Here is a 57,671-nt window from a genome sequence, read left to right as displayed (position 1 = left end):
CCAATGGCAAATCCTAGATCATAAATCTCTTTTAGAGCTGCCTTACCTTCTTCAGATTCTAAATACATTCCGTTTACAAAGAATATAGCCGGTGCATCTAGCTCTTTTAATGTATGTGCCATTTCTACAGCATGTTGATCTGGTGCGTCATCAATCGTAATCAATGCTACACTGGCATCTGTCGCCTCTTCAATCGGGGTAATCTCTGATGTATCTGGGTTTACTTGGTAAAGTGGTTCTACTTCTTCCTCTGAATCTTCAGCCTGTTCTGCGCTATTGTTACTTTCATTATTGCCATTCACAGCGGAGATTTGTGTATTAACTGACTCATATTGTGATTTTACATCCTCATACGTACTGTTAATGGATGACATCCCTTCAGTCATCGTCGTATAGTCTGCATCATCTTGAATAAGCGCATCATAATACGATCTTTCTTCATCTAATAAACTGTTGTAAGCTTCTTGAAACCCTTGAACCTCATTTGTTAGGGCTGAAACTGCATCTTTTGTTTGATTTAATTCCGCCTCATCAATCTCTGAATCTTCTTCAACATTTATGCTTTCCAGGTCCTCATTTATACCTGTTAATTCATCAGCAATTTCAGTAAGATTATCGACCGCTTCTTGCCTCTGATTTAACTTTTCAAATAGATTAGATTCTTCATTTTTAAAAGCTTCTAAGGATTCGTCGGTTAAAGCCTCAGCTGTTAATTCAGTAGTTTCACTTTCATATTGACTCAGCTGGTTCAAAATCTCAACAAGTTGAACAGAAACATCCTCATTAAAAGACTGTTTACTTGCTTCATATTTATCTTCTGGGTTTGAACAAGCTGTTAGTATCAATATTAGTGATAGTAAAACGCTAAATATGTATTTTTGCATTAAATCACCTCATATAAAATAAAAAAAGTAATCCCTTATAATAAGAGATTACCCTATTCTATGCATTTCAATACATATTTCTTTATCATTCTGAATCAGAATTTATACTGACACTACAATAGACGCCGCCGACAAAAAAGATCAATACAAAAAGATACACAATGAAGTTATATTCAATTGGTATGACCGTGCCAACGCTAAACATCAGCAAGGTTGCGATTAAAAATAATACAATTGCTAATTTTTTCATCTACTAATTGTCCTCTGTTATCCACACTGTTTTTTCAGTGAATGGTTGACGTTTTGCAACAGGTTCTTTTTTCATATCCGCTTCACCTATAAATATTGCACCTAATATCTCTTCATGGTCGCCGAGGTTGAAATATGATTTTACTGGCTCACACTCATAGGCTGGCCCACTCTTCCATATGGCCCCATACCCCATTCCATGTGCTTCTAACAAGATGTTTTGTATAGCTGCAGCAACGGCAGAATGATCTTCTGAATAAATACCTTTCCCTGTTTCATCATGGCTTAGAGCCACGAGAATAATAGTTGGTGCAATCAGGGGTTTGTTCATCATCTTATTGATGCGTTTTTGTCCACTCTCACTGTTTGGGTCATCGACAAGCGTCTTTGCCCATTCACCCATAACCCGTGATAATGGCAGGCGGCCATCACCTTGGAGCACAAAAAACTTCCATGGCTCAGTACGATGATGATTAGGCGCCATTATTGCTGCTTGAAGCAGCTGTTCAACATCATTTTTAGATATTGGTTCTATATCCTTAAATATTTTTATGCTTCGTCTGGATTGAATTGCTTCACTTACGTCCATTATTAAAACTCCTTTTCTAGTTATAACCGCGCGTCTATCCATGACATGATCGTATCAAATATTTCATTTTTCTTAGTGAACTCATTAAATATCTCATGCTCTAGTTCAGGGTAAATAATCAGTTCTTTATCAGAACTTGAGATTTCATCATGCAGTTGCTCTGAATCTTTAACAGACACAAGCCCGTCATTTTCACCGTGTAAGATTAAAATAGGGTCCTTAAAATCACTAGCCTCTAGCTTAAGATATTCAACACCTTTTTGGATTGTACGAATTAAACCAACAGAAATTCGCTTCTTGTTCAAGGCATCCTCTACATAGTGTTTACGGACAATCTCAGTTGAACAAATACCGTCACCGAGCTCATTTTTTACGTAATCGTTCGTATCAAGCCCGACTGGTATTTCTTCAAAAATATCATTGTTAAAGCGTGTTAGGGCACCAGAAGTGATATAACCGTCAATCTTCTGTGGATATTTCGTACCGTATAAAGCTGCGGTGTAGCCACCCATGCTGTGGCCGATAATGAATAGCTTCTGATTCTCGAATTGTTTTCTAGCGTATAAAACAATAGCCCCTAGATCATCCGTAATTTCGTCGACTTCAGAGTAAAAAGTTTCCTCACCTGAAGAATGACCATGTCCCCTTTGATCGTAACGAATGACGTTAAAACCATTTCGAATTAGAGTTCCAGCAAAATCATCGTAACGTCCCAAATGTTCAGCTAAACCATGTACAATGACGATTGTCGCTTTAGCATTTTCCGGTTGCTCCTGAGTTTGAATTTTGGTATATAGGAGCGTACCATCCTTAGATTCAATGTATTTTACAAATGACATATAATCACTCCAATCTATCTTACATGAAATTATAACCTTATTTCGCTTAAATTGCATAAAGAAACACGTTTAGCTATCATAGAAATAAATACAATTTGAAAGGTAATATATGTCTACTCTAACAAAATACATACTGTCATTTATAAGCGGTCTATCGCTTTACCTCATCATGTTTGTCGCTTTGGTCTACTTCAATTTCATCTACTATACAACAGGTTTTTTCGCATTTATTATATTTGTGTTTATTGTATCTGTAGTATTTAGATCACTCGCATACAAATTCGCAACAAAAAATGAACGTCCAGATCTTTTCTATATGATATTCATTGGTAGTTTTGTTATTCCTACCCTCATACATGTATTGATTTTTCTATAATTTACACAAAAAAGAGACAATATCGAGGGTTAATCCTTAATATTGTCTTTATTATCATTATTTATAATGATATCTACAAGACGCAACTAATATCGCATATTCATTTACTGTGTACACTAATCTATGTTCATGATTAATTCGTCGACTGTAATAACCAGAATAATTACCAACTAATTTCTCAGGCTTCCCTATTCCTTCTAAAAAACCGTCTCTAGAAATGCTTTTTAATAATTGGTTAATTCTTTTAACCAACCGTCGATCTTTGACTTGAAAATATTCATAATCCTCAAAAGCTTGAGGTGAAAATGTAATATTGAGTTTCGTCATTAAATCGAGATATCCTTATTTCTAACATTCCCACGCTCTAGGTTTTCAATAGATTCCGATAAACGTTTTGCATTAGAAGGACTTTGTTGTAAATAAAGAGTTTCCATGATTTCGTTATAACTTTCCTCTGACATCATGACCGCATTACGGTCTTTAGTTGTAATGATAATCGCATCACTATCATCGTTCACTTTGTTTATCATGTCTTTAAAATTTTCGCGTACGTAAGAATAAGATTTAACTGTCATAGCATTCACTCCTCACAATTAAATTGTACAATAAGTTGTACAATACTACAATTATTCTATTTCTTAAAAAAATCGCCAATAACATATATTAGAAAACTCCCGTTAAGTCAGTTTAATCCAACTTAAGAGGAGTATATTTTTACGCTGATACTTTTAATCGATTCGCTATTAATTCTAAGATAATCGCTACGACTAGGATAATTAATGTAATGGCACCGACTTCTTGCATATCATAGTAGAATGAACTTGACATGAAGAGCTCGTATCCTATTCCACCAGCACCTGCTGCAGCACCCATGGCAACTGCAACACCGAAGTTAATTTCAAATCGTAGGAAGGTCCATGAAATCAAGTAACTTTTTGTCTGTGGAACAATTACCTGAAATAGGATGTGTCCATAGCTTGCACCAGATGCTCTAAGCGCCTCGATTTTACCTTCATCGACTTCTTCGAATGCTTCACTATATGCTTTTACTAGATAAGCAACTGAGTGGAAGATCATTCCGATTACCGCTGCAACTGATCCAAGCCCTGCTGCAATCGCAAAGATAAGCACCCATAATACTGTCGGTACAGCACGAATAACTGTAATGAAAGCTTTTATAGTATTGCTCAACCAAGGTTTTGACAGGTTAACTGCTGTTCCAAAGGCTAGGAACAGTGAAATGATTGCACCGAGTATCGTTGCTAAAAAGCCAAGTGATAAGGTAACAGCGACTTGCCATAGTGCATTTGACCAAGTTGTATTGTTTAAACTCGGGGACAGGAACATTTGACCTAAGTTATCTATGGTCATTGGTATTGCCTGTGTTAAATCAAGCCCTGTGTAGTCCATTAAGAAGAATCCAACTACTGTGAATATAGCAGACCCGATTATGAGCCATTTTAAAATAGTCTGTCCACGGTTTGGCTTGGAGACTTTTATAGAGCCGTTAGAATCATATTCTACTGTTGACTGCATTATAAAATCTCCCTTCTAATGATATTTGATATTGCTTCAATGATTAATACAGCAAGGACGATTGCCAGTGTGATCAATGTCACCATCTCGTAGTTTAGTTGTTTATAGTATAGGTCAAATAAGTAACCAATACCTGTACCCGTCAAGAGACCAACTAGTGTTGCACTGCGAATGTTCGTTTCAATCATAAAGAGAATCCAACTGAACATCTGTGGCATGCTCCCTGGTAACACTGCCTTGAATATTGTGTGCCAATAAGTTGCGCCAGTCGCATTTAAAGCTTCTACTGAATCGCGGCTACCTTCATCAATCGTTTCAATAAATGCTCTCACTAAGAAACCGAATGATCCAAAGAATAGAGCGAGAAAACCTGTCATTGAGTTTGTACCAAAACTAATAACTAAGATTAGGGCCCAGGCAACAACGGGAATATTACGTGAAATTGATGCAATAATTTTTGCTAAGTACATCAGTGGTTTGTTTAGGTAAGTTAAGCTTGAGCCCATCAAGGCAAATACTATAGCAAATACTGATGCTGTCGTAGTCGCAACAATTGATATCAACACTGTCTCCCAAAGTAATCGGAGTACACTACCTAAGTTCGCTAAAGTTGATTGTGAGAACATCAAGTTACTCGCCATCCAAGAGATCGCAGCCGGAATCGATAAAATTCCGTCAACATGGTTGTATTCAGTAATGTAGCTTGCGAGCATTATCAAACCGACAATAATCACAACAGTCAGTAGAAGCATTAGATTTTTCTTTTGAATGATATTGATATCCTTAGCGTTAATCGTTTGTGTTTGTCTCATCAATTATCACCTACTCCATAATTAAGTCATCGAAATCTGTTCCATAAATCTTCTGAATGACTTCCTTATTTATTTCGTTTGGATGACCGTTAAAGACCACTTCACCACTATTTAAGCCAATAATTCTGTCAGAGTAATTCTTAGCTACATCCACTTGGTGAAGGTTAACGATTACTGTGATACCTTTTTCATTACAGATTTTTCTTAAGTGTTCCATAATGATTCTAGAAGAGCTCGGATCTAGTGAAGCAATCGGCTCATCACAAAGAATAATTTTCGGCTTTTGAACAAGCGCACGAGCAATTCCCACTCTTTGCTTTTGTCCACCTGATAATTCGTCACAGCGCTTATATATATGATCTTGAATACCAAGCTCCGTAATAATATCTAGTGCTTCTTCTTTTTCCGACTCTGTATACATTGAAAAAATACCTTGAATGGAGTTTTTATAACCCAATGTACCGTGTAAGACATTTTCAAAAACTGACAGGCGATCCACTAGATTATAGTGTTGGAATATCATACCGATGTTCGTTCTCATCTTACGCAGTTCTTTACCTTTGATTTTAGTAATATTTTTATTATCAAAATCAATCTTTCCTGAAGTCGGTTCAATCATGCGGTTGATAGATCTAAGAAGTGTAGACTTACCAGCTCCTGATGGCCCTATAATCGATAACAATTCACCTTTTTTGATATCAAAGTTTACATCCTTTAGAACTGTTTTACCTTTAGAATATTCCTTATTTAAGTTTTCGATAGACATGATGACAGGCATTTGTTTGACTTCTTCTTTACTTGCTACCTCTACTGTCTCTCCTGTTACTTCTGGATCCTCGTCAAATGAAATGAGCACATCGTCAGTTGCCTTCTTATTGAAATCTGTTTTTGTCTTTTGTTCTTCTTTTAATTTATTATCCACCGCCATGGATGACGTCCTCCTATGTAAAAAGAGGGGGAATCCCCTCTTTAAATAAATATTATCTTTTCGATTAGATTATTCTGCGCTTAATTCTCTGATTGGGTCGAACCACTCATCTTCAACAACTACGAAACGCTCGTCAGCTGATTTTGTGAATAGACCGCCTTCTTCTGAATCTTCAGGAACGAAAATGTTTTCATTGTTTGCAACTTCATCAGATGCGAATACTTCACGTAATTCTTCAACTGTTTCAGAACCTAATGTACTTTCATTAGCAATAAATGGTGCATTAAGTACTGGTGTAGCTGAAATGATTCCGAACTGCTCTCCAACTAAGTTAGAGAATGGATCTGCAGCACCTTCAGATACTTCATAGATTGCACCAGGTGTATTTTCTTCACCTTCAGCAAGTTCTACATAGTTTTCAACACAAGTGTCACAGAACGCTGCAATTTCAGCTCTGTCGTTAATCAAGTTAACTGCTGAACCTTGGTGAGTATTACCGAACATTACTTGGTCAAAGAAACGACCGCTTTCTGCAAGGTCTTCCTCAGTTAAGTCTGCATACTCATCAGTTTCTGAGAAATGATTTAGAATTGTAGAAGTAGGTACTCTAAATCCTGATGTAGATGAAGTTGATACGAATGAGAAGTTTTTACCTGGGAACTCATCGATTGAGTATTCTCCTTCACCAGTTTCGAACTGTTCCATGTTGTCGACCTTAGTTGCAAACCAGCTGTAGTATAAAGCATCTTCTTCAGTACCAGATGGACCAGATGGTACAACTAATGGAGTAATATTGTCGTTACGTTCTTTTGCTTGTATGTATCCTTCTGCACCAGTAAATGCAAGGTCAGCATTGTCGTTTACAATACTTTCAATTGCAATTGCATAGTCAGTTGTAAGTTCATGTTCAACAGTTCTGCCTGTTGCTTCCTCAATAATGCTTCCAATCTCGTCACGAGCATCAGCAAGTTCGTTACCTGATTCATTTGGATACCAAACTAAGTTGATTGGCTCATCACTGTTTTCACTAGCATCTGCTGTATCCTCTTCTGTTGATTCTTCTTCGTTGCCACTACCACATGCTGCTAAAATTAATACCAAAGTTAAACCGAGAAATAGATTGAGAAACTTCTTCATTTTCAAACTCCTTTAGTGAATTTAATTACATAATTTATTAAATGATATTTCGCTTGGTAAGTAAATGTGATTTACAGCTATTTAACAGATGTTTATATTATCTAAATAATGCCTCTGTTTTACTTAATAATTCATCGTCTAAGCCAATGTCTACAGTGGCTCCAAAGTCACCATGGTAGTCAGATCCACCTGTAATAAAGAAGTCATATTGTTCAACCAGAGCATCAACTTTTTCATAATCCATCTGATCATGGTCAGGATGATATTTTTCAACACCATCGATTAGTTCTGCGTTCTCTTCAATCAAATCATAACTATTTAATTGTCCTGGGTGCGCAATGACTGCATAACCATCGTCCGCTCTAATCGCTTTTAAGGCTTCAATAGCATCGACATATTCAATGTCTCCACTAGCTGGTCCCTTGTTCTTAAACAAGGTACGGTACTTCGTTGTGTAGCGTGCATTGGTATAATGTTCATCACAAATTGCATGCATAATATGCTGTTTATAGATGACACCAACAGGTCCAACTGTTGCCATAACCTTGTCCATATCCACATCAATACCGTAATTTTTAATCTGTTCAATCTGCCAGAGTGAATGTTGATGACGTCTGTTAAGTAAAGGAACTGTTAATTTTTTAATATTTGGAGCATCTAAATTGTAGTTATAGCCTAAAATATGCACTTTTCTGTCTCTCTTAAAGTCATAGGCAGAGATTTCTATACCAGGAATTAAGTCGATACCTATGCTTTTTGCAAATGGTAGCGCTTCATAATATGTCATATTTGTGTCATGATCGACGAAGCTTAACATTGACACGTCCTCTGCTTTAGCAAGATCTAACACTTTATTTACATTGTCTTTACCATCGGAAAAGTTACTATGCACATGCAGATCTATTTTAGACACTATACAGCACGCTCCTCTATTGTTTTTGTATTCATGTCATACACCTTTGTACATAAACCGTCCATAAATTCAAGGTCATGGAAGATACCAATTAAGGTCGTTCCACCATCGATTAACTTAGAAATAGTCTCTCTCACCTTTAACTTCGATTTTTCATCCAGTGATGCCGTCGGCTCATCGAGTAATAATAGTCTTGGTTTTTTTACGATGGCACAAGCAATGTTCAATCTTAGTTTTTCTCCACCAGAAAACGTATTTGGATAGTTGTGCCACAAAGCTTCAGGAATATCAAAGTGTCTAAGGGCTTCTTTTGCCTCTGTTTCAGCCGCTTCCTTATCGACCCCCATCTCTAGCATTGAGTTAATAACAAGTTCTAGCGTTGTTGTTCTAGGCATAACTTTTAAAAACTGAGACACGTAACCTATTTCATTTGTGCGAAGACTGATTAAGGCGCGGTCAGTAATACCGTGTAAGTCGACTTCACCAAAGGCTTTTGAGTCGTAAGTGACCGTCCCGGAAGAGGGTTTATAGGTCCCGTAGATGCTTTTTAGAATCGTTGATTTCCCGCTACCACTCTCTCCGACGATACCTAGAAATTCACCTTTTTTTACATCGAATGACACACCCTCGATCGCTGTTCTCGTTTGATCTAAATGATGAATGGTGAAAGATTTACTGAAATCTTTAATGCAGATCATATTGTCCCTCCTAATCTATTCTGTAATGGTATTGGCTGACGATTTTACCATTGACGATACATTCTGTAATCGTCGGATAGTCATCGTGTAATCTAATGATGTTAATGTCTGCTTTTTTCCCTGTTTCTAATGAACCAATTTCTTCATCCATCTGGACTGCTTTTGCTGGATTAATAGTAATTAATTTAAAGGCATCAACAAGTGGATAATCCGCTTCGTTGTGAAGCTTAAATACTGAATGCAACATGGCTGCAGGATAATAATCACTACATAAGATTGAAATGCAGTTTTCTAAGATGGCATCTTTAGCATTTAAATTTCCTGAATGCGATCCACCTAGCATGATATTTGGTGCACCAGCAAGCGTGTACAGTCCCTTGTTATTTGCATACTTAGCCACTTCCATCTTTATAGGGAATTCACTGATTGTCGTATCTAGACATTCATTAAAATCAATCTTTTCAATCGTATCGTCATCATGAGACGCAACCGCAACATTTTTTGACTTTGCAAGTGCTGCAAGCTCCTTCATATCCTCTATAGAGAGGCGGTCCATCTGACGCTTTTCATCTATTTGGCGATCGATTTCTTCATCCGTTATGTTTTGATAACCCTTCATTGTATGACGGTAAGTCTCAATGTCTCTGTACTGACCTTGCCCTGGCGTATGATCCATGAAACTCAACAAGTGAACACGCTCATTTTCAAGGTGGTCCATGATCGTGTCTTTCATTTCGACTGCATCAAGTTCAAAGCGAGCATGCATGCGATGCCTAATCAAACGCTCTTCATTGTGCGTTCTATGAATAGCATGAATGAGTTTATTCACATTTTCCGGCTGACGCACTGGCTTATGACCAAAGAGATCTTCCTTATAGATTGATAATGAATGAAACATCGTCGTAATCCCGTGTGAACTTAAAATACGTTCTGATTCTTTGATACCAATGTTAAAGTCCATGACTGTCGTCGGTCTTGGTGCGATAATGCCTTCAATATAATCTGAATGAATATCGATAAAGCCCGGGCTCACATAGCCCCCTTCAGCATCGATGACCTCTTCATCTGAAGTCAGCTCTAATTCTGACATTGGGATGATGTTTTGGATTTTATCCTGTTCAATAATGACTGCATGATTTTCTAAAACTTCGCTTTCAGTAATGACACTACCGTTTGTAATGATCAACTGTTTCACCTCTTATAAGATTGAGTAGACGAGCTGTTGTGTATATTCGTGTTGTGGATCCTCTAGAATTTGATCGGTAATACCGTGTTCAATCACTTGGCCATCGAGCATGACCATGGTGCGGTCACATAACATGCGAATGATTGCAAGATCATGGGAAACGACAATCATGCTCACACCCATATCTCTTTGAATTTCCTTAATTAACTCGAGTACATCTGCTTGGACAGATAAGTCTAGACCTGTTGTCACTTCATCTAGTAAAAGAATCGGTGGATAGTTAGATAAGGCTTTGGCGATTTGAACACGCTGCTGCATCCCACCTGAGAAATTTTTAGGTGCTTCGTATTTACGACGGAGCGGAATATTTACCTTGTTTAAAAAGTGATCCGCGCGGTCTGTCATTTGACCGACGTTACGGTTACCACTGGCAATTAATTTTTCTGCAATGTTCGTCACAGATGAGAAATCCATCTTTAGACCGAGCATAGGATTCTGGTAGACCATACCGAGCTGTTCATTTCTAATCTGTCTTTTTCTTTGACTACTTACTAAAAATACATTGTCTTCAGCATTTGGATCTTCTGGTAAGACATAAGTCCCAGTTGAAGCTTCCTGGTCAAAATACAACATTTTCATCAAGGTACTTTTACCGCTTCCACTTTCACCAACAACACCGAGGATTTCTCCTTCGTACAAGTCAAAAGAAACATTTTTAACTGCATGTACAGTATTACAATGTGGGCACATATTCTTTTGTAGTTCAGCGCTGTCATCTTTACAGTAGTCGCAGCCGTTGCCAAACTGTTTTGATAAATCTTTTATGGATAAAACAACATCATCAGTTTTATGCATTGACGCTATCCTCCTCGTTCAATTTCTCAAGCATATAAGACGTATCATTCGTCACATAGTAAGTTTCACCAGTCTCTTCATCGACTAATTCATCCATGAATACACCAGTTAAACCTGACTCGCGACAAATTTTGTCAGAGAAGTCTTCGACTTCAAATGGATAGTCTTCAAAAGCTAATGATTCAACATCTGTATACGGTGGAACGGCGTGAATTTTCTTCTCACGACCTGCACCGAGTAGAATCAAACCATCGTTTTGATGCATCTTCGGATTATCGAAACGTGGAATCGGACTTGGTGCCATGACATATCTGCCGTTGACCATCACTGGATAGTCTGCATCATCTGTAATGTGGCCGTGTCTCATAATCTGCTCAAATAATTTAATGTAAGCACCGCTGTATTCCTTATCGCCGTGAAGTAATTTTGTCTTTCTTTCACTTGGCTCAACCGGTCTTAATGGTTCTGGCATCGGCACTTGTAGCACTAAAATTTGAAAAGGCTTTAAAGGTACTTCAGGAATACGGTGACGTGACTGAATTAAAGTAGCTTCTGCTGTATGAATCGTTTCTTTGACACTTGTTGTATTCTGCACAAGATTTCTAATATTGACTGCATTGACAGATTCATCTGAACCTTGGTCAATCACTTTAAGGACATCTTCCTGTCCAATAAGTGATAATGTGAGCTGAAGGCCGCCCGTTCCCCATCCTCTGGCAATCGGTAATTCACGAGAGGCAAATGGCACTTGGTAACCTGGAATGGCAATTGCTTTTAAAGTCTTTCTTCTAATTTCTTTTTTTGAATGTTCATCTAAGAATGCGAAATTTTGACTCATTTTTGGTCCTCCCTACCTTGACGCATGCGGTCTAGTTTCGATTGGAACGTCACATAGTGTGGTAGCTTCAAGTGAGAAATGAAACCGGTAGATTCAACAGAATCGATATGGAACATAATGAATTCATCATCTGACGTTGGTACACCGTCTATTGGGTGTTCTAGGCTATAATCAAGCACACTCATAGCAATTGCCTTTGTTTCATTTTGTCCAAATACTAGGCCGTATCCAATTTTAATTAGCATGTCTTCGTCAGCAGTTGTTTGATCATCAGCAACGTCTGGCATAAAGCCATCAATCTCTGTCATTTCAAAGTCTCCGATAAAGTACTCACCGTACTCATCATCAATATCGACAAATACTGGCTGCTGACCGACTCGACATTCTCCGATGTTAGGGTGAGATGTAAAACCATAGCCACGAATTTCAGCATAACCTAGAGAAGTCACAGCACCTGTCTGACCACGTGTGAGTGCCTGTAGTCTTTGACTTCTTGTACTTGGAAACTCGATAGATTTTTTAGTGATGTCATCTGGTTCATCATTGTTTTCTTCATCTCTTACAAATAAACCTTCTTTTTCTAAATAATCGATGACCTTAGGTAATTTATATAATTTATAGTTGTATCCCACTTCTTTATAGCTGATGTCTTCAAGTGGACCTTCTGATAATTCCTTTAAAGAATCGTCAAGTAGTCGATGCGTAAAGTCTGGTGATGCACCGAGTATCTGACCCCCTGGAATGTCTTTAAAGCTTGCCGAAATTCTACGTTCAACAAACATATCTCTCGTATCTGTAATGGTTGAATAGTATAACCTTGGTAGTGTTGAACGATGCGCTCTCATTAGGAAGACAGCTTCCTCCATATTGCCTTCAGCTTGCTTGATGGCAAGTGCAGCTGTATCTCTATCATAGAAACTTGCTTCACTCATGACTTGGTTGATGAGCTGACGCATGTTTGTTTTAATTTTTTCAACTTCTATATCAATGCCTTCTTCTAGGCGTCTGTTCTTATATAAAAGTACAGAATTGTTAATCGCATGTGCGCCACCCTTTACAGCAACGTAACCCATCTATGCCACCTCCACTTTCGTCGTTCTAGGAATCATCATTGCCCGATTTTCCTTATCGGTAAGAATGATATCCAATCCTAAAGGAAACTCTTTACACGCTTCGTTTCTTAATGATATCCATTCATGCTCTATAGCGATGTTAACTTTTGTCTCGTCTTTAATACCTGGACCACTAAAGATATATGATTCTCCTGAAGTAACGCTGTCTACTTCAATGATTAAAGTTACCGACTTTTCAGGTGAAATTAATACACCGTGAGCAGTTTCTGTGAAATATTCTTCCTTTAAATCTGCTGCTTGCAAGACAATAAAATCAGTCTCTTTTAATGAATCAATTGACTTCGCACCAGTTAGCACCTTAATTTCCTTATCCATTGCCTCATCTGGTGTTATAAAGGAAATTTCATTATCAAAAAGCGTCATCGTAGTCAGTAAAGTGGCATTGGAAAAATCTGAGTAATTCTTTACTTCTTCTTCAATAAGTTCAATATGTCCTGGTCGACTTGTAATATTCACAAGTTGACGGTAAACAGCTTGGGTCGTATGTACTATAGTCTTCACTGATATCCTCCTAATCGTTCATCATGTCGAAGCTGACTTTAGTTTGTAAAATACGTTCTGTACGTTCTTTTACATTCTCGTCTTCAATAGCGCTTAGTTTTTCGATCATCATGTTAAATTCTTCTGTAAATTCACTGCATTTATTTACTAAATCGATGAAACTTAAGGCAAGAGAAAATGTTTCATCTTCACCTTTGATCAAACCAACACCGACTGTTTGTCCACTTCTTATCTTTGTTTCAGTGATCAATACTTCACCTATGTAGAACAAAGAATTTTGAGCGTGCTCTCTCATCTTCACCATTGTGAGTCCAAGCTCGGGACCACTGATCACTTCAAAGTCTAAGTCGTTTTTATGAGTTTCAAAAAATTCAATTGCTTCATCTCTTCCGTATCTTGCTATAAGTGCTGACCATTCTTTTCTTTTCATGTCACACCCTCCTATGTCATTAACAATAACTTGTTGCCAAGTTACAAAAGTTTAGACTTAGTAAAGTAATGTAAAGCTTATGTTTAGGATTGTAGATATAAGATAAAAAAGCCGATATAAACTCATCAATAGAGTTTATATCGGCTTTAGGCTTAACCTTCATCAGATAACTTATGCTTGAATAAATCACTTCTATATAATATTTTCACTTTTTCTAAGCATTGGTTTGTTGAAGTATCATAGGTTGAAGTTTCAAATACAATAAGTGGTACAAGTTCACTGCATTTTAGCATTTCCATCACTTCAAGTGTCGCAAACTGAGCAGATACTGTGCGGTCGCGACTTGTCAGATTCGTATGCCCCTTACTTTCGAAAAAGGTATACACAGATTGCAACTGGTTTTTCTCTTCATATATATTAGGAAATATATCCGTTCTAATGTAAGAAATATGGATGGCACATGGCACATTATCAACAATTCTTAAACGTGAAACCTTAAACGCTTTTTTTCCTTCGAAGGTCATCTCATCCGTATAATCTGCATGTATAACTTTACTTTCATATGGAATGTTTTGAGCTTCCATCTTCTTTGAAAAACTACTTGCACCGGTCACTGTAAAATCAATGACAGGTAAGGGTCGATTCACAAACCTTCCTACGCCCTGTCGACTATGGACACTACCCATCTTCTCAAGTTGAACTAGCGCATTCCTTGCATCAATTCTCTTAGACTTAAACTGATCAGCAAGCTGATTTTCACTTGGTAGCTTATCTCCGGGTGCGAGCTGTCCATTTAAAATCATTTCTTGGACTGAAGTACGTATTAAAGTTTCTTTAGAAATATCCACGCTTTAAGACCGCTCCTTTTTTCATCTAGATTAATTATACATTGTTCAAATCTATCAATCTAACAATAACAATTCACGAATGTTTATAATTTTTATTTTAAAATAAACATAAATATAGGAACTATTTTAAATTTAACTATTGTAAAGTTCGTGATTTCTGTTAATATATATACATTCATAGAAATAAAGGAGACTTCACTAATGGATTTACTTAAACAACAGATTTTAGAGCAAGGTACTGCCTTATCGGATAATGTACTCAAGGTAGATAGATTTCTAAATCATCAAATCGATCCAAAACTTATGGTCGAAATCGGTAAGGAATTTTATCGTATATTTAAAGATGAAGGTATTACTAAGGTTTTAACACTTGAATCTTCAGGTATTGCGCCTTCTGTTATGACGGCTTTAAATTTTGATGTACCTGTTGTATTTGCTAGAAAGAGAAAGTCATTAACCCTATCTGATAATCTCTTAAGTGCTCAAGTATTCTCTTATACTAAGCAGGAAACAAACATGATTAGTGTGTCAGATCAGTTCATTACAGCTGATGATAAGGTATTAATCATTGATGACTTCTTAGCAAATGGTGAGGCTGCCAATGCTCTGATTAGTTTAGTCGACCAGGCAAATGCAAAAGTTGTCGGTATTGGAATCGTTATTGAAAAATCATTCCAAAGTGGTGCAACAATTTTAAAAGAAAAAAATTATAGAGTAGAATCATTAGCAAGAATTGAATCATTAACAGATGGCACAATCACTTTTAAAGAGGATAAAAACTAATGGCATCTAATATTAAATCTCATGCAAAAGATTTTTCACTTGGACTTCAGCATGTACTTGCCATGTATGCAGGTGCAGTCATTGTGCCCCTTATTGTTGGTAATGCGATTGGCTTAACGCCAGTACAATTGACGTATTTAATTGCCATAGACATTATGATGTGCGGGGTCGCAACGATTCTGCAAGTTTGGAAGAATAAGTTCTCAGGTATCGGATTACCTGTTGTACTTGGTTGTACCTTTACCGCTGTAGGACCAATTATCAACATTGCCAATACATATAGTGTACAATCTGTTTATGGGGCAATATTAGTTTCAGGTTTACTTGTTGTCATTATTGCACCGATTTTTAGTAAACTTATACGCTTCTTCCCACCTGTTGTTACGGGGACTGTTGTTACAATTATAGGAATTACATTGATGCCAGTTGCTTTTAATGACCTAGCTGGTGGTCAAGGCGCCGAAGACTTCGGCGCTCCAATCAACTTATTTTTAGGTTTCTCAACTTTAATTATTATTTTAATCATTTTAAAATTTGCTAAAGGATTCTTTGGTTCTATCGCAATCTTAAGTGGGATTATTGCGGGTACTGTACTAAGTTCTTTCTTTGGTCTTGTTGATTTTAAACCTATACTTGATGCATCTTGGTTACATTTACCTCATGTCTTTTACTTTGGTACACCAGAATTTCATATACTACCGATATTAACGATGACCTTAGTTGCGATGGTCAGTTTAGTGGAATCGACTGGTGTTTATTTTGCCCTTGGAGAAATTACAAAGATAGAAATTAAAGGAGAAGACTTAAAACGTGGTTACCGTGCAGAAGGTATTGCGATTGTCTTAGGTGGTTTAGTGAATGCTTTTCCTTATACAACCTTCTCTCAAAATGTCGGCTTGATACAAATATCCGGTGTTCGTAGAAACAAAATCATCTACATTGCGGGTTTGATGCTCATCATTTTAGGTCTCGTTCCAAAAATTGCGGCACTTACACTGACCATTCCGGGTCCAGTTCTCGGTGGTGCTATGATCGCAATGTTCGGTATGGTTATCAGTGCAGGCATTAAGATGTTGTCACGTATTGACCTTAACCAACAATCTAATATGCTAATCGTTGCAGTTTCAGTCGGTATGGGGCTCGGTGTTACAGTTGTTCCTGATTTATTCTCTGCCCTACCTGAAAACCTGTCTGTCATTACTTCTAGTGGTATTGTCATGGGGAGCTCAACCGCTATTCTCCTAAACGCAGTATTTAACTTCAGGTCGATCGTTAATGCAAGAGATTTCTAGATATATAGTAAATGGAGAGGTTCCGATTACAGTCGGAACCTCTCCTTTTTGACTTAATATAGAGCAATACCATTTTCATCAAAATGATGAAAGTTTCCAACATCAAAACCGATAGTGATTTCTTGCCCCCTATTGATATCATGCTGACCTAGCCATTTAGCATAAAGAATTCGATCCTTAAATTTAAAGGTTAATAAGGTGTCCACCCCGAGCTGCTCAACACTGTCGACTCTAACCGTATAAGTACCACCTTGTCTTACATTCTCAGGTCGAATGCCAACTTCGTAACCAGTCGTCATCCCTAAATCTTCAGCTTTAATAATATTCATCTTAGGTATGCCGATAAACTCCGCAGTGAACCGGTTAGCGGGTTGATTATACAAATTAATCGGTGTATCAACTTGTTGAATCTGACCATCGTGTAGGACACATATTCTATCACCCATTGTCATGGCTTCTGTCTGATCATGCGTCACATAGATCATCGTTAGGTTCAGTTCTTGTTGTAGTAATTTAATCTCTCGACGCATATGTGTTCTGAGCTGCATGTCTAAGTTTGACAACGGTTCATCCATCAAGCACAAGGGCATACGACTGACCGCCATTCGAGCTAAGGCGACTCTTTGTTTCTGTCCGCCCGAAAGCTGTTTGGGTTTTCTTCTTAATAGACCATCTATACCTAATATGTTAACCGTGCGTTTTAATCTATCCTTTTGTTCATCTTTACTAATCTTTCTCGTCTTTAAGCCAAACAAAATATTTTCTTCAACTGTCATATGCGGATACAGGGCATAGTTTTGGAATACCATGGATATATTTCGGTCTTGCACAGCAATATCATTGATTTCTTTTCCATCCATTAGAATGCTGCCTGCTGTAATTTCTTCAAGGCCAGCAAGCATACGAAGGAGTGTTGTTTTACCTGAGCCAGAAGGCCCAACTAAAACGAAGAATTCTCCACTATTGATGGTTAAGTTTATATTCTTTAACACATGGTTTTCTTTTGTCCCATAACGTTTTGATATATTTTTAAACTCTATATTTACACTCATACCAACCGCTCCTCATCATTACTTTAATTATACAGAAGGTCATGGATTGTTGCGACTTGTCTTCATGCTATAATAAAATTATATTATGTAATTTTAAAGGAGCTGACTCATTATGAAAAAAATGAACGTTGAGAGTTTCAATTTAGATCATACAAAAGTTGCTGCACCTTATATTAGACTTGCAGGTACAAGTGAAGGTGAACACGGTGATGTAATCTACAAGTACGATATCCGCTTTTGCCAGCCAAATAAGGAACACATGGATATGCCTGCCCTACATTCCATCGAGCATTTAATGGCTGAAAATATTCGTAATCATCACGACCGTGTGGTTGATTTAAGCCCGATGGGCTGCCAGACTGGTTTTTATTTATCAGTCTTAAATGATGATGATAAGAATGGCATTGAAAATGTGATGGAGAAAACATTAAATGATGTTTTAGAAGCTAAAGAAGTACCCGCTTGTAATGAAGTACAGTGCGGTTGGGCAGCGAGTCATAGCTTAGAAGGTGCTAAGGAAATCGCTCAAAAAATGTTAGCTGACAGAAATGAATGGGGTACAGTTTTCGCTGAATAGACACACTTTTAGGCCGCTCTTTACCTAGAGTGGCTTTTTTTATTTACATCAGTTAAAGTGACGGTTAAGATAAGTTGAATAAGGATATTAGAAAGAGGTCTTACTATGATTACACCTATATGGTTAATGTGGATGATTACGCCTGTGGCATTTATCTTCATTCCATTCAAATTATTGATTGATTGGTTTTTAATCTACCTACCACTCGGTAAAGAATATAATCGTAAAGAAATTACAGTCAAAGCATCATGGAAAATTTGGTTAACCGACATAGGTGCTCACCTTATAGCGACTGGTTTACTATATGCGACACTCTATATCGACCCACTGTTTAGATCAAATCCGTCATCTTTTGATGAAGTTAAAGAGATAAGTAATAATACACCTGACTGGATTGTCGGCTTATTTGAAGGATTGATTGCTAATCCATTCGACAGCATCTTCAGTGCTGCTGTAGTTTTAATTCTATTTTTAGTTCTTATCCTAGGGCAATACCAGCTTACAAAGAAAGTCTATGCTAAATATATCCAAGACGATAAGCAAATTATCAAATCGAGCATTATTTCTACGTTCGCTATGGCACCTTGGATTATTTTAATTCCAACTGCCTTGTTTACATCTATAGTATAGAAACATATTAAAGCCCCCTTTCTTCAATTTAATTTGGAGAAAAAGGGGGCTTGTTTTTATTATGCGAAATCATTTATTTTCTGAGTTCATGAGGGACGTCTTACTTCTTCGCACTTTCCATCTTCTCAAGTACCTTATCTAGCGTTGGCATGGCTGCTTGGGCTCCAAATGATTCAACACTGATTGATGCTGCAACATTGGCAAAGTTACAACTTTCCTCAAGTGATTTCCCTTGTGCAATATAAGACACGAAGGCACCGTTGAAGCAGTCACCAGCGCCTGTGGTATCGACTACTTTTGCTTTCATCGTGGGCACGGTAACCTTATATGCATCTACTGTGTAATAACATCCTTTACTTCCACTTGTAACCACAAATTTGTGAGCATAGTTATGAAGTAATCCTGGATGTGCCTCAGCAAGTTGAGTCAGTTCAATTTGATTTGGTGTAATGTATGTGCTGTGTTCTAAAATTTTGTCTGTCAACGCTTGTGCGGGTGCTGGATTCACCACTAGGTCAATTTTATTTTCACCACAAACTTCAGCAACATAGTCAACTGTTTCCATTGGAATCTCCAACTGAGTAACGACCATATCACTGTTTAGAATCGCTTCTTTGTGCTTATCAATCACTTCTTTTGTCATAGATGCATTGGCCCCTGGCACAATAATAATCGTGTTATCCATGGGATTTACTGTAATCATGGCGATGCCACTTTCCTTATCACCTATCATTTCAATATTCTCTACGTTAATGCCTTCATTTTTTAAATTGGCAATCATTTCTTGGCCGAAAACATCATTTCCTACTCTGCCGATAAAGGTCACATCACAGCCAAGACGGGCTGCAGCGACGGCTTGGTTGGCACCTTTACCACCACATAGGGTTGAAAATTTCTGACCAGTAAGTGTTTCTCCGATTTCTGGGTGTCGTTCTGAGGTAACGACTAAATCCATATTTAAACTGCCGATTATTGTAACTTTTGGCCCAGTCATGATTCATTTACCTCCAAGGTTTTAAAGATTCTCTAATTTATCTAATAAGATCTTCTGAAATTTATCAAGCTCAAGGTCTGTTAATAAGGTGACATTGCGACCTTCTTCTGGCGCTGTATGTCTGAGGTCGCATACGGTCATACCACGGTTAATGCCATCCGTACAGTCAACATCAACACTGACTTGTTGTCCTGTAAAGATCTCAGGGTTTGTTATATAGATGATTGCAACAACATCATGGATATGAACGAGATCACTATTAATGTAAGCCGGTGAGTCAAAGTAGAAATTCAACATATCACCAAAGGCGTGTTGAATTTTCTTATCACTATCGTATAATTCCTTCACTTGTTCACGGTTTAAACCACTTTTATGCGTCACATCTAAACCACACATTACTATAGGAAGATTAGAATCGAAGACCATTTTGCCAGCTTCAGGGTCTCCCCATATATTAAATTCAGCTGTCGGCGTTCTATTGCCGTAAGTACCTCCACCCATGATTACAATTTTTTCTATTTTGTTATTTACCTCTGGGAAGACTTTTAACAGTAAAGCAATGTTGGTTAAAGGACCAACTGGTACAAGAGTCATTTTTTCACCCTCTGGTAAGTTCATGATTGTGTCTCTCATGAAGACTATTGGATTTCCTGGCTCTACAGTTTTAGATGTTTTTGGTAATACTGTATCACCTAAGCCTGTTGTTCCATGAACATGTCCAGCATCTACTTTTTCACGCGTTAAGGGACCTGCTTGTCCACTGACTACAGGAACATCTAAATTTAAGAAATCCGTTAAAAGCAGTGCATTATTTGTGACTCTCTCAATTGTTTGATTGCCTGCAACAGTTGAAATTCCATGAACGTTTAGAACATCTTGACTTGCAGCACAGGCTGCGATTGCGATTGCATCATCGATTCCCGGATCACAGTCTATCCATAAGTTTGTTTTTGTCATAATTACACCTCACCATAAGATTCTAATACTGCCTCAAAGACATTCCAAAATTCATCTTGATCTACTGACCAAGCAAAATGTGTATTCGCTTGTAATCCAGTGACATTTAATTTATCGACAGCAGTCATACCATAAGAAAATTCACCTTTAGTTTCAATGCTGACATTGAGATGCTGCATTTCAAAGAGTTCAGGTTTCATTAAATACATTGTTGTACATGCATCGTGAATAGGCCCACCATTAAAACCGAAGTGATCTTTATAGGCTTGGCCAAAGAAGATGAGTAATTCTTTGACGAATTGTGCGATTTCGTTATCGATCTTACCGACACGTTCAACAATATCTGGAGTAGCAATTACCTGATGTGTGACATCTAGGCCAAACATAGCAATCGGAATACCACTTTCAAAAACCACCTTAGCCGCTTCTGCATCGACATAAATATTAAACTCTGCAGCTGGTGTCCAGTTGCCGAAGGTTCCGCCACCCATCAAAACAATTTCATCGATGTTTTCTTTGATTTCTGGTGCTTTTATTAGAGCCATTGCAATATTCGTTAATGGACCTGTTGGCACAAGCGTCACTTTCTCTTTTGAGCGTTTAACTTGGTCAATGATAAAGTCAACAGCGTGGCCTTCTTTCACCCTCATCGTTGGTTCTGGTAATTCAGGGCCATCCATACCTGTGTCCCCATGAATTTCCGGAGCAATTTCTGACTGTTTCACTAGTGGGCGCTCTGCACCTTGAACGACTGGTACTTCTAATTTCAAAAGTTCAGAGACTTTCAGTGCATTTTGTGTATTCTTTTCAACTTCTACATTACCTGCAACAGTCGTAATACCTAAAATATTTAAATCACTTTTCTTAGATGCTGCAATAATTATAGATACTGCATCATCATGTCCTGGGTCACAATCTAAAATTACATTCCTCATTATAATCTCTCCATTTTTTCTTTTTTATATAGTATGAGCCGATTAATTTTTATAATAATACACAGCAAGCTGTGTTCGGTCTCTTAAATCAAGTTTTGTTAACATCTGTGAGATATAATTTCTTACTGTACCCTCACTTAGATATAAGCGTTCTGATATTTCTTTATTATTTAAACCTTCTGCTACCAGTTCAATAATATCCTGTTCACGCGTGGATAATTCACCGAGAGACTTGGATGTCGACGTTGCCGACATATTTTTAACGATATTACTATCAAATACCATATTACCGGATAAGACAGCATCTATGGCTGGAATAATACCTGTTAAGTTATCCTTTAGTAAATAACCCTTACAGCCCATACCAAGTGATTGATGAATATATTCATCATCCTTAAATGTTGTTATCAAAAGTATCTTGGCATCACTGAATTCTTCTAAGATTTCTTGACTCGCTTCTAAACCGGACTTATTTCTCATTCTAATATCTGTCATTAACAAATCAGGTTGATAAGTTCGATACAATTCAATAGCTTCCTGACCATCTGAACCTGTCCCTATTACTTCATAGTTAGAATTATTGACGATTGTCGATAAGGCAGATACGACTAATGGATCATCATCAACGATTATTATCTTCATCTAGTTAGCCCCCTCCTTATAAAAAATCGCATGGACGGTAAAACCTTGGTCGTTGAATGTGTTTAGTACTCCTCCATATTTCATTACTACTTCTTTCATTGTTTGAATACCCATACCCTTATTCGGCACAGCCTCCGATGTCCCATTATCTTTGATTGTCATAGTTAAATACTTCGGATGTTCCTTGATAATCACACTAATTTCGTCACCATTTGAATGTTTAGTGATATTGGTAAGAGACTCCCGTACAATGGCCAAAATATCGATTTTTTCTTCTTGCTTAAATTCTCGATTAACATCAAAAACGAAATGTGTTTCGAAATTTTCCATGTCACTTAAATACTGTTCAATTCTTGCCTCGATATCAATCGAAGTATCATACAGATGATGAATACTATGGCGTATGTCGTTCATTCCCGTCTTTAAGCGGTCTTGTAGCATCTTTAATGATTGCTTTAATTCCGCTTCATCATTGACGAATTGTAGAGATTCAATTAATAGAATACTCGATGATAAAGAGTGTCCGAGCGCATCATGCATGTCTCTTGCAATCCGATTTCTTTCATTTAATCCCGCTAAGTATATGTCTTTTTCATGGTTTTTCATGAGTTCATTACGCTGAGCCCTTAGTCTAATATTATCCTCGGTGAGCTGGTCTCTCATATTTCTGTTCTCTTTTGTTCTTCTTTCTAATTTTAATGATAAAAAAGATAGGTACATCAGTAATACACTAAATATTAAAAGAACCCATTCCGAAAGTAAGAAGAGTGGGATGAATCCAACGATACTGTAAGGGCCGACAAGTTGTAAGAGCACATAAATCGCCCCTGGAATAAAGTAAACGAAATGTGTGTCCAAAATTAACAGCATAAACATGATGATAACAGAGAAATAGCCTATGTATGTTGTCTTAAATACATCTGATACAAAAAATAGTATAAATGACACAAGTACGATAATCACTGATGCTTCACTTTCAGCATACAGATAATAAATCAGTAAGATCAAAAAAGTCATCATCTTTTCATTTAAGTTTCCCACCGTTTCACCTCACAATATGACATTTGTCACTTGATATCATGACCAAAGACACTAACAGAAGATTCATTCCTATTATAAACTTAAATTAATCAATATTACACAGGGAGGAAATATTATGATTTCTGTCGACAAGGTCGTTAAACGCTATAAGGATGTTATTGCATTAGACCATTTTTCATTTCATGCAGGAAAAAATGAAATTGTAGGCTTACTCGGTCCGAACGGTTGTGGTAAAACAACTGCAATTAATTGCATGTTATCCCTCCTAAAATTCGATCAAGGTACGATTGAATTATTTGGACAGCCTGTAAATCCAAATAATAATAAAACAAAAGCGAGAATTGGGATCGTGCCACAAGAACTCGCTATTTTTGAAAAACTAAATGTCGTAGAAAACGTCGATTTCTTCTGTGGGCTGTATGTAAAAAATCCAGCGAAACGAAAAGAACTAGTCGATGAAGCCATTAACTTTGTAGGACTTGAAAAATATAGAAAGTTTACCCCAGGTCACCTATCAGGTGGTTTGAAGCGTCGCCTTAATATCGCATGTGGTATCGCACATAAGCCGGATATCTTATTTTTAGATGAACCGACTGTCGCCGTCGATGCCCAGAGTCGTAATTTCATTTTAGATGGCGTAAAAAAGATGAAGGATCAGGGCACAACAGTGATATATACAACCCACTATTTAGAAGAGGCAGAAGACCTATGTGATTCGTTTGTCATCATGGATAATGGGCGAAATATTGCTGCTGGTTCTTTAGAAGACTTACAGAATTCTATATCCACTACAGAAAGTATCACCGTTAAGTTCATCTCAGAACCAGACAATCTAAAGGAATTGTTGGAGAATATTAAAAACGTCAATCAAGTCATTAAATCCAACAATACCTATAACATCCAATTCGATAAAAACAATAACAATCTAACGAATTTGATTCACTTTATCGAAGAAAATTCTCTGACTTATACAGAAATACGAAGTGAACAACCATCTCTAAGTAATATCTTCCTGGAGCTAACAGGTAAGGAGTTGAGGGACTAATGAATCTCTTACGTTTAACCAAGTATTTACTGTTAATTAACTTTAAGGATTTCGGCTTCCTTTTTTGGACGATTGCTTATCCTCTCGTCTTGGTAACAATATTCATGGCAACCACAGCTAACCTTGGTAGTAATGAGCTATCTGACATTGATGTCGGCGTCGACAGTCAATATGAATATACTGCTGTCTTAGAAGAAATTGAATTTATAAATGTTCAAGAGATGACCGAGTCAAATGCACGAACCGACTTATCTGACGAAGCAATCACTGGATATATTAGTTCAGATGGAAGCCTTCTTGTAGAAGGTAGTGGTTTTGAACAAACCGTCTTAGAATCTGTTTTAAATCAAGTTCACCAAACTGGTACACTCGGAGTTTCACCAGAAAACTTTAATTATGAAACTGACTTTATTCAAACAACGGATATGGATACTGAGCCTCAAGTGGTAATGTTCTACTCGACGATAGCAATGATTTCACTCTATACCATGTTCACGAGTATGGAGCTTATTTCATCGATGAGACCGAACCTGTCTACTATGGGTGCCAGATTTTCTGCCAGCCCATTTTCTAAGTCGCTCTATATTTTAGCAAGTTCACTAGCCTCTCTCGTGTTAGGACTGTTTTCATCAGGAATTGTCATCGGCTTCTTGATGATATTCTATCAAGATAATTTGTTTAATAATCTACCTGCAACACTTGGAATCGTGCTTGCCGCGAACTTTGCCGGTCTAGGATTAGGTTACATTATCGGTTTAACACCGAAAGTAAATATAAATGTGAAATCTATCTTCCCTGTCGTACTCATTGTTGGCCTAGCATTTCTAGCGGGTCTTATGGGTCCTGGCTTAAGAGGCATGATCAATCAACAAGCACCTTTGATTAACCAGCTTAATCCACTTGCACACATTACTGATTCGATTTACCGAGTCAATTTGATGGGGAATTTTGATGGCTATTGGATGACTATTTTGTACCTTGTTGGTATCACTCTTGTCTCAGCCTTGATTACACTTGTCGCTTTAAGGAGGAAACAATATGACAATATTTAGAGTAATTCTCCTACACTTTTGGAAGTATAAGTGGCTGATCTTGCCACTTGCTATCGTGTTCTTCTTAATTGCAGCGATGTTCAGTCAATTTTCTGATCAAGGAGAGTTCGAATCACAGTCACTTAGAATCACTGTCGTTGATTATTCAGAATCTGAAAGTTCAGAGGCTTTAATCGATTATTTAGAACATGGCAATCAAGTAGAAGTTGTCAATGACAAAGCACGTTCAACATTAGAAGAAGCGGTGTTCCTTTCAGAAATTCACGGGGCGATTATTATTGATCCTAACTTTGAGGACCTCGTTCAACAAGGTGATGCTGCAGTTGAAATCATTAGTGATGAACGAGCGACAGCAAGTACTCAATTAGAGACCGAGATATCAAAAGTACTCATGTTCATGAATGCGCAATATAACGAATTAGGTCAACTCGATACAGAACAACTCGATACAGCATTAAATGAAAGAGTTGAAGTGTCTTTAAATGATGATGGCTTAGCAAGCAGTGAAGAAAACTATAACAATGCTGCTGCTTATTCTAACTTTGCTGCTTACTGGCTTATGTTACTGTTGATGTTAACGATCGGTAACTTGATGTCTGAGTACAATAAACCAGAGTTACAAAAGCGTATTATTGCAGCACCAGTATCATCTACCTCTAGCGCCATTCAAATTTTATCCAGTCAGTCTCTTGTCGGTATATTTGCAACACTCATCATGTTCTTTGGACTCGTCGGTTTATATTATGACCGTTTAGATGGTATACCACTAGGTAAGATACTCGTCGCTCTACTATTGATTACGCTATTTACACTCGCCATGCAATTTGCCATTAATGCACTGACAACAAACCGCTTCATGGTCAATGGGCTCGCGAATCTAATCACCCTAGGATTAGCCTTTATGTCAGGTATATTCGTACCAATAGAATTGTTCGGAGATACTGCAAGACGAGTCGCAGAGTTCCTACCGCTTTACCACTATACACAGATTTACGGTGCCTCAGACATCACTTGGTCAGAGACCATACCGTCAATCGCAGTGTTGCTCCTATACACTGTAGCTTTCTTGATTATTGGAATTATTTTCAACAATCAACGGAAAAGTACACAGTTATGATGAAGTTATCAGGGTTAGGATAAAATTCCTAGCCCTTTTTTCTATAAGTCCACTGTATTCGGGTGAGTTGTGGAAATTTCTCCATGATTTTTCTATAAGTCGGTGGCTTCTACGGCACATGTAGAATTTTTGGTCACTTTTTTCTATAAGATGCTAGTTTTGATGATACTTATAGAACTTTAAACCCCTTTTTTCTATAAGACCCTAGTTTTGATGATACTTATAGAAAAAAGCGCACCGACTCCTTGGGAAGTATCGTCATCGTGAGTATTCAGGCTCACGTGACGCCCCAGGAAACGAAGTGCGCTTTTTATAATAGACTAGCAACCAAGCTATTTACTAAACAATTCATCTATAAATTCAACATCTTCTGGATCTAAGTCAATTTCTGCCGCTCTCATGTTTGCTTTAATTTGTTCACCTTTTTTAGCACCAGGAATAATCACATCTAATGATGGTCTAGTGAAGTAAAATGCAAGTACAATCTGTGCAACATCTTCACCGTATTTTTCTGCTAAGGATTTTAATTGATCAACTTTAGCCAAGTTCTCCTTAAACGTATCTTCCTGGTAGAACGGAAGGTTGGCTCTTAAGTCATCAAATTTTGTATTTTCATCATACTTCCCTGCTAACAAGCCTGCAGCTAAGGGGAAGAAAGGAATGAAGGTAATGTTGTTATCTGCAGTATATTGTAAAATTCTATCCTCTGCTTCTCTATTAAAGAGATTATATTCATTTTGAATGACGTCCACATAACCATCTTGGTTCGCTTCTTTAAGTTGTTCTAAAGAAAAATTTGAGACGCCAATCGCCTTAATTCTTCCTTGTTCTTTTAATTCTTGTAAGGCTGAGACTGCCTCATTTTTCGGTGTTTTATCGTCAGGATTGTGAATATAAAATAAATCTATATAATCAGTGTCTAATCTTTCTAGCGCTTCATCTACGGCTTGACGAAAAAATTCTGGTGAATTATCAACAAACATTTCTCCGTTGTCATCATAGTTCTGTGCTGCTTTAGTCGCAACAACAATATCTTCACGATTATATTCTTTTAATACTTCACCAATTAGTTCCTCAGAACGCTTAGGGCCATATATAAAAGCGGTGTCTAACATAGTTACGCCTGCATCAATTGCTTCTCTAACTGTATTTTTCCCCGCTTCTTCATCAACATCTTTGTATAGGTTATGTCCACCTACAAAGTTTGTCCCAAGTGCAATTGGGTGTACAGCAACTTCTGATTTACCTAATGAAACGAATTCTGCCATGAGTGTACCTCCTAAGTTTTGTGTGAATCATTAATGCTACTTTCATCCTAACTGAAATTTGCTTAAAGGTTAAAGATTTGAACTTGCAGTTAAGCGCTTTTTTTAGCATACTATAAAGGAGTGTAAAACTTTTAAAGGAGTGATATTTAATGAATCAAGAACAGCTTGATAAAGTAAAACAAGGAAACGGCTTTATAGCTGCCTTAGACCAAAGTGGCGGAAGTACACCTAAAGCATTAAAAGCTTATGGTGTCGATGAAAGCCAGTACTCTAATGAAAATGAAATGTTCGACCTTGTACATGAAATGCGTACACGTATTGTCACTTCACCTTCATTTACTTCTGATAAAGTTCTAGGTGCGATCCTTTTCGAACAGACAATAGACCGTGAAGTTGAAGGTGAATACACAGGAAATTATTTAGCAAACAAAGGTGTTGTACCTTTCTTAAAAGTCGACAAGGGCTTAGCTGACGAAAAGAATGGCGTACAGTTAATGAAACCTATGCCGGACCTTGAAGATTTACTAGCGCGTGCAAATGACCGTAACATCTTCGGTACAAAAATGCGCTCTAACATCCTTTCAGCAAATGAAGCAGGCATTAAGTCAATTGTTGACCAGCAGTTTGAAGTGGGTAAACAAATTATTGCTGCTGGCTTAGTGCCAATCATTGAGCCTGAAGTTAACATTCATGCTGAAGACAAAAAAGAGATCGAAGAAATCTTAAACAGAGAAATCATACAACAATTAGACACACTTGCTGAAGATGAGTTAGTGATGTTGAAATTGACAATCCCAACAGTTGCGGATCAGTACAAAGCATTAGTTGATCACCCTAATGTGATTCGTGTTGTTGCCTTATCTGGTGGATATAGTCGTGACGAAGCAAACGAATTACTAAAAGAAAACCACGGTGTGATTGCCAGCTTCTCACGTGCACTTTCTAGTGATTTACGTGCGGACCAATCAGATGAAGAATTTGATGCGAAACTTGCTGAAGCAATCGATTCAATCTACGATGCATCAGTAAATAAAAAATAATATTAAAAAAAGACAATGGTAGCTACCATTGTCTTTTTTATAAAGGAGAATCCATTGATGAAAGGATTATTAAATATTGATTACACCTATGACTTTGTTGCAGATGACGGGAAGCTCACAGCCGGTAAACCCGCACAAGATGTACACGATGCGCTTGTAAAAATTACTAAGGATTTTATCGACAATGGTGACTATATAATCTTTGCAATTGATGCGCATGAAGCAGATGATACCTATCATCCAGAAACCAAGCTTTTCCCACCCCACAATATCATTGGTACAAGTGGTCGTGACTTATACGGGGAGCTAGAAGTACTGTATCAGGAAAACAAAGATAAGGATAACGTCTACTATACCGATAAAACCCGCTACTCCGCTTTTGTTGGTACAGATGTAGAGCTGCGTTTGAAAGCTCGGGGAATTACTGAACTGCATCTTGTTGGTGTGTGTACAGATATTTGTATTCTACACACAGCTATTGATGCCTATAACAAAGGCTTTGATATTGTCATTCATGAAGCTGCTGTTCAAAGTTTTAATGAAGATGGACATAAAGCTGCGTTGGATCACTTTAAGAATTCCTTAGGTGCAAAAATAATTTAAAACAGCTCGGTCTGGTGATATGTTACTGTTTTTGACAGCACTTATCACCATTTCTACTCTTTTCGGTAATAAGTCACCTTTATTTTTGACACTTATCACCATTTTTACTCTTTTCGGTGATAAGTCACCTTTATTTTTGGCACTTATCACCATTTTTACTCTTTTCGGTGATAAGTCACCTTTATTTTTGGCACTTATCACCATTTTTACTCTTTCCGGTGATAAGTACTCATTAAATATAAATCAAAATGTCGATAGACCGAAAAATTCTTGTATTCTATATAAAATATTCTTACCAAGTGAATCTTCAGCCTCTTCTTCATAATCTAAAGTGTATTCTGCCCCGTCATTATTCCAAAGTGTGTCATAGTACGTCGTCACATGGGAAGAAAAGTCACTACCTTTTGGTGCAGTCACCATCATATTCGTCTCGAGGTTATAATCGTCTAAATTTCGTCTCGTAAAATTAGCTGACCCACCATTAAATATGACTTCATCCTCTGCTTCTAACATGATAAATTTCGAATGATATTGCTCTCCACTCGATTTATACCAACGGATTTCTGGTGGATTTTCATAGGACATCAATTCATCTGCGACGGGTTTATTTGGCACCCCGTTCTTCTCATTACCGAAGGCATCTTTATTTATATCCAAAATCAACTTTACATTCACGTCACGGTCGACTGCTGATTTCAACGCCTCAATAACATCACGGTCTGACAAATAAAACAGCCCAAGCTTCAGATGATCTTCAGAATCAGCCTCATCTATCATAGTCAAAATATTTTCTTTAATCTTACCTTCTGTCATGAATTTCACTTTGTATTCGCCAGTCTCATCTTCAGCTTCAAGCCCATCTTTAAAATCACTAAAGATTCGTGTATCTCCACCGCTAAAGTTCACGACAGCTCTTTCTGAATCTAGAAATTCTTCGATAATTGGTCCACTAGTCTTTAAAGCAATATTTGAATGATGTGCACTCGCATCGTGTGGGTTTAAGGAAGTTACCAATACATCTTTCTCATTAATGACAACTTTTCTATGATTGGCTTTAAAGTTCAACATCTGTATATATGAACGAATATTAACTTCAGGGCCATCGGGCCTAAGCACATTGGTCAGCCAAGCTTCTTTTGAGGTCCCAAAATGCTGTAAATACGAACGATAAACCCCTGAATAAATCGAGTTAGAGTCTCTGAGCTTAGATAAATCAGTATAGATAAGGTTGATACCCGCTTCTTCAAGAGCAGCCAGGTGATCTGGTGTATAGGTTCCATAAAATGTATTGATCGGATCTGTTATAAAAACAATTTCTAAGTCTGGATTTTTATTCTTTTTTTCAATTAGTTTGTTTGCTAAGTCTTGTGACAATGTAGGAAAATCTAAAGTTTCATGATTATAATCATCATTGAATAAAAACATATCTATAACTAAGAAGTCTTCTGCCTCATCAATCATCTGGTAAATCTCATCAATAATTTGTTGCTTGGACTGTGACTCACCTTCAGCATTCATCAAAGTAATGTCATACAAAAAATTCACATCATCAGTTTGATAGACTTCTGATTCATAGGAAACACCATTTGGAACCGGCATAAAATGGCGAGCTGTCATCACTACTAAGGGGATGAGCACGATAAATAACAAAACGATGTACAAGACGTAACGCTTTTTCATAAGTCACCTCATCTGAGTCATTCACGCATTAATGACGCCCCAACATGATATAATATAAACTACCAATTTTAAGGAGCTTAAATTCGTGAATATCAATGTATTATATGAAGATAATCATCTGTTGATTGTCGACAAGCCTGTTAATATACCTGTTCAAGCGGACTCTTCAGAAGATGAAGATCTCTTAACTCTATTAAAAGCATATATAAAAGAAAAATACAATAAGCCTGGAGATGTTTTTTTAGGTCTAGTACACCGTCTAGACCGTCCCGTTGGTGGTGCGATTGTGTTTGCAAGAACATCTAAAGCTGCATCCAGACTATCAAATGAAGTACGTTTGCATAAGTTAGAACGTGAATACCATGCGGTAGTTGAAGGTACTTTGAATCAGAAAAAAGGGACCTTAACGAATTATCTCTTCAAAAACCAGGCAAAAAATATTTCAAAAGTTGTACACAAAAACCACAAAAATACCAAAGAGGCAAAACTGGACTATGAAGTCAAAGAGGCAGTAGATGGTTTATCTTTAGTTAAAGTAAAACTACACACAGGTCGATCACATCAAATTAGGGTCCAATTGTCCCATGCAGGCCACCCATTAATTGGCGATCAAAAATACAATAAAAATGCTGAAGCTGGAAGACAGATAGCCTTATATTCAACTTACTTAAAAGTGAAGCACCCAACAAAAGATGAATATATTGAGGTTAGCTGTCAGCCGCCTAGAACCTATCCATGGAGTGAGTTTAATGTGTTTAATTAATTTTAATATTGGCGCACACCCTAAATATAAGATGATTATTGCAGCCAATCGTGATGAGTCCTATGAACGACCAACTTCACAAATTGCTTGGTGGGATGATCATCCAAATATTTTTGGTGGTCGGGATTTAAAAGCAAATGGGACCTGGCTTGCGGTCACAAAATCAGGTAAAATAGGAGCATTGACTAATATTCGTAATGTCGAAGAAATGACCAAGATTGCTGACAAGTCTCGTGGTGAATTGATTGTTAATTATCTGTTATCAAACCAAAATGGTGAAGAATATTTAAATCAATTAAAGTATAAAAAAGAAGATTATGCTGGCTATAACCTACTCGTTGGAGACACTGACCGTCTCTACTATATGAACAACTATCAGTACGATATCAGTGAAGTGACACCTGGTACCCATGGGCTGTCCAATGAATTCCTTAATAGCCCATGGCCAAAAGTTTTAATCGGTAAAGTCGAACTGGACAAAGTACTTACCGATGATGACATTGATGTCGAAGCATTGTTTACATTACTCGGCAATACTAGAGAAGCATCAGATGATCAAGTCCAACAAACAGGTGTGGACTTTGAATTAGAGAAACAACTCTCACCATTATTCATCAATATTCCAGATTTTGAATATGGTACAAGATGTTCTTCAGTCATTCTTGTTGATCACGATGATAATATAACTTTTATCGAGCGGACTTTCTATAAAGGTCAGCAAACTGGTGAAAGAAAAGAAACGATTATAGTCAAAAAATAATACACAGGTTCGCAAACTCCCTGTCAAAAAAACTAAGGAGATTTACCATTATGAACGTAAGAGATATGGCAATAAATGCCGTCTTAGCAGCAATTTATGTTGCACTCACAGTCATCAACCCTATCGGTACTGGTGCTATTCAACTGAGAGTCAGTGAGATTCTCTGTGTCATTCCATTTTTTAACCGCAAATACATCCCAGGTATTTTATTAGGTTTAGCAATTGCTAATGCCTTTTCTAGCTTAGGTCTTATAGATGTTGCTGTCGGTTTAGTAATCGGAATCATCGCGTACACGATTTCATATTTCGTTAAAAATGTATGGCTCAACGCCGTACAATATTCTATACTTTCCGGACTAATTGTCGCTCTAGCACTTTACCTAGTGCTTGGCATTCCATATTGGTTCAGTGTCATGACTGTCGGGGCTTCTACACTGATTATGACGCTAATTGGAACCTTCATATTTAAGAAGTTTGGCGATAGAATCTTGCCAGAATAATAATGAGTAACCCTTGATCACATGTGATCAAGGTTTTTTTTGTCTATTGGCTAGTATTTTCGGCATGCCCAATAGAATTTTCACCCTCTTTTGTCTATTCGACTCTCATTTCATGATGACTTATAGACTTTCCTCCACCAAAATCAAATATAAAAAAGGTATGCCCCTTATAAAGGGACATACCTCAATCAAAATTCATATCTATTACATCATACCTGGCATGCCGCCGCCCATGCCATTCATGTCACCGCCACCGTTTTCTTCTGGAATGTCAGCAACAACAGCTTCTGTTGTTAAGAACATTGCAGCGACTGATCCTGCATTTTGTAGGGCAGAACGCGTTACTTTAGTAGGATCCACAATGCCTGTTTCTACCATGTTAACCCATTCGTTTGTTTTAGCATTATATCCAACACCAACTTCTTGATTTTTAAGTTGTTGTACAATCACTGAACCTTCTAGTCCAGCATTTTCAACAATTTGTCTTAATGGCGCTTCTAATGCTTTAAGGACAATATTGATACCTGTTTGTTCGTCACCTTCTGCCTCTAATTCAGCGACTTTACTGTGAACACCTGCAAGTGCTGTCCCACCACCTGCAACGATACCTTCTTCAACAGCTGCACGTGTTGAGTTCAGGGCATCTTCGATACGTAGTTTACGTTCTTTCATTTCAGTTTCTGTTGCCGCACCAACTTTGATCACTGCAACACCACCTGCTAATTTAGCAAGGCGTTCCTGAAGTTTTTCTTTATCGAAGCTTGAAGTTGTTTCTTCAATTTGTGCTTTGATTTGACCGACGCGTCCATCGATTACATTTTTGTCTCCTGAACCTTCAACGATTGTCGTATCATCTTTAGTAACGTGAACTTTACTTGCACTACCTAGTAAGTCTAAAGTTGCGTCTTTAAGTTCAAGTCCTAACTCATCAGTGATCACTTGACCACCTGTTAATACTGCAATGTCTTCTAGCATCGCTTTACGACGGTCACCAAATCCAGGTGCTTTAACTGCGATCACATTAAATGTACCGCGGATTTTGTTTAAAACTAAGTTTGTCATTGCATCGCCATCAACGTCGTCAGCAATAATTAGAATTGGACGTGAAGATTGAACGATTTGTTCCAGTAATGGCACTAAGTCTTGGATATTAGAAATCTTCTTATCAGTGATTAAAATATAAGGGTTATCCAGTTCAGCTAACATTTTCTCTGAATCCGTCACCATATAAGGAGATAAATAACCACGATCAAATTGCATACCTTCAACGACTTCCAATTCAGTTTTGAAGCCACGTGATTCTTCAATCGTGATGACACCGTCATTGCCGACTTTCTCCATAGCTTCAGAGATATACTCTCCAATTTCAGGATCATCTGCTGAGATTGAACCAACTTGAGAAATAGATTCTTTGTCTTGTACAGGTTTAGAAATTTCTTGAAGTGCTTCTACTGCACGGTCTACCGCTCTCCCAATACCTGTACGTATACCAACTGGGTTTGCACCACTTGTTACGTTCTTAAGACCTTCTTGAATCATCGCATGCGCAAGTACTGTCGCAGTTGTTGTACCGTCACCAGCAATTTCATTTGTCTGGTTTGCAACTTCTGCTACAAGTTTTGCACCCATGTTTTCATATCGGTCTTCAAGTTCAATTTCTTTTGCAATCGTCACACCATCATTAGTGATTAATGGTGCAGCATATGGTTTATCTAAAACGACGTTACGTCCTTTAGGACCCATCGTCACTTTTACAGCATTCGCTAATTTGTCCACACCAGCAAGCATTGACTGACGTGCATCTTCTGAAAACTTAAGTTCTTTAGCCATGATTATACCTCCAAAATTTCATAATATGTTAATTATTAATTATTCTACAACTGCTAAGATTTCTGAATCTGATAAAATTAGGTAAGTATTGTCACCATATTCAACTTCTGAACCAGCAAATTTCTGATAAACGACTCTGTCGCCTTCTTTAACTTGCATATCTACAGTCGTTCCATTCTCTAATACACGGCCTGTACCAACAGCAACGACAACACCTTCTTGAGGTTTTTCTTTTGCCGAGTCAGTTAAAATAATACCGCTAGTTGTTTTTTCTTCTTTTTGAGTTAAATCTACTATTACACGATTTCCAATTGGTTTTAGCATGGAAATGGCCTCCTTATTATTCTTGCTTAATTATAAAAGAACAATGAGCTGGCACTCTTTATATCAGAGTGCTAACATAATTTATATTAATCAAAATTGGTCAATATTGCAAGCAAAAAGACTGAAATACTTTTGACTTACTTCATTTTAATGTAAGATAAAACTATTCGAAATTGGGGGTTTAATCTTGAGACGCTTATATAGCCTACTTATAATTTTAACATTCTTGGCAGTACAATTTGCACTCTTACCTATCGGTTTGGTTTTTGCTGCTTTAGATCCGACACTTGGACCAAATGAACTGGTCGAAAAAATGATTCCATATCAGATTATTACCTTTGCACTCGGTGCAATCATCGTTATCGTTATCGGTAACCTTCACAAGAACAAAAATCGTATTGAACTTGGCAAACAGTCTGATCCATTACTTACAACAGTATGGATTATCGGTGGGGTTGTACTCGCCTACCTTTCACAAATTGTCGCAAGTTTAATCAATATTTCTATACTCGGAAACCCTGTCGAAAGTGAAAATACGATGGAAATCGTCGATATGATTTTCTCTTCACCATTTATGGTGCTCGTCGTCGTATTATTTGGACCGATTATAGAAGAGTATGTATTTAGAAGAGCAATATTTGCTGAGATTTTTGAACTATTTAAAGCAAATTCAAGGACTCAAAAAGTCATTGCCTTCTTAATTGCAGGTCTCGTGAGTGGTTTAATATTTGCTGTTGCTCACGCTGACTTCACTCATATTCTTGTCTATCTTTCTATGTCATATGTATTTAGTTTCTTATATGTCATGAGTGGCCGATTACTCGTTCCAATCATCGTGCATATCTTGATGAACGGTATCGTTGTCTTGATTCAAACTGTCTTTAGGGATTATTTAGAACAGGCGGCTGAACTCCAAGACCAACTCAATACAATTCTAACGACATTCTTTATGTAAAATTAAAAACGCTCTGTAGTATTAGCTACAGAGCGTTTTTACATGCTTATCTTTTAGAATCCTCGGCCAGCGCCACCGCCGCCTCCGGACCCTCCACCGAAGCCACCGAAACCTCCGCCGCCAAAGCCGCCGGAGCCTCCTGATGAACCACCTCCGGGTGGGAAGAAAATGACCGGGCCGTTACGACCACGACGTCTACGGCCACCTGAGCCGCCAGTTCCTGAACCACCGGAACCGCCGTTAAATATAGAGTAGATTACATATAAAATCACCATAAAGATTGCGAGTCTAATTAGAATAGCAAAGAAGCTGTCAGGCTCTTCTTCACCTTCATCAGACGCTGGTTGTTCTCTTGTAAACTCCCCATCTTCATAGCCGTATGCTTCTAAGGACTCCTCGTAAATCGCAGTGTATAGGTTAGTCATTGCTGTCTCATAATCACCCGCAACAAGATCATCATATGCGACGTTATCTATAATTCGTCCGAGCTTGGCGTCGTTTAGATACCCCTCTACGCCATAACCAACTTGAATTTCCACACCTCTATTATTAAACTCATTGTCATTATCAAGATTAAGGAAGATAACAATCCCATTATCTTCTTCACTTTTACCTACACCATATTCTCTGAGTGCACGTAATGCGAAGTCTTGACGGTGTTCTTGACCTGTTGAATCCATGGTAAGTAATAATAGCTCAGCACCGGTACCTTCTTCTAAATGCGTACCCATGTCATTGATTTCAGATATGGCAGATTGACTGAGTACATCAGCATTATCCTGCACAAAATAATGATTTTCATTAAGCGCCGGTAAATCGACTCTTGCTTCTGCTGGCGTCGTAATAAGTAAAAAGCTCAAAACGACACCAATAAAAGCAATAAGCTTTTGCATTACTCGCCACCGTCTTCGTCATCTTGGTTCGTATTAAAATCAACCTCTGGTGCATCCTGTGCAGAATCATCCGCTTCGAAGTAAGGTTTTTCATCGAAGTTAAAAATACCAGCAATAATATTCCCTGGGAAGGTTCTTGTATTTCTATTGTACTCTTGAACTGCTGTGTTGTAATCTTGGCGTGCGACAGCAATTCTGTTTTCCGCACCTGCTAACTCATCTCTTAGACCTGTAAATTGCTCACTTGCCTGTAGTTCTGGATAGTTCTCAGAAATTGCTAATAAACGAGACAAAGCACTCGTCATCTCATTATTTGCCTCAGCCATTTCTTCGACATTACCTTCAGAACTTGCAATTCTAGAACGAGCATCTGCAATATCAGTAAATACTTCTTCTTCATGTGAAGCATAACCTTGAACTGTGCTCACTAGGTTTGGAATTAAATCCCCACGTCTTTGGAGCTGTGTTTCGATCTGAGATTGTTTTCCATTAACCTCTTCATCTAAATTAACTAAGCTGTTGTACCTTGGTACAATCATAATTAAAACAATAATAATAACTGCTGCAAATACACCAATCGGTATCAGATACTTTTTCATATGTGCGCCTCTTTTCAATATACTTTTTAATTAACGATAAAAACCGTTATTTTATAATACCCATATTCACCCTATTTATTGCAAGATTTGATCGCTTATTTATAGTAGATTTTTTAAAGCTTGTGCTAAAATGGCATCAAGACACTTAAGGGGGAATATAAGGATGGTAACAAAGTTCAAAGATTTTAAATATGAACGACCTGATTTAGAAAAATTTGAAGCGACAGTAGACGAACTATTAGGGGAGTTCGACGCGAGTGAAACTGTAGATGATCAAGTTGCTGTAATCGATAAGTTAAACGTCGAATTTGATCATTTAGATACGATGGCTACACTTGCATCTATCCGTTCTTCTATCGATACTAGGGATAAGTTCTACGATGAGGAACGTACCTTCTTTGATGAAAATGAGCCGTCATTTACTGAGATTCAAAATCGATATCGTAAAGCGATTACTGAAAGTAAATTTAGAAGTGAACTTGAAGAAAGATTTGGAGCACAATTGTTCGCACTATCTGACAATGCTTTAAAATCTTTTGATCCATCAGTTAAGTCACTACTTCAAAAAGAAAATAAATTATCCACACAATATGATAAGTTACTCGCATCAGCTGAAATCGACTTCGATGGTAAGAAGCTCAATCTTTCTGAATTTGCACCCTACACTCAAAATCCTGACCGCCAGGTCAGAAAAGATGCTGCCTTAGCAGTGAATGGCTTTATGGGTGAGCACTTAGAAGAGATTGATGATATTTATGACCAACTTGTAAAAACACGTCATGAAATCGCGACGACTTTAGGTTATAAAGACTTTGTCGAACTTGGATATATTCGTATGAATCGTATCGACTATGACCGTACAATGGTTGAGAAATTTAGAAAGCAAGTTGAAGAATATGTCGTTCCAATTGTTACAGAGCTTAAAGAACGTCAGCGTCAACGCATCGGTCTTGATTCATTGAAGAGCTATGATAGTAACTTTGAATTCTTAACAGGAAATGCAACACCTAAAGGGAAAACTAAAGATATTATGAACAATGGTGCTGAGATGTATAAAGCACTCTCACCTGAAACAGATGAGTTCTATACCTTTATGACAGACCGCGACCTCTTTGATGTAGAAGCTAAGAAAGGTAAAGAAGGCGGCGGTTATTGTACGATGATCGCTGACTATAAGGCGCCTTTTATCTTCTCTAACTTTAATGGTACACAAGGTGATGTTGAAGTTCTAACTCATGAAGCAGGACACGCATTCCAGACATATATGTCACGTAATATTACAGTACCTGAATATTCATTCCCGACATTAGAATCTGCAGAGATTCATTCTATGTCTATGGAGTTCTTCACTTATCCATGGATGGAACTGTTCTTTAAAGAAGATACGGATAAGTTTAAGTTCTCTCATATGGCAGACTCTATTTCGTTCTTACCATACGGTGTAGCAGTGGATGAATTCCAGCATGTCGTCTATGAAAATCCAGAATTAACACCAGAAGAAAGACGTCAAGAATGGAAGAAAATTGAGGCTAAATATTTACCATCAACAGATTATGATGGTATTGAACCACTAGAATCCGGTGCCTTCTGGCATAAGCAAGGCCACATCTTTGGTGCCCCGTTCTACTATATTGACTACACACTTGCTCAAGTATGTGCCCTACAGTTCTGGAAACGTGCCAAAGAAGACTTTGAAGATGCTTGGAAAGACTACCTTGCACTATGTAAAGTCGGCGGTTCCTTACCGTTCAATTCACTTGTAGAACTCGCTAACTTGAAATCACCATTTGAAGAAGGTTCACTAGAGTCAGTAATTGATGAAGTGCATAGCTACCTTAACTCAATTGACGATAAGAAATTATAAGATGAATGACAAAGACCATCCTCTTGGATGGTCTTTTTGTATCAATTATTCGTCGAAGTTTATGGTTACAACTAAGCCACTGTCTTCCTTAAAATTCAGGTTGAAGCCTAGTTTTTCAGCAAGTAAGTCCATAATTTTTAAGCCAATACCTGCACCACTTCCTTTACTATCTTCACTCAATCCTCGGCCTTTATCGGAGATAATAATCGCCTGATTGTTCAGTTCAAATTTTATATATTTTCCGTCATGTGCATGCCTTAGAACATTTTGTACGATGTTATTTAAAAGACGGTTTATCATATTAATATCAGTAGATATTTTAATATCTTCATTTTGGATATCTACGTCTACCGTAAAACCTTCTTCTTCAAATACTAGATACCAGTTGGCGATATAGGACCTTAGATGTCTACTTAAGTTAATGTTTTCTTCTTCATAAGGGTGTTTGTTGGCACTGAGTAATGAAAAAGCTAATAGACTATCAATTAGATGACTTATATCATCTATATTATTGTTCATCGTCCTAACTTCTTTGGCATATTCATTTTGATCAAACGAAGACATCTGTGCTCTCATAGCCGTCAATGGTGTCTTTAAGTCATGTGACAGATTCGCTATTAATGTCCTTCTCAGTTTCTCTTCATCTAGCTCTTTTTGGTAACTCTCATTTAACTTCTGTACCATCTCATTGAAACTTTCTTCTAATTCACCAATTTCGTCATCTTGGCTAATTTCTATAGGTTCCAATTCTGTACGATCATTCTCTAACTGCATTGACTTTTGAAGGTGAACAATCCGTCGTCTTATTCTCATAAAGAAATAAAAAGATATGATTAAGTAGATTAAACAAATGCCAAAGAACAATAAAAATGTAATCACATAACGGCTCTTAAGTTCTGTGAAATTCGGAAATATTGTAGGTATAATCACAACTGATATATATAGTGAGAATGGTAAAATCACTATTCCAATTAAAGTTAGGACAATAAACTGATATAAGAGTCTTCTTTTAGTTTTTTTCATAATCTCACCCGATATCCAATTCCGCGTATCGTTTCGATAATTTTTGGCTGACTCGAATCATCTTCTATCTTTTCTCTTAGGTGCCTAATATGGACATTGATGGACTTATCTCCAGCTATATAGGATTCATTCCACACAGCCTCATAGATTTGTTCTTTGGTGAGGATTTGGTTTTTATTTTCTAATAGAAAGAAGAAGATTTTTAGTTCCTTAGCTGTCAGCCTAATTTCCTCGTCATTTCTATCATCAAAAACTTGATGTTCATTTAGATAAACTTTTAAATGCTCAATTTCAATCATTTCATTTTGCCTCTGACCCTGCCCCTGTCGTCTCATCAACATGTTGATTCTTGCAATCAATTCTTCCATGCTAAAAGGCTTTGTTAAATAATCATCAGCAAAACCGAGCCCTTGTACTTTATCTTCTACTGCACCTAGTGCTGTTAACATTATGAGTGGTTTATCGGCATATTTATTTTTTATACGTTGACCAACTGTGAAGCCATCAATACCCGGTAGCATGACATCTAATATCACTAACTCATGGTTTTCAGCAAGACTCACTGCCTCATCTCCTGACTTTAACCAAGTCACTGTCATGCCAGAATCTACTAACTCTCGTTCCACCCACTCACCAATTTCTACATTATCCTCAACATATAAAACTGAAATCATCGACTCACCTCTTTAGTTCATTATAAAGTGAATTCACTTTATATAGATAGCTCGAATCAATTCTTAAACTAAACTTAAACTTGAACAAAACTTCAATTAACCTCGGAATTTTAAGATGAATGTATCAAATAAATGAGGTGATTGAAATGGAAACAATCGTAAAGACAACTGACTTAAGTAAGTATTTTGGAAAACACCAGGTGATTAAAAGCGTTAATCTCAATGTGCCTAAAGGTCAAGTATATGGCTTTTTAGGTCCGAATGGCGCAGGTAAAACAACAGTCATTAAAATGTTACTGAGCTTAACTAAAGCAAGTTCTGGTCAAATTTCTATTTTCGATAAGAACCTAAAATCAAATAGAATAAATATTCTTAGAGAAGTTGGATCACTTGTTGAAAATCCATCTTATTATGGCCATTTGACAGCTTACGAAAATCTAGAAGTCTTTAGAAGGATTTTGGGAGTGAATAAAGCGAGAAGTACAGAAGTTTTAGAAACAGTAGGTCTAAGTCACACAGACAAGAAGCGAGTTAAAAATTTTTCACTAGGAATGAAACAGCGTTTAGGAATTGGCATTGCCTTGTTAGGTGACCCTGAACTTTTAATACTGGATGAACCGACAAACGGCTTAGATCCTTCTGGTATTCAAGAAATTAGAAGCTTGATTCAAAATTTAGCTAAAAAAGAAAACAAGACGATAATAATTTCCAGTCACTTGCTCAGTGAAATCGACCAAGTAGCAGACTATGTTGGCATTATTTCTAAAGGAAGATTAATCTATCAAGATCGTATTCATGCCTTACGTACTTTAGCAGATCCCACAACGGAGTTTAAAGTTAGTAATAGAAAGACAGCCGAGACACTGATCAAAAATAATTATGAAATTGACTTAAATCAAGAACATTTACGTGTGAAAACAACGGATGAAGATGCAGTTAGTGACATCATCAGCACACTGGTCAAACATGATGTAAAAGTATATGGTGCAAAACCTGTTATCGCATCTTTAGAAGATATTTTCTTAAAAATTATTGAGGAGTCAGAAGGTGATCGCTATGTTAAGTAAGCTTGTCTTTCTAGAGTTCACAAAGTTGAAACGACAGTCTGTATGGATGCTTGTCTTGTTAGGGTCTTTAGGGATATTGGCAGTACCATTAGCAAATTTCCTAATTCGCTATGACTATATCTATGACAATTACGATGGCGATTTGTATGCAGCTATGTTCACCTACATCATGAGTCTAATGCCTGCAGTCTTGATGCTTGCCATATCGATAATTACTTCAGTAATAGCAAATACAGAACATGCTGAAAACACGTTAAAACAATTACTATCCCTACCCATTAGTAAATGGCGTTTATACCTTGCCAAATTAATGGTAACGATGACACTCTTGTTCATTTCATCCGTACTGGTTTTTGTGGGCATGTTTGTCATGAGTCAGCTTTTAAACTTTGAAGGTAACTTCCCTTTACTTTATGCTTTGACCTTAGCATTTGCACCACTTTTAGCTGCCTTACCAATCACTATTTTACAGTTGTGGTTGGCACTGAATTTTAAGAACCAAGGCATTGTGCTTTCCGTTGGTGTATTTTTCGCAGTACTGGTTATGTTTAGCGACCGACTACCCAACTGGTTACCACTGACTTGGCCAACTATGCAGGTTCCTAATCCACTAGTAAATATCAGTCTCGGATTAATTTTAGGTTTAATTTCTTACGTCATAACGAGTATCCACTTCAATAAGAAGGATGTGTAATCATGTTAATTAGAGTATTTAAAAGTGAAGCTTATAAATTATTGAAATCAAAAGTCTGGTATCTGATTTTTATCGGCCCATTATTTTGTTTCTTAATTGGAAATTACTATGCTAACTTAGGTGACTATAGTTGGATGGATATTTTTTCAAGAATGATTGGACTATATGGTATCTATCTTCTACCTTTACTCACGGGAATCATCACAGCTTTTACATGCCGTTATGAGCATGACCAGAAAAATTGGAAACTGTATTTAACTATGCCAATTAGAAAATCTGTTATTTATTTGGTGAAGTTTACTCTCTCATTTAGCTTAACCGCCGTCACTCAAGGATTCATTTTCTTTAGTCTATTCCTTATTAAAGTAATTCATGAAATCAGTGAACCACTACCCTATTCAGAAATACTGACCAGCCTTGGATACGGATGGCTTGCCAGTGCACCATTAATTGCATTGATGTTATTAATTTCAGCACATTGGAAAAACTACACAGCACCGATACTCATTAACGCAGTATTAACCATTCCTAATCTTTTAATCGCACCCATTCCATCAATTGCACCATTATACCCCTGGGCTTACCCATTACTAAGTATGACCATAAGCGATAAAAGCCTCATTGATACTGTGAATCCTCATATGTATTTAGTATTAGGGTTGATCATTGGAATGATACTGGTGATTATCGGTACGCTGACATTTTCACGTAAGCAAGTAAACTAGATTATCTATACGAGGTTGATGTTGTGGTGAATTGTTGTGTTGGGATTGTATAAGTGTTCTAAAAAGTTGGTGCTTATAGACAAAATGGCTTCAAAAGTCTATAAGTCCTCTAAATTGCAGCCACTTGTAGACAAAATGGCTTCAAAAATCTATAAGTCACTCAATTCACAACTACTTATAGACAAATCAAACAAAAAATCTGGTGTGGGAACTCAAATCCCACACCTGATTTCATTTTATTTACCTAATCTCTTAATAATCTCATCTGTCACTTCTGTCATCTTGTATTTTCCACCGAGGTCTCCTGTTTGATAACCATCAGCAGTGACATCTTCAATGACTTTCAATAAATGATCTGCAATTTCTTCTTCACCGTTAAATTCCAATAGCATTTTTGCAGTCCAAATTTGTCCAATTGGATTAGCTATACCTTTTCCAGCAATGTCTGGTGCAGATCCATGTACTGGTTCGAACATGGATGGGAATTTGGCGTTTAAATTTAGGTTAGCTGAAGGTGCGATTCCTATACTTCCCATAATTGCTGCGCCAACATCCGATAATATATCTCCAAATAAGTTACTTGCCACCACGACATCTAATTCATGGGGATGAGTAATGAAATATGCGGCTAAGGCATCAATATGTTTTGAGTCTGATTTTATAGTTGGATACTGACTGGAAACTTGGTCAAAAATCTCATCCCAAAATGGCATGGCATGAAAAATTCCATTGGACTTCGTTGCACTTGTGACTAAACCTTTTCTCTTACCTGCTAATTCATAAGCGACATTCATTGCTTGTTTAGTCGCACGTTTTGAGAACACATTGTTTTGTATGGCAATCTCATTATCATCGTGGAAAATACGTCCACCAATTGAACTGTATTCCCCTTCACTGTTTTCACGGACGACAACTATATCAAAAGGATTTGGATTCGCTAGTTTGGGTTCAATACCTTTCAACAACTTAGCCGGTCTGATATTTATCTCTTGCTGAAATTCTTTACGAATATTTAAAAGTAAACCCCACAATGAAATATGATCGGGTACTTTAGACACATCACCAACAGCGCCTAAAAATACACTGTCAAATTGACTGAGACGGTCCAAACCATCATCTGGCATCATCTTGCCGTGTTCTAAATAATAATCACAGCTATATGGAAACTCTGTAAAATCAAAATTCAAACCACCGTGTACATCTGCAATTTTTTCAAGAACACGAACCGCTTCCGGCATAATTTCCTTACCAACCCCATCACCTGGAATTGTTGCAATCTTTAATGACTTCATTCCTTCACCCCGATGTTTGTATTACAATTGAAAACTGAATATTCAGTTGTATTTAACTTATTATATCATTAAAGATATTAATTATTTTAATACCAAAAATCTTCCTTAGTAACTGTCTCTCCAGCACCCAACATAACTGCTAATTTAATTCTCGCTTTTTTACTATCGTAAGAGCCACCATTAATTGCACCGTCTTTTTTAAATTGTGATATGCCTCCAGAGAAATCATAGGCCACTTTCACATCGCCATCTTCTGAGGCTGTGGTAATAACAACAGTAATACCTTGTTCAATTGCTCGTCTAACGCCGGCAGCGACTCTATCGTTTGCATGACCGCGTCCCATGGTTTCTATCACTAGACCGTCTACCTTATGCTCAATTGCACAATCTATAAATTTCTCATCAGTATCTAGAGCACATTTAATTATATCCACATTCGCTAGTTTCTCTTTCACTTTATATGTATCGTGCTTTTTTGGATATTGATATATTTTTACATCATTACCGTCGACGGTCCCAAGGTATCCTGTACCGCCACCACCGAAGCCGTCAACATTCATTGAATTAATCTTCTTAACGAATCTCGGCATAAAAACTTTTTGATTAAAGAATACACTTACACCGATTTGTTTAGCATCTGGTGCAGCGGCCAAAGTAATAGCATCTTGTAGATTTGCATAGGCATCACTACCAATAAGTTCTGGTCCCCTTTGTGAGCCTGTAACAACGACTGCTTTTGTCGTATCAATCACCTGACTTAAAAAAAACGATGTTTCTTCCAAAGTATCTGTACCATGTGTCAAAACAATTCCATCAACTTCATTATCTAATATGTGTTCTGTCACTTTATCTTTTAAGTGGATTAAATCTTCAAATGTAAGGGCACCACTCGATTTACTAAAAATCTCTTCAACACTGATTTCAATATTGTCGTCAATCTCTAACTGCGACATCAATACTTTACCACTAATTACACCAGTTTTCTGTAAGCCTGTCTGTGGATCTCTTTTACTTGCGATTGTCCCACCTGTAGTGAGTAATTTAATATGTACCATTTGCATCCCCTTTACCCTGTATTTCTCCTACATTATAACAATAATCTACAGATAATATTTCATCACTTTCATCTCGCCTTTCGGTCCCATCACTCTATTCCCTTCATCGATAAATCCACATTTCTCATATAGTTTTTGGGCTGGGATATTCACCTTATTCACACCTAAGACAATACCATTTATATGAGGTAGATTCTCTCGTATATAATCCGGTGTTAATTCTAAAGCTTTTCTAGCATAACCTTTCCCTTGATCTTTGTAGTTAGTTGAAAACGACCGTAAGAGAATATCTCTGTCATTTTTAGAAAATGTTTTTACCGCTTCACCTTCTTCTAAAATAAAGAAAGTCACTAAACGATTTTCATCAATACCCATCATTGAATACCTTTTACTGTTGGTCTCTGAAATCTCTACAGCTATTCTTGGCATAGCTGAGTACTGTTTTTGTTCTTCTGGTAAATAATAGTCTTCCAATAAGTAATCAAGGTCTTTTTGATAGGTCTTAAGGTTCATAATTATTCACTCCTATGAATAAGACATCTTCAGTTTTGAAGATGTCTTAGAACATATTATTCTTTTATATTATTTTCTGCTTTTAAATCTTTAGCGATACCAATACCAGTATACCCTAAAATAATTGCGAATATAAAGCCTACATAACATACAACTGCCCATGGGGCATATGAAAGCGTCGGTACACCAAGTGTTCCAGCCATAAACACACCTGCAGATGACCAAGGAATCAATGGAACCACTACAGTACCTGAGTCTTCTAGAGTTCTTGATAAGTTTTTAGCTGCTAGATTTTTCATTTTATAAGTGTCTTTAAACATTTCACCAGGTACGATAATTGAAAGATAAGAGTTACCTGTAACAAGTGCCATGGTTAAACAAGATAGCACTGTAGACAAAACTAAATCACCTGTGCGTTTAACAAACTTAAGCAATTGTTCAATGATAACATCCAAGGCACCTGATTTCGTCATAATTCCTGCAAAGGCAAATGCAGAGAAAGCAATAAGGATGACACTTGTCATTGACTGCATACCACCTTGATGTATTAAATCTAGTACTTCCGGCATGACGGATGTGCTATCGAAACCATCTTTATTTACCATACTGACGTCGAAACCTGTAACTGTTGAAGCAAACACATCTTGTATGGTAAAACCTTGTATAAAGATTCCTAGTAAAGCGGCCACTATTGAAGAAAAGATAATCACTGGTAAGGTTGGATACTTTCTTAAAGCACCGTATAGAATGATAATAGGTGGAATTAATAAGAGTATATTCCAATTAAACATTTCATTAAGCGTTGTCAGCATACCTGTCATTGTTTCAGATTCAGCTCCACTAGCTGATGTATTGAAACCTGCAATTAAGTAAACAATCATTGCAACGATGGAGGCAGGTATGGTTGTCCATAACATGTGTTTAATATGTTCATATAGTTCACTACCTGCTGCAATGGGTGCAAGGTTTGTAGTATCTGAAAGTGGTGATAATTTATCTCCAAAGTAAGCCCCAGCGACAATGGCACCTGCTGTAGCAGGAAGATTAGCATCAAGACCCGTTGCAATGCCCATCAATGCAACACCAACTGTTCCTACAGATCCCCATGATGTCCCTGTCACAACTGAAATAATCGCGGATACTACGAAGGCGATGAGTACAATAAATGTGGGATTGATCAGTTCAAGCCCATAATAGATTAGCATTGGAATGGTACCTGAAATCATCCATGTACCAATTAAAATACCAATAGAAATTAATATTAAAATCGCAGGCATTGCTTGACTTACTTTTTCTTGAATGCCATCCATCATATCTGACCAAGATAAGCCAATTTTTAAAGCTATAAAGCCAGCATAGACAGAAGATAGTATTAATAGCGGTTCTGGATTTAAATCAAATACGCCAAAACCAATCGCTAACAGTAGTAACATGACTACAATAGGAGAAAATGCTTCAAATAAATTTGGTTTTCTCTTCATATCTTGTCCCCCCTTTTATTCAAACGTTCCTTTAACTAAAACTTCTCCATTCAGAAACATATGTTGTCCCTTGGCGAATACGTGTTGAAGTTGATAGGATTCCCCATCTAATACGAGTAAATCTGCATCTTTTCCTTCTACAATTTTCCCTTTCTTGTCTAATTTCAATGCTTCAGCAGTGTTTGTCGTAACTAATCTCAATGTTTCCTCAAGGCTAAGTTTTCCATCTTTTAAAGTAGCAACAACTTGATCAAATAAAGTTCTAGTACTTGCAACACCTAAGCCGAGTAAGTTCCCTTCCTCATCGAACTTAGGTAAACTGCCATTTCCATCAGAAGAAATAGTCAGTTTCGATAAATCCCCACCATGATCTTTGTAGTAAGAGACCCATTGATATGTCTCATCATCAGCTGTAATATCGACATAAGATCCTCGATTAGCTAGTCGAATTGCATCATCAAATAATCCCTTACTTCTTGTAATATGTGTCACATGTAGATTTCCTGCCGGTAATTCATACTCATCTAACAACTGGTGTAAAATCGAAAGATAAGCTTTCCCCGGACCGGTATGGAAGTGCGTGATACCTGCCTTACCACTCAACATGCCACCCACACGTGTTTGTCCGACGATTTTTGCGAGTTCATGAACATTAGGTTGACCTGATCTAGAATCAGCAATGGCAATTTCAGCTGTACCGATGACTTTATCGATTAAAATTGCGTCATCTTTAACATTTGATGTAATGGTTGGTGTTGGCACATCGTAATTTCCTGTGTAGATATAAGTCGATACCCCTTCAATTTCAAGTCCACGTGCCTTAGCAAGTAAGGAAGTTAGGTGACGTGTTGTTCCGTCCGTTCCAATTAAACCTGCAACAGATGTTATACCAGATTGAATCAAATCACTGAGCTGTAGTTCAGGCGTACGCGTAGCAAATCCACCTTCCCCACCACCACCAAGTAAATGGACATGAGGATCAATGAACCCTGGTGTGACAATATTGCCTTTCACATCGATAATTTTGTATTCTACCCCTAGTGATTTCACAGCCGCTTCATCCACATCACCGATTTTCCCTATCCTGTTGTTAATGAGTAGAATTGATTGTTGCCCCAAATATTCCGGTGCATAGACCTCAGCATTTTTCAAAAGTGTTAGCATAATATCCCCCTTTAAATTTTCGAAAATTAAGAATATGTTTTTATACTATATATCTTAGTCTGGTAAATCAACTTTAAATAGTATATTTCTTGTGCTAATAAAAAATAAAAGGCATTCCCTATCAAAATAGGAAATACCTCAAACAGTTATAGTAAAATCAAGCAAATTGATAAAAAAGTTTATTTCTCATTCTCTATAATAAACTTATAATTTTGGAAGAAAAGTGATATTACAAAAATAACAGTTAGTGAAATACTTAGCGTAATCAGAGTATATCTTATAAATGGATGATCTAGATAAACGCCTGTTGCGAAGCTATAAAAGTTAAACACTAAAAATCCTAATATAGTAGTCAAAAAAAGGATATTAATCATTTTACTCAGAATTGTTTCTTTAATCACTATAGTATCTCCGTCTTTTATATTTATTTTACGAGATCGATCAAATAGTGAAAGATATGATAAGATGTCGTTACTCTCAGGAATAGAATAATTATGTGTGGTTTTCCCCTGTATTGACCTTATTCTTTCGCCATTAAACTTAAGTTCTAATGAGCCTAGCCATCCTAAATACAAAGTTCTACGTTTAACATAAATCTCCATTGAAGACCAACCCCTTAACTGTTGTTCTCAACTTGCTTTTTTGAATTAATAGACTGTAAAAAATACATTACAGACAAAGAAAATACAGGAGCTAATGGTAACAAATTAAAATCAAATGTAAGCCAGAAAATTGGCGTAAATACAATCAGTTCTCCAAAGAATACTTGAACATCACTCGCCTTGAAAATTCCATATGCAAATATAAGTAGACCGACTATTACAAGGACAATCATTAATAAATTAAGCCATAACATTTAAAACTAGTCCTTTCTCATATCTTTTTCTTTAATTAAACGTTGAACATACAATAGATCCTTATCTTCCTTTAAATGCTCAGGTGACCAAGGTATATAATAATCTGGCTGTATTCCCATCCCGTAAGTAAAGCTATTTTCATGCATTTTTGAAATGCTATAGTCAAATTCAAAATCACCATAATCTACTGTAACTAGATTAAAGTAATACATAATTCCCATTGTAGGACGTCCAACTGTAATGACTTTCATGGACTTTTTAGCATTAGATACGAAAGTCTCACCGGAACTACCACAATAGTAATCTGTCAAAATATATATGTTATTAGGTTTAGCTTGACCACAAATTAAATACTCTGTTTCTTCAGGTACTTCTACAAAACCTTTACCATAATGTTCTTTAATGTCCTCAATATCACTTTGTAGTGACTTTATAGTATCCTCTTCAAGCTCTTGCTCCAAGTACTCTTCTAATACACTCAACCACAAATCACAATTTCTCTTTGTATAATTTGTATACATAGCTTCATCTTCTGTAAATAAATCTTTAAAAGCTATATTCTCTTCAAATATATAGTCTAATAACGGAAAGTAAAACTCATCATTTCCTCCATTGTTTATACGCACATCTATAATTAGATTTTCACTCTTTTCAATTAAGTCTTTATTGTTTCTCACCAAATCAACAATGGGTTTTTCTTCAGCAAAATCTGTTACTTTCAATAACATTGTTTTGTCATCCAATTGCTTAGCTGAATGAGTACTTACGAAATCTTCATTTTCATAGCTTGACAACAGCAACTTAAAAGTTTTATTATCTCTAACTACTTCCACTTCTGAAAACTTACGAAGAAGTAAATTCCATTGTTGTCTTTCAAAGATACTTTCTTCTAATTGTTTGGAGTGTATCTCTCCTACTTTTGATATTTCAACATTATCTATTTTTGTTATTTCGTCCCCAATTTGCAATCTATTTTCTTGTTTAGCTTCAATCACATACAAACTATTTTCAAATCGTCGTACTTTGAAGCCTATATTAGGTAATGAATAATTTTTTCCAATAAACCACATATGTCCATCATTAAAGTCTAAAATATAATCCTGAATTGTCTCAATGAACTCTCGATCAGACATACTATTATATATATGGTTTTTTTCAGGATGATTAATATTTCTCTTATCCACATATCTAGCATAATCTGTTTTTATTACACTTTGTATATCTTCAAAAATATTATTAAATATAGAAATCGTTGCTGGCATAATCATTGCCGCTGAGAATCCTTGTACGATACGCCCTACTATTAAAAATGAACTATGGAATGGTAGGAGAATAATCACAGATCCAATGATGCTTAAAATAACACCGATATAGGTAATTTTAGTATAACCAATCTTATAGGCAATATTCCCTGCAGCAACCATAAAAACCCCAGTAATGAATGATGTTAAACTTACCGAAAGATTAATAATTGTACTACTAGTATCTGAATATGTTGCTTGTACAGATGGCCCAATATTAAGGAATGCTTGTGCAAACAATCAGTAAGTTAATATATAAAGGATAATCCCCACTATAATATTGTTAGGTGCTTCTTTCTTCATAATTGTCTGTGACAATTTTCTCATCTCTATTTTTTTGTAATTACATTCCCCATTATAAAGTAATTTACTTAAAAATATGTATCAGAACATTGAGTTTAATCACTTAAAAATAATTCCTGCAAAAATTTATCTTTCTTCCTTGCACTATATTTTTCCAATCGTTAATATATATATTAAGTAGATAAATGAGAATGATTATCACAATATATTTCAATACATCTCATTATTACAAGTAATTTTAATAGAAGGTGGTGGACGCATGAAAAAATTACTCGTAATTAAAAATAAACGTTCAAAGTCTAAGAAAATTAAGGCTGGTTTTAGTAAAGAAAATCATTTCGATGTCACTTTACATAATGAGGATGACGGTTTAGATATCGTTTTTACAAAAAAATGGGATATTATCATACTGGACTGGGATGATCTCAATCTTCCTGGACCTGATATTTGTAAAAAAATTCGTGAACGTCAGTCCACACCTATCATAATTATCACAGATAACATCTCTACAGAAAGTTGTATAGCAGGCCTACATGCTGGGGCTGATGATTATATCAGAAAACCTTTTGACATCGAAGAACTGATTGCAAGAATTAATGTTATTTTTCGCATTCGAGAAACTGCAAACTCATATTCAAAATCCCAGTATACTTTTAAAAATTTATCTATAGATGATGACAAAAAGACAGTCACGAAAGATGGTCACACTATCAAACTCACCAAAAGAGAATATGATTTACTCATTTTCTTAGTGAATAATAAAAACAAAGTATTGAGTCGTGAACTGCTGTTGAACGAGCTATGGTGCTATAACAATGAAGTGCATACTAATGTCGTGGACTTATATATTGGTTATTTACGTAAAAAGATCAATGATGAAGAAAATGGTAATTACATAAGTACTATATATGGTAGAGGTTACTCTATGATGGAATAAAATATTGTCTAAAATTTGACAGACGACAAATTTAATTAAAAAGTTTTAAATATATGCTTTATTCACAAGATTTTCACAGAAGTCTACTCTATAATGACTTATATAAGTCTAATTGAAATTGATTCTCAATACCATTTGTAATATTTATAATCCACTGTTATACTACACAGTGAATATTAAAGAAGCATACATAGTGTATTGGTTAATTTCATTGGACAAAATATATCATAAGGAGAGTTTTCCAATGAATAAATTTAAGTTCATCTTATTTATGGCTGTGTTTGTTCTAGTACTAGCTGCTTGTTCGAACACTGATTCAGAGGAAAGTGCGACTGAAGAAGACGCGGCTACCGATGAAAATACAACTGAAGAGGAAGCTTCTGAAGACGCATCTTCTTCTACTGTAGAAATTGAAGATGCCCATGGTACTGTTGAAGTACCTGTTAACCCAGAAACTGTTGTTGCACTGGACAACAGAACTTTCGAAACACTTGAAGACTGGGGCGTTGAACTTGCCGCTGCACCTCAAGACTTAATTCCAGCTGATATCTCTTACTCCTCTGATGAGTCTATCGAGAACATTGGTAACCACCGTGAACCAAATCTTGAAGCAATCGCAGCTGTTAACCCTGATCTTGTTATCGTTGGTCAAAGATTCGCAGGCTACTACGAAGATATTAAAGAAATCGTTCCTGAAGCTGCTGTAATTGACCTTAACATAGACGTTTCTGAAGAAGCAGAAACACCAGGTGAAAACTTCGAAAATGGTTTCAAAAATATCACAACTCAACTTGGGCAAATCTTTGATAAAAGCGACGAAGCTGAAGCACTAATCACTGAATTTGAAGATTCAATCACTGCTGCACAAGAAGCATACGACGGTGAAAGCACTGTAATGTCAGTCATCGTTTCTGGTGGTAGCATCAACTTCTCTGCACCAGGTAACGGACGTGTTTGGGGTCCAATGTATGAAATCTTCGATTGGCAACCAGCATTAGAAGTTGAGGAGTCATCGACTGACCACCAAGGTGACGAAGTGTCTGTTGAAGCAATCGCTGAGACGAATCCTGATTGGCTATTTGTTCTAGACCGTGATGCTGCTGTATCTAGTAGTGGTGAAGAATCAATTCCAGCACAGGATGTAATCGCAGATTCTCCTGCACTACAAAACACGACTGCTGTTTCAGAAGATAACATCGTCTATGCACCTGAGGATACTTACACAAACGAATCAATCCAAACTTATATAGAATTGTTTAACAACCTTGCTGAAGCACTAGCTGAGTAATCAAAGGAGCAATTTATAATGTCACATAAAGACATGGGTGGGATTGGGAGAGACTCCCAATCCCTTCTTTATAATCATAATAAAATATGGACTAAGCCTTTCATCTTGGCAGTTATAGCTGTATTCATTCTCGGTACTATTTCCTTATTTACTGGTGTATACGACATCCGTGGACAAGAAGATGGAATGGAGATGTTTTTCACTACACGTATACCAAGAACAGTTGCCTTGATATTAACTGGTGCTGCTATGGCAATGTCAGGACTGGTGATGCAATTAATTACTCAGAACCGATTCGTTGAACCTACGACAACAGGAACAATGGAATGGGCAGGTCTGGGTTTACTTTGTGTTTACCTGCTTGTACCATCGCCTTCTCTAATGTTAAGAATGGCTGGAGCAATCGTATTCTCATTTATGGGGACTATGATTTTCTTTATGTTTTTACGTCGTGTTGAGTTAAAATCTTCACTTATCGTTCCAATCATTGGATTGATGCTTGGAGCTGTCATTTCTGCTGTTGCTACGTTCGTAGGTTTACTTTTCCAAATGACTCAAAATATTGAGTCTTGGTTTATTGGCTCATTTGCTTCCGTTCAAGCAGGCAGATATGAATACTTATGGATCATTGTCATTATTTGTATACTTATATTCTTACTAGCTAATCGACTGACCTTAGCTGGTCTTGGTGAAGATATAGCAACGAGCTTAGGTGTGAATTACAACCTACTCGTCTTAATTGCAACTGGTTTAATCTCACTCGCAGTCGGGATTGTTGCTGCTGTAATTGGTTACTTACCGTTTCTAGGTCTCATTGTGCCTAATATTGTCTCCTTATTTAGAGGTGATGATCTACGGAGTAACTTACCTTGGGTATGTGTAATCGGTATGTGTACCATTACCATTTGTGACATTATCTCACGTACAATCATCATGCCATTTGAAATTTCTGTTTCAGTGATTCTAGGTACTGTGGGTGCAATTGTGTTTATTTCCCTACTACTTAGACAAAGAAGACCAAGGAGGATTCGATAAATGGAAACAACGAACAATCAATTCTCCACAGCGCTTCACAATAAAAGAAGATCAGCAAAAGCATTTCGTAACAAAAAAGAAAGAACACGTTATTGGGTATTGCTCATTGTATTATTATCCATTGGTCTACTGTCTTCATTAGGTTTACTACTTTACAATAACCCAGTTCCTGTCGATTCTCCTTCTTTTATTCCTGTTACAAAGAGAAGAATTGCTGCAGTCATTGCGATGGCAATTGCTGTGATATGTCATAGCTTGTCTACAGTCGCTTTTCAGTCTGTGACGAATAACAAGATTATCACGCCGTCCCTACTCGGTTTTGAATCACTATATGGTGCCATTCAAACGAGTACAATTTACTTCTTTGGTGCGACAGCCTTAGTTAACTTCAGTGGCCCTGAAGCATTTGGTATACAAGTTACCTTAATGGTCATAATGAGTTTAATATTATATGGCTGGTTACTATCTGGAAAATACGGCAATCTACAGCTAATGCTTTTAGTGGGAATTATTATTGGAAGTGGTTTAGGCTCTGTCTCAACATTCATGAGAAGAGTGCTTGCACCTTCTGAGTTTGATATCTTACAAGCTAGATTATTTGGTTCTGTTAACAACGCAGATCCAGAATACTTCCCGATTGTTATTCCCCTAGTGATTATCGTTGCAGTTCTACTTTTCTTGTTCTCAAGAAAACTTAACGTACTTAGCCTAGGAAGAGATGTTGCCTCAACATTAGGTACAAGTCACAGAGCGAGCATTATCTATACTTTAATTTTAGTCGCAATTCTAATGTCCATTTCAACGGCTTTAATTGGACCATTGACGTTTTTCGGATTCTTAGTCGCAACTCTAACTTACCAAGCTGCACCAACATATGATCACAGATTTTTATTCCCAATGTCTTTAGCCATTGGCTTTGCGGTGTTAACAACTGCCTACTTTGTAATGACGCATGTTGTTAGTGCCCAAGGCGTTGTATCTGTTATCATTGAACTTGTTGGTGGAATAATATTCTTGATAGTGATATTAAGGAAGAGGAAATTATGATAAAAATTAATGATATTAAAAAACGATATACTGATTCAGTAGAAATTGGTCCTTTAAATATAGAAATTCCTAGAGCTGGTCTAACATCTTTGATTGGCCCTAATGGTGCAGGAAAATCTACGACCTTGTTGATGATCGGCCGGCTTCTAGATATCGATGAAGGTAACATTACAGTCGCTGATTTAGATGTCTCAAGCACAAAATCTAAGGATCTTGCTAAGATTATTACGATTCTAAGGCAGGAGAACCACTTCGTTACACGCCTGACAGTTAGACAACTCGTTGGGTTTGGTCGATTCCCTTACTCAAAAGGTAATCTCAACAAAAAGGACGAAGAAATTATATCTAAATACATCGACTTTCTAAAATTAACAGAGCTCGAGAACAGATATTTAGACGAACTGTCAGGGGGACAAAGACAACGCGCCTATGTTGCTATGGTCCTCTGCCAAGAAACTGAATACGTTCTTTTAGATGAGCCATTAAATAACCTAGATGTTGCACGCTCAGTCCAGATGATGGATCATTTAAGACAAGCAGCAAATGAATTCGGTAGAACAATCGTTACCGTAATGCATGACATTAACTTTGCCGCGAAGTATTCAGATAGAATCTGTGCAATGAAAGATGGCAAAATTGCCGCTTACGGTACAGTAGATGAAATCATGGATCCCGAGATTTTAACAGATATCTTCGAAACAGAAATCCAAACAATCGACGGACCTTATGGTAAAGTCGCAATATATTGATTAGTTATGATTAATTGCTTCTCCCCATTACTGAGCATTTCGCTCTGTAATGGGGGTTTTTGTAATTGGTGCGCTTCGTTTTTATTTCGAAGCGCACCTAGCTAATTACATCACCTTCGTTTTATTTCGAAGCACACCTACATCACTTAAGTTATTTTCTACTTAACAAAGTAAGTATCCACCCGTATAACGGGTGGCTTTTTTTCAGCCCTATAAGGGCTCATTCCGCACATACTCCCTAAAGGGAGCTCTCAAAAGACTGCCAACCGCTATTCACTTTACCTTTTATTTGGTTTTACTTTTTGAATGGATCCACGTATTCTCGTTTTGAAATTGAATCGAGCACCCTGTCATCTGCTTCCTGCTCTCTGATATACTTTTCAATCGTTTTTTGGTTCAGTCCGACGGTGCTCACATAGTATCCCTTCGCCCAAAACGTTCTGTTTCCATATTTGTACTTCAAATTCGCATGTTGTTCATGGATAAGTACGGCACTTTTCCCTTTCAAATATCCCATA

General features: G+C 37.0%; 63 protein-coding genes and 1 riboswitch (1 of these 64 running past the window's edge). Of the genes, 22 read left to right on the top strand and 41 right to left on the bottom strand.

Annotated features, from left to right (window positions below; all coding sequences use genetic code 11):
- The 19 genes from H624_RS12855 to H624_RS0105835 form a co-directional block, all read right to left on the bottom strand.
- On the bottom strand, nt 1-884 hold the 5' portion of the coding sequence (locus tag H624_RS12855; RefSeq protein ID WP_084145745.1) for a polysaccharide deacetylase family protein. Its footprint begins 412 nt before the window's first position; 884 of the gene's 1,296 nt are visible here — the first part of the coding sequence; the start codon lies at nt 882-884; its stop codon lies off the left edge, out of view.
- 85 nt (nt 885-969) lie between these two features.
- Complete coding sequence (locus H624_RS12585) at nt 970-1,134, bottom strand: hypothetical protein (protein ID WP_156889150.1); 165 nt, start codon at nt 1,132-1,134, stop codon at nt 970-972.
- Nucleotides 1,135-1,137: 3 nt separating this feature from the next.
- Nucleotides 1,138-1,722: a nitroreductase family protein gene (locus H624_RS0105915; protein ID WP_026866765.1), complete on the bottom strand. Its 585-nt coding sequence runs from the start codon at nt 1,720-1,722 to the stop codon at nt 1,138-1,140.
- 20 nt (nt 1,723-1,742) lie between these two features.
- The gene (locus H624_RS0105910) at nt 1,743-2,561 is read right to left on the bottom strand and encodes an alpha/beta hydrolase (protein WP_026866764.1); all 819 of its coding nucleotides are present in this window, start codon (nt 2,559-2,561) and stop codon (nt 1,743-1,745) included.
- A gap of 433 nt (nt 2,562-2,994) precedes the next feature.
- On the bottom strand, nt 2,995-3,264 hold the full coding sequence (locus tag H624_RS0105905; protein ID WP_026866763.1) for a Txe/YoeB family addiction module toxin: 270 nt from the start codon (nt 3,262-3,264) through the stop codon (nt 2,995-2,997).
- Nucleotides 3,264-3,512 carry a type II toxin-antitoxin system Phd/YefM family antitoxin gene (locus tag H624_RS0105900; RefSeq protein WP_026866762.1) on the bottom strand — a complete coding sequence of 83 codons (249 nt, stop codon included), beginning with the start codon at nt 3,510-3,512 and terminating at the stop codon, nt 3,264-3,266. The genes H624_RS0105905 and H624_RS0105900 overlap by 1 nt, the downstream gene beginning before the upstream one ends.
- Before the next feature lie 139 nt (nt 3,513-3,651).
- Nucleotides 3,652-4,473 (bottom strand): PhnE/PtxC family ABC transporter permease, encoded by an 822-nt coding sequence (locus H624_RS0105895; RefSeq protein WP_026866761.1) that lies wholly within the window; start codon nt 4,471-4,473, stop codon nt 3,652-3,654.
- Complete coding sequence (locus H624_RS0105890) at nt 4,473-5,285, bottom strand: PhnE/PtxC family ABC transporter permease (RefSeq protein WP_084145743.1); 813 nt, start codon at nt 5,283-5,285, stop codon at nt 4,473-4,475. Before H624_RS0105890 ends, H624_RS0105895 begins: the two co-directional genes overlap by 1 nt.
- A 10-nt stretch (nt 5,286-5,295) precedes the next feature.
- Nucleotides 5,296-6,063 (bottom strand): phosphonate ABC transporter ATP-binding protein, encoded by a 768-nt coding sequence (gene phnC / locus H624_RS0105885; RefSeq protein WP_026866759.1) that lies wholly within the window; start codon nt 6,061-6,063, stop codon nt 5,296-5,298.
- A 219-nt stretch (nt 6,064-6,282) separates the two neighbouring features.
- Entirely contained in the window at nt 6,283-7,350 is a 1,068-nt protein-coding gene (locus H624_RS0105880; RefSeq protein WP_035856236.1) for a PhnD/SsuA/transferrin family substrate-binding protein, read from the bottom strand.
- Nucleotides 7,351-7,447: 97 nt separating this feature from the next.
- A complete protein-coding gene (locus tag H624_RS11690) occupies nt 7,448-8,263 on the bottom strand; it encodes a PHP domain-containing protein (RefSeq protein ID WP_035856234.1) in 816 nt (271 codons plus the stop codon).
- A complete protein-coding gene (locus H624_RS0105870; protein WP_026866757.1) occupies nt 8,263-8,961 on the bottom strand; it encodes a phosphonate C-P lyase system protein PhnL in 699 nt (232 codons plus the stop codon). Before H624_RS0105870 ends, H624_RS11690 begins: the two co-directional genes overlap by 1 nt.
- 10 nt (nt 8,962-8,971) lie before the next feature.
- Nucleotides 8,972-10,147, bottom strand: a complete 1,176-nt coding sequence (phnM, locus tag H624_RS0105865) for a phosphonate metabolism protein PhnM (protein ID WP_035856232.1) — start codon at nt 10,145-10,147, stop codon at nt 8,972-8,974.
- Between the two features lie 12 nt (nt 10,148-10,159).
- Entirely contained in the window at nt 10,160-11,002 is an 843-nt protein-coding gene (locus H624_RS0105860) for an ATP-binding cassette domain-containing protein (protein WP_026866755.1), read from the bottom strand.
- On the bottom strand, nt 10,995-11,840 hold the full coding sequence (locus tag H624_RS0105855; protein ID WP_026866754.1) for an alpha-D-ribose 1-methylphosphonate 5-phosphate C-P-lyase PhnJ: 846 nt from the start codon (nt 11,838-11,840) through the stop codon (nt 10,995-10,997). The genes H624_RS0105860 and H624_RS0105855 overlap by 8 nt, the downstream gene beginning before the upstream one ends.
- A complete protein-coding gene (locus tag H624_RS0105850; protein WP_026866753.1) occupies nt 11,837-12,913 on the bottom strand; it encodes a carbon-phosphorus lyase complex subunit PhnI in 1,077 nt (358 codons plus the stop codon). The genes H624_RS0105855 and H624_RS0105850 overlap by 4 nt, the downstream gene beginning before the upstream one ends.
- Nucleotides 12,914-13,474 carry a phosphonate C-P lyase system protein PhnH gene (gene phnH / locus H624_RS0105845; protein WP_026866752.1) on the bottom strand — a complete coding sequence of 187 codons (561 nt, stop codon included), beginning with the start codon at nt 13,472-13,474 and terminating at the stop codon, nt 12,914-12,916. It abuts the gene before it with no gap.
- A 10-nt stretch (nt 13,475-13,484) separates the two neighbouring features.
- Nucleotides 13,485-13,904 (bottom strand): phosphonate C-P lyase system protein PhnG, encoded by a 420-nt coding sequence (locus H624_RS0105840; RefSeq protein WP_026866751.1) that lies wholly within the window; start codon nt 13,902-13,904, stop codon nt 13,485-13,487.
- Between the two features lie 152 nt (nt 13,905-14,056).
- On the bottom strand, nt 14,057-14,752 hold the full coding sequence (locus tag H624_RS0105835; RefSeq protein WP_026866750.1) for a GntR family transcriptional regulator: 696 nt from the start codon (nt 14,750-14,752) through the stop codon (nt 14,057-14,059).
- Nucleotides 14,753-14,953: 201 nt separating this feature from the next.
- On the opposite strand from H624_RS0105835, the gene H624_RS0105830 reads away from it, so the two are divergent.
- Together H624_RS0105830 and H624_RS0105825 are read left to right on the top strand one after the other, a co-directional pair.
- Nucleotides 14,954-15,535 (top strand): xanthine phosphoribosyltransferase, encoded by a 582-nt coding sequence (locus H624_RS0105830; protein WP_026866749.1) that lies wholly within the window; start codon nt 14,954-14,956, stop codon nt 15,533-15,535.
- Nucleotides 15,535-16,827, top strand: a complete 1,293-nt coding sequence (locus tag H624_RS0105825) for a nucleobase:cation symporter-2 family protein (protein WP_035856229.1) — start codon at nt 15,535-15,537, stop codon at nt 16,825-16,827. Before H624_RS0105830 ends, H624_RS0105825 begins: the two co-directional genes overlap by 1 nt.
- Nucleotides 16,828-16,880: 53 nt before the next feature.
- On the opposite strand, the gene H624_RS11685 is transcribed toward H624_RS0105825, so the two are convergent.
- Entirely contained in the window at nt 16,881-17,879 is a 999-nt protein-coding gene (locus tag H624_RS11685) for an ABC transporter ATP-binding protein (protein WP_051220498.1), read from the bottom strand.
- A gap of 112 nt (nt 17,880-17,991) precedes the next feature.
- Between H624_RS11685 and H624_RS0105815 the strand changes: the two genes are divergently transcribed.
- Nucleotides 17,992-18,456, top strand: a complete 465-nt coding sequence (locus H624_RS0105815; RefSeq protein ID WP_026866747.1) for an S-ribosylhomocysteine lyase — start codon at nt 17,992-17,994, stop codon at nt 18,454-18,456.
- Between the two features lie 105 nt (nt 18,457-18,561).
- A complete protein-coding gene (locus tag H624_RS0105810) occupies nt 18,562-19,086 on the top strand; it encodes a hypothetical protein (RefSeq protein ID WP_026866746.1) in 525 nt (174 codons plus the stop codon).
- Nucleotides 19,087-19,186: 100 nt separating this feature from the next.
- On the opposite strand, the gene rbsK is transcribed toward H624_RS0105810, so the two are convergent.
- The 5 genes from rbsK to H624_RS0105785 are packed head-to-tail and all read right to left on the bottom strand — an operon-like array spanning nt 19,187 to nt 23,655.
- A complete protein-coding gene (gene rbsK, locus H624_RS0105805; protein WP_026866745.1) occupies nt 19,187-20,080 on the bottom strand; it encodes a ribokinase in 894 nt (297 codons plus the stop codon).
- A gap of 21 nt (nt 20,081-20,101) precedes the next feature.
- Nucleotides 20,102-21,037, bottom strand: a complete 936-nt coding sequence (locus H624_RS0105800) for a nucleoside hydrolase (protein WP_026866744.1) — start codon at nt 21,035-21,037, stop codon at nt 20,102-20,104.
- Between the two features lie 2 nt (nt 21,038-21,039).
- Nucleotides 21,040-21,972, bottom strand: a complete 933-nt coding sequence (locus H624_RS0105795) for a nucleoside hydrolase (RefSeq protein ID WP_035856227.1) — start codon at nt 21,970-21,972, stop codon at nt 21,040-21,042.
- 42 nt (nt 21,973-22,014) lie between these two features.
- Entirely contained in the window at nt 22,015-22,614 is a 600-nt protein-coding gene (locus tag H624_RS0105790) for a response regulator transcription factor (RefSeq protein ID WP_026866742.1), read from the bottom strand.
- Nucleotides 22,615-23,655: a sensor histidine kinase gene (locus tag H624_RS0105785; RefSeq protein WP_026866741.1), complete on the bottom strand. Its 1,041-nt coding sequence runs from the start codon at nt 23,653-23,655 to the stop codon at nt 22,615-22,617.
- A 115-nt stretch (nt 23,656-23,770) separates the two neighbouring features.
- On the opposite strand from H624_RS0105785, the gene H624_RS0105780 reads away from it, so the two are divergent.
- From H624_RS0105780 to H624_RS0105770, 3 genes are read left to right on the top strand one after another with little or no spacing between them, the layout of a single operon-like run.
- Nucleotides 23,771-24,700 carry an ABC transporter ATP-binding protein gene (locus H624_RS0105780; RefSeq protein ID WP_156889148.1) on the top strand — a complete coding sequence of 310 codons (930 nt, stop codon included), beginning with the start codon at nt 23,771-23,773 and terminating at the stop codon, nt 24,698-24,700.
- The gene (locus tag H624_RS0105775) at nt 24,700-25,752 is read left to right on the top strand and encodes an ABC transporter permease (RefSeq protein ID WP_026866739.1); all 1,053 of its coding nucleotides are present in this window, start codon (nt 24,700-24,702) and stop codon (nt 25,750-25,752) included. The genes H624_RS0105780 and H624_RS0105775 overlap by 1 nt, the downstream gene beginning before the upstream one ends.
- On the top strand, nt 25,739-26,869 hold the full coding sequence (locus H624_RS0105770) for an ABC transporter permease (protein ID WP_026866738.1): 1,131 nt from the start codon (nt 25,739-25,741) through the stop codon (nt 26,867-26,869). The genes H624_RS0105775 and H624_RS0105770 overlap by 14 nt, the downstream gene beginning before the upstream one ends.
- A 332-nt stretch (nt 26,870-27,201) precedes the next feature.
- On the opposite strand, the gene H624_RS0105765 is transcribed toward H624_RS0105770, so the two are convergent.
- Nucleotides 27,202-28,137 carry an aldo/keto reductase gene (locus H624_RS0105765; RefSeq protein WP_026866737.1) on the bottom strand — a complete coding sequence of 312 codons (936 nt, stop codon included), beginning with the start codon at nt 28,135-28,137 and terminating at the stop codon, nt 27,202-27,204.
- Nucleotides 28,138-28,286: 149 nt separating this feature from the next.
- Here H624_RS0105765 and H624_RS0105760 point away from each other — a divergent pair, with 149 nt between their 5' ends.
- Entirely contained in the window at nt 28,287-29,177 is an 891-nt protein-coding gene (locus tag H624_RS0105760) for a fructose bisphosphate aldolase (RefSeq protein WP_026866736.1), read from the top strand.
- Nucleotides 29,178-29,231: 54 nt separating this feature from the next.
- A complete protein-coding gene (locus H624_RS0105755) occupies nt 29,232-29,780 on the top strand; it encodes a cysteine hydrolase family protein (RefSeq protein WP_026866735.1) in 549 nt (182 codons plus the stop codon).
- A 243-nt stretch (nt 29,781-30,023) separates the two neighbouring features.
- On the opposite strand, the gene H624_RS0105745 is transcribed toward H624_RS0105755, so the two are convergent.
- A complete protein-coding gene (locus H624_RS0105745; RefSeq protein WP_026866733.1) occupies nt 30,024-31,460 on the bottom strand; it encodes a phospholipase D family protein in 1,437 nt (478 codons plus the stop codon).
- Nucleotides 31,461-31,545: 85 nt separating this feature from the next.
- Between H624_RS0105745 and H624_RS0105740 the strand changes: the two genes are divergently transcribed.
- The 3 genes from H624_RS0105740 to H624_RS0105730 all read left to right on the top strand — a co-directional run bounded on the left by H624_RS0105740 (nt 31,546) and on the right by H624_RS0105730 (nt 33,483).
- On the top strand, nt 31,546-32,223 hold the full coding sequence (locus tag H624_RS0105740; RefSeq protein ID WP_026866732.1) for an RluA family pseudouridine synthase: 678 nt from the start codon (nt 31,546-31,548) through the stop codon (nt 32,221-32,223).
- Entirely contained in the window at nt 32,210-32,983 is a 774-nt protein-coding gene (locus H624_RS0105735; RefSeq protein WP_026866731.1) for an NRDE family protein, read from the top strand. The genes H624_RS0105740 and H624_RS0105735 overlap by 14 nt, the downstream gene beginning before the upstream one ends.
- A riboswitch (PreQ1 riboswitch) is annotated at nt 32,982-33,025 on the top strand. Its footprint overlaps the gene before it by 2 nt.
- Before the next feature lie 8 nt (nt 33,026-33,033).
- Complete coding sequence (locus tag H624_RS0105730) at nt 33,034-33,483, top strand: QueT transporter family protein (RefSeq protein WP_026866730.1); 450 nt, start codon at nt 33,034-33,036, stop codon at nt 33,481-33,483.
- A 204-nt stretch (nt 33,484-33,687) separates the two neighbouring features.
- On the opposite strand, the gene groL is transcribed toward H624_RS0105730, so the two are convergent.
- Both groL and groES read right to left on the bottom strand, forming a co-directional pair.
- Complete coding sequence (gene groL, locus H624_RS0105725; RefSeq protein ID WP_026866729.1) at nt 33,688-35,313, bottom strand: chaperonin GroEL; 1,626 nt, start codon at nt 35,311-35,313, stop codon at nt 33,688-33,690.
- A gap of 39 nt (nt 35,314-35,352) precedes the next feature.
- Nucleotides 35,353-35,637, bottom strand: a complete 285-nt coding sequence (gene groES / locus H624_RS0105720) for a co-chaperone GroES (RefSeq protein ID WP_026866728.1) — start codon at nt 35,635-35,637, stop codon at nt 35,353-35,355.
- A gap of 187 nt (nt 35,638-35,824) precedes the next feature.
- Between groES and H624_RS0105715 the strand changes: the two genes are divergently transcribed.
- Nucleotides 35,825-36,592, top strand: a complete 768-nt coding sequence (locus H624_RS0105715; protein WP_026866727.1) for a CPBP family intramembrane glutamic endopeptidase — start codon at nt 35,825-35,827, stop codon at nt 36,590-36,592.
- 53 nt (nt 36,593-36,645) lie between these two features.
- Here the strand turns inward: H624_RS0105715 and H624_RS12920 are convergent, their stop codons facing one another.
- Together H624_RS12920 and H624_RS0105705 are read right to left on the bottom strand one after the other, a co-directional pair.
- Entirely contained in the window at nt 36,646-37,485 is an 840-nt protein-coding gene (locus H624_RS12920; protein WP_026866726.1) for a TPM domain-containing protein, read from the bottom strand.
- Nucleotides 37,485-38,084: a LemA family protein gene (locus H624_RS0105705; RefSeq protein WP_026866725.1), complete on the bottom strand. Its 600-nt coding sequence runs from the start codon at nt 38,082-38,084 to the stop codon at nt 37,485-37,487. The genes H624_RS12920 and H624_RS0105705 overlap by 1 nt, the downstream gene beginning before the upstream one ends.
- Nucleotides 38,085-38,247: 163 nt before the next feature.
- On the opposite strand from H624_RS0105705, the gene H624_RS0105700 reads away from it, so the two are divergent.
- Nucleotides 38,248-39,948, top strand: a complete 1,701-nt coding sequence (locus H624_RS0105700; RefSeq protein WP_026866724.1) for a M3 family oligoendopeptidase — start codon at nt 38,248-38,250, stop codon at nt 39,946-39,948.
- A gap of 45 nt (nt 39,949-39,993) precedes the next feature.
- On the opposite strand, the gene H624_RS11680 is transcribed toward H624_RS0105700, so the two are convergent.
- Both H624_RS11680 and H624_RS0105690 read right to left on the bottom strand, forming a co-directional pair.
- Nucleotides 39,994-40,971, bottom strand: coding sequence for a sensor histidine kinase (locus tag H624_RS11680; RefSeq protein ID WP_051220497.1), 978 nt, complete (start codon nt 40,969-40,971; stop codon nt 39,994-39,996).
- Nucleotides 40,968-41,645 (bottom strand): response regulator transcription factor, encoded by a 678-nt coding sequence (locus H624_RS0105690; RefSeq protein ID WP_026866723.1) that lies wholly within the window; start codon nt 41,643-41,645, stop codon nt 40,968-40,970. The genes H624_RS11680 and H624_RS0105690 overlap by 4 nt, the downstream gene beginning before the upstream one ends.
- 146 nt (nt 41,646-41,791) lie before the next feature.
- Between H624_RS0105690 and H624_RS0105685 the strand changes: the two genes are divergently transcribed.
- The 3 genes from H624_RS0105685 to H624_RS0105675 are packed head-to-tail and all read left to right on the top strand — an operon-like array spanning nt 41,792 to nt 44,131.
- On the top strand, nt 41,792-42,712 hold the full coding sequence (locus H624_RS0105685) for an ABC transporter ATP-binding protein (RefSeq protein ID WP_026866722.1): 921 nt from the start codon (nt 41,792-41,794) through the stop codon (nt 42,710-42,712).
- On the top strand, nt 42,702-43,406 hold the full coding sequence (locus H624_RS0105680) for an ABC transporter permease (protein ID WP_026866721.1): 705 nt from the start codon (nt 42,702-42,704) through the stop codon (nt 43,404-43,406). The genes H624_RS0105685 and H624_RS0105680 overlap by 11 nt, the downstream gene beginning before the upstream one ends.
- Before the next feature lie 2 nt (nt 43,407-43,408).
- A complete protein-coding gene (locus tag H624_RS0105675) occupies nt 43,409-44,131 on the top strand; it encodes an ABC transporter permease (RefSeq protein WP_026866720.1) in 723 nt (240 codons plus the stop codon).
- A 236-nt stretch (nt 44,132-44,367) separates the two neighbouring features.
- On the opposite strand, the gene H624_RS0105670 is transcribed toward H624_RS0105675, so the two are convergent.
- From H624_RS0105670 to H624_RS0105635, 7 genes are all read right to left on the bottom strand, one after another.
- The gene (locus H624_RS0105670) at nt 44,368-45,423 is read right to left on the bottom strand and encodes a tartrate dehydrogenase (RefSeq protein WP_026866719.1); all 1,056 of its coding nucleotides are present in this window, start codon (nt 45,421-45,423) and stop codon (nt 44,368-44,370) included.
- 86 nt (nt 45,424-45,509) lie between these two features.
- Complete coding sequence (locus H624_RS0105665) at nt 45,510-46,478, bottom strand: asparaginase (RefSeq protein ID WP_051220496.1); 969 nt, start codon at nt 46,476-46,478, stop codon at nt 45,510-45,512.
- A gap of 45 nt (nt 46,479-46,523) precedes the next feature.
- Entirely contained in the window at nt 46,524-46,991 is a 468-nt protein-coding gene (locus H624_RS0105660) for a GNAT family N-acetyltransferase (RefSeq protein ID WP_026866717.1), read from the bottom strand.
- A 56-nt stretch (nt 46,992-47,047) separates the two neighbouring features.
- The gene (gene nhaC / locus H624_RS0105655; protein ID WP_026866716.1) at nt 47,048-48,472 is read right to left on the bottom strand and encodes a Na+/H+ antiporter NhaC; all 1,425 of its coding nucleotides are present in this window, start codon (nt 48,470-48,472) and stop codon (nt 47,048-47,050) included.
- A gap of 15 nt (nt 48,473-48,487) precedes the next feature.
- Nucleotides 48,488-49,636 carry a beta-aspartyl-peptidase gene (iadA, locus tag H624_RS0105650; protein WP_026866715.1) on the bottom strand — a complete coding sequence of 383 codons (1,149 nt, stop codon included), beginning with the start codon at nt 49,634-49,636 and terminating at the stop codon, nt 48,488-48,490.
- A gap of 616 nt (nt 49,637-50,252) precedes the next feature.
- Nucleotides 50,253-50,492, bottom strand: a complete 240-nt coding sequence (locus H624_RS0105640; protein WP_026866713.1) for a hypothetical protein — start codon at nt 50,490-50,492, stop codon at nt 50,253-50,255.
- Nucleotides 50,493-50,498: 6 nt separating this feature from the next.
- The gene (locus H624_RS0105635; RefSeq protein WP_026866712.1) at nt 50,499-52,034 is read right to left on the bottom strand and encodes an MFS transporter; all 1,536 of its coding nucleotides are present in this window, start codon (nt 52,032-52,034) and stop codon (nt 50,499-50,501) included.
- A 322-nt stretch (nt 52,035-52,356) separates the two neighbouring features.
- Here H624_RS0105635 and H624_RS0105630 point away from each other — a divergent pair, with 322 nt between their 5' ends.
- The 5 genes from H624_RS0105630 to H624_RS0105610 all read left to right on the top strand — a co-directional run bounded on the left by H624_RS0105630 (nt 52,357) and on the right by H624_RS0105610 (nt 57,153).
- The gene (locus tag H624_RS0105630) at nt 52,357-53,034 is read left to right on the top strand and encodes a response regulator transcription factor (RefSeq protein ID WP_026866711.1); all 678 of its coding nucleotides are present in this window, start codon (nt 52,357-52,359) and stop codon (nt 53,032-53,034) included.
- A gap of 244 nt (nt 53,035-53,278) precedes the next feature.
- Nucleotides 53,279-54,322: a siderophore ABC transporter substrate-binding protein gene (locus H624_RS0105625; protein WP_026866710.1), complete on the top strand. Its 1,044-nt coding sequence runs from the start codon at nt 53,279-53,281 to the stop codon at nt 54,320-54,322.
- 18 nt (nt 54,323-54,340) lie between these two features.
- Complete coding sequence (locus H624_RS0105620; protein ID WP_026866709.1) at nt 54,341-55,357, top strand: ABC transporter permease; 1,017 nt, start codon at nt 54,341-54,343, stop codon at nt 55,355-55,357.
- Nucleotides 55,358-56,404 carry an iron chelate uptake ABC transporter family permease subunit gene (locus H624_RS0105615; protein WP_026866708.1) on the top strand — a complete coding sequence of 349 codons (1,047 nt, stop codon included), beginning with the start codon at nt 55,358-55,360 and terminating at the stop codon, nt 56,402-56,404. It begins immediately after the preceding gene.
- The gene (locus tag H624_RS0105610; RefSeq protein ID WP_026866707.1) at nt 56,401-57,153 is read left to right on the top strand and encodes an iron ABC transporter ATP-binding protein; all 753 of its coding nucleotides are present in this window, start codon (nt 56,401-56,403) and stop codon (nt 57,151-57,153) included. The genes H624_RS0105615 and H624_RS0105610 overlap by 4 nt, the downstream gene beginning before the upstream one ends.
- Nucleotides 57,154-57,448: 295 nt before the next feature.
- On the opposite strand, the gene H624_RS0105605 is transcribed toward H624_RS0105610, so the two are convergent.
- The coding region (locus H624_RS0105605; protein ID WP_026866706.1) for an IS200/IS605 family transposase at nt 57,449-57,671 on the bottom strand (223 nt) is incomplete at its 5' end.

The organism is Jeotgalicoccus marinus DSM 19772 (genome assembly GCF_000425825.1).
In the GTDB taxonomy this organism is placed as follows: Bacteria; Bacillota; Bacilli; order Staphylococcales; family Salinicoccaceae; genus Jeotgalicoccus; species Jeotgalicoccus marinus.
The sequence above is the reverse complement of the archived record's forward strand: the minus strand, read 5'-3'. Positions and strand labels throughout refer to the sequence as shown.

Bases quoted from the DNA above. Each gene is read 5' to 3' on its own strand.
- H624_RS12585 (WP_156889150.1), bottom strand. From the start codon at position 1,134: ATGAAAAAATTAGCAATTGTATTATTTTTAATCGCAACCTTGCTGATG.
- H624_RS0105915 (WP_026866765.1), bottom strand. From the start codon at position 1,722: ATGGACGTAAGTGAAGCAATTCAATCCAGACGAAGCATAAAAATATTT.
- H624_RS0105910 (WP_026866764.1), bottom strand. From the start codon at position 2,561: ATGTCATTTGTAAAATACATTGAATCTAAGGATGGTACGCTCCTATAT.
- H624_RS0105905 (WP_026866763.1), bottom strand. From the start codon at position 3,264: ATGACGAAACTCAATATTACATTTTCACCTCAAGCTTTTGAGGATTAT.
- H624_RS0105900 (WP_026866762.1), bottom strand. From the start codon at position 3,512: ATGACAGTTAAATCTTATTCTTACGTACGCGAAAATTTTAAAGACATG.
- H624_RS0105895 (WP_026866761.1), bottom strand. From the start codon at position 4,473: ATGCAGTCAACAGTAGAATATGATTCTAACGGCTCTATAAAAGTCTCC.
- H624_RS0105890 (WP_084145743.1), bottom strand. From the start codon at position 5,285: ATGAGACAAACACAAACGATTAACGCTAAGGATATCAATATCATTCAA.
- phnC (WP_026866759.1), bottom strand. From the start codon at position 6,063: ATGCCTGTCATCATGTCTATCGAAAACTTAAATAAGGAATATTCTAAA.
- H624_RS0105880 (WP_035856236.1), bottom strand. From the start codon at position 7,350: ATGAAGAAGTTTCTCAATCTATTTCTCGGTTTAACTTTGGTATTAATT.
- H624_RS0105870 (WP_026866757.1), bottom strand. From the start codon at position 8,961: ATGATCTGCATTAAAGATTTCAGTAAATCTTTCACCATTCATCATTTA.
- H624_RS0105860 (WP_026866755.1), bottom strand. From the start codon at position 11,002: ATGCATAAAACTGATGATGTTGTTTTATCCATAAAAGATTTATCAAAA.
- H624_RS0105855 (WP_026866754.1), bottom strand. From the start codon at position 11,840: ATGAGTCAAAATTTCGCATTCTTAGATGAACATTCAAAAAAAGAAATT.
- H624_RS0105850 (WP_026866753.1), bottom strand. From the start codon at position 12,913: ATGGGTTACGTTGCTGTAAAGGGTGGCGCACATGCGATTAACAATTCT.
- H624_RS0105840 (WP_026866751.1), bottom strand. From the start codon at position 13,904: ATGAAAAGAAAAGAATGGTCAGCACTTATAGCAAGATACGGAAGAGAT.
- H624_RS0105830 (WP_026866749.1), top strand. From the start codon at position 14,954: ATGGATTTACTTAAACAACAGATTTTAGAGCAAGGTACTGCCTTATCG.
- H624_RS0105825 (WP_035856229.1), top strand. From the start codon at position 15,535: ATGGCATCTAATATTAAATCTCATGCAAAAGATTTTTCACTTGGACTT.
- H624_RS11685 (WP_051220498.1), bottom strand. From the start codon at position 17,879: ATGAGTGTAAATATAGAGTTTAAAAATATATCAAAACGTTATGGGACA.
- H624_RS0105815 (WP_026866747.1), top strand. From the start codon at position 17,992: ATGAAAAAAATGAACGTTGAGAGTTTCAATTTAGATCATACAAAAGTT.
- H624_RS0105810 (WP_026866746.1), top strand. From the start codon at position 18,562: ATGATTACACCTATATGGTTAATGTGGATGATTACGCCTGTGGCATTT.
- rbsK (WP_026866745.1), bottom strand. From the start codon at position 20,080: ATGACTGGGCCAAAAGTTACAATAATCGGCAGTTTAAATATGGATTTA.
- H624_RS0105800 (WP_026866744.1), bottom strand. From the start codon at position 21,037: ATGACAAAAACAAACTTATGGATAGACTGTGATCCGGGAATCGATGAT.
- H624_RS0105795 (WP_035856227.1), bottom strand. From the start codon at position 21,972: ATGAGGAATGTAATTTTAGATTGTGACCCAGGACATGATGATGCAGTA.
- H624_RS0105790 (WP_026866742.1), bottom strand. From the start codon at position 22,614: ATGAAGATAATAATCGTTGATGATGATCCATTAGTCGTATCTGCCTTA.
- H624_RS0105780 (WP_156889148.1), top strand. From the start codon at position 23,771: ATGATTTCTGTCGACAAGGTCGTTAAACGCTATAAGGATGTTATTGCA.
- H624_RS0105775 (WP_026866739.1), top strand. From the start codon at position 24,700: ATGAATCTCTTACGTTTAACCAAGTATTTACTGTTAATTAACTTTAAG.
- H624_RS0105770 (WP_026866738.1), top strand. From the start codon at position 25,739: ATGACAATATTTAGAGTAATTCTCCTACACTTTTGGAAGTATAAGTGG.
- H624_RS0105765 (WP_026866737.1), bottom strand. From the start codon at position 28,137: ATGGCAGAATTCGTTTCATTAGGTAAATCAGAAGTTGCTGTACACCCA.
- H624_RS0105760 (WP_026866736.1), top strand. From the start codon at position 28,287: ATGAATCAAGAACAGCTTGATAAAGTAAAACAAGGAAACGGCTTTATA.
- H624_RS0105745 (WP_026866733.1), bottom strand. From the start codon at position 31,460: ATGAAAAAGCGTTACGTCTTGTACATCGTTTTGTTATTTATCGTGCTC.
- H624_RS0105735 (WP_026866731.1), top strand. From the start codon at position 32,210: ATGTGTTTAATTAATTTTAATATTGGCGCACACCCTAAATATAAGATG.
- H624_RS0105730 (WP_026866730.1), top strand. From the start codon at position 33,034: ATGAACGTAAGAGATATGGCAATAAATGCCGTCTTAGCAGCAATTTAT.
- groL (WP_026866729.1), bottom strand. From the start codon at position 35,313: ATGGCTAAAGAACTTAAGTTTTCAGAAGATGCACGTCAGTCAATGCTT.
- groES (WP_026866728.1), bottom strand. From the start codon at position 35,637: ATGCTAAAACCAATTGGAAATCGTGTAATAGTAGATTTAACTCAAAAA.
- H624_RS12920 (WP_026866726.1), bottom strand. From the start codon at position 37,485: ATGCAAAAGCTTATTGCTTTTATTGGTGTCGTTTTGAGCTTTTTACTT.
- H624_RS0105705 (WP_026866725.1), bottom strand. From the start codon at position 38,084: ATGAAAAAGTATCTGATACCGATTGGTGTATTTGCAGCAGTTATTATT.
- H624_RS0105700 (WP_026866724.1), top strand. From the start codon at position 38,248: ATGGTAACAAAGTTCAAAGATTTTAAATATGAACGACCTGATTTAGAA.
- H624_RS11680 (WP_051220497.1), bottom strand. From the start codon at position 40,971: ATGAAAAAAACTAAAAGAAGACTCTTATATCAGTTTATTGTCCTAACT.
- H624_RS0105690 (WP_026866723.1), bottom strand. From the start codon at position 41,645: ATGATTTCAGTTTTATATGTTGAGGATAATGTAGAAATTGGTGAGTGG.
- H624_RS0105685 (WP_026866722.1), top strand. From the start codon at position 41,792: ATGGAAACAATCGTAAAGACAACTGACTTAAGTAAGTATTTTGGAAAA.
- H624_RS0105680 (WP_026866721.1), top strand. From the start codon at position 42,702: ATGTTAAGTAAGCTTGTCTTTCTAGAGTTCACAAAGTTGAAACGACAG.
- H624_RS0105675 (WP_026866720.1), top strand. From the start codon at position 43,409: ATGTTAATTAGAGTATTTAAAAGTGAAGCTTATAAATTATTGAAATCA.
- H624_RS0105670 (WP_026866719.1), bottom strand. From the start codon at position 45,423: ATGAAGTCATTAAAGATTGCAACAATTCCAGGTGATGGGGTTGGTAAG.
- H624_RS0105665 (WP_051220496.1), bottom strand. From the start codon at position 46,478: ATGGTACATATTAAATTACTCACTACAGGTGGGACAATCGCAAGTAAA.
- H624_RS0105660 (WP_026866717.1), bottom strand. From the start codon at position 46,991: ATGAACCTTAAGACCTATCAAAAAGACCTTGATTACTTATTGGAAGAC.
- nhaC (WP_026866716.1), bottom strand. From the start codon at position 48,472: ATGAAGAGAAAACCAAATTTATTTGAAGCATTTTCTCCTATTGTAGTC.
- iadA (WP_026866715.1), bottom strand. From the start codon at position 49,636: ATGCTAACACTTTTGAAAAATGCTGAGGTCTATGCACCGGAATATTTG.
- H624_RS0105640 (WP_026866713.1), bottom strand. From the start codon at position 50,492: ATGTTATGGCTTAATTTATTAATGATTGTCCTTGTAATAGTCGGTCTA.
- H624_RS0105630 (WP_026866711.1), top strand. From the start codon at position 52,357: ATGAAAAAATTACTCGTAATTAAAAATAAACGTTCAAAGTCTAAGAAA.
- H624_RS0105625 (WP_026866710.1), top strand. From the start codon at position 53,279: ATGAATAAATTTAAGTTCATCTTATTTATGGCTGTGTTTGTTCTAGTA.
- H624_RS0105620 (WP_026866709.1), top strand. From the start codon at position 54,341: ATGTCACATAAAGACATGGGTGGGATTGGGAGAGACTCCCAATCCCTT.
- H624_RS0105615 (WP_026866708.1), top strand. From the start codon at position 55,358: ATGGAAACAACGAACAATCAATTCTCCACAGCGCTTCACAATAAAAGA.
- H624_RS0105610 (WP_026866707.1), top strand. From the start codon at position 56,401: ATGATAAAAATTAATGATATTAAAAAACGATATACTGATTCAGTAGAA.